Origin of the sequence: Exiguobacterium artemiae 255-15 (genome assembly GCF_000019905.1) — a bacterium.
Lineage (GTDB): Bacteria > Bacillota > Bacilli > Exiguobacteriales > Exiguobacteriaceae > Exiguobacterium_A > Exiguobacterium_A artemiae.
The window spans coordinates 2,611,280-2,668,950 of sequence record NC_010556.1 but is presented as its reverse complement, the minus strand read 5'-3'; the positions used below and the strand labels follow the sequence as shown (position 1 = coordinate 2,668,950).

Sequence of the window (57,671 nt, the reverse complement as noted above, 5' to 3'; positions counted from 1 at the left end):
AAATCTGTTGCCCGGCACCGAAGCAGTCATAGACGGTGCATCCTTTATAGCCGCTTGGGCGAAGCCGGTCGTGAATCCGACAGCGGTACTCGTTGTCTAAATTCCGGCAAGGTGTCGCTTCCGGTTTGTCGTGACCAAAATCGCTTGAAGCGGAAAACGCGAGGGCCGTACAACAAAGTCCGAAGCAATCCCCGCACTGAACACGAAAGCGTTCGGTTTCCATGAGGTTCACTTCCTTTTGATTGGTTCATGTCACTTCTTTTTACCATATGTAGCCAATCGTTTTCAAATCAAGGTAGATGAGTAAAAAAACAGTAGCCCACTACTGAAGCGGAAGGACTAAATGTATGATTTTTATTAAAAAAAGAGCCGCATCATGAACTTGAAAATAGAAAGTCATCCGTGAATTTTTAAGCTGTGACAAGGGACACACGGAACGAATTGGAAATCATGCATCCGCTTTGTTACAAACAGATGTCAGAGGGGGTAAACCGTCCCATAAAGAAAGCGTTTACAAATGTGAACGAAAAATGTTTTTTCACAAAATCGACACAAATCAGATTTAGGTGACTTGTTTCTCATTTCAGAACACGATATAACGTTACTGTTCAAGGATTTTGTTCACCTAGTGAACCATCTCGATAAACGTTGATAATACTACATATTTTCTTCACATCTTCGTGAAAAGAGTGGCACGGGACACCTCTGTGAAAACCTTATCAATTGTTGATATACAATGGTTTTACGGCTCCATTTTAATTGTGAATTCATTTGACTATGAAATGGTTCTCATTGTATTCTTGACTAGTATGAAAATCCGAAAATTGTGGGAAAGAAAAAGAACTCACAACTGGGAAAAGGGGGTCGTCTCTAGTGCGCCAAAAAGGGCTCGCGACGAGTATGGTCATGGCCTCGCAAATTTCGACGGCACTAGCCGCACCGATCGTCATCGGCTTTCTTGTTGGGAACTATGGGGAACAGCAGGATTGGTGGCAAAAGATGGGTGCGACGTTTGCAGTGTTCATCGGGATTTTCATCGGAATTCTTTGCATGATCGCAATGATCAGGCACTTGTTAGGAGACAAGACATGAATATCATCCTTCAAGATGCGTTGTATCGTGCGTACTTACGATGGTTCGGACTCTATTATGGAATCCTTGCTGTCCTGTTACTTGTCGGTTATCCGAGTGATCCGGTGATTTATGGACTGGCACTGGGTGGGGCAGGTAGCTTCATGATCTTGACGCTGCAACGATTAAGCGTCGATCGAATGTATCGTGTAATCGAGCGTGGGCGCAAGCCGATGTCTCGAGGGACCGTATCACGCATGGCGGTCGCGGTACTCTGTGTGATGATCGGCTTGAAGTATGAAGCCGAATTGTCATTAACTGCGGTGGTAATAGGCCTTCTCGCCGGCCACGTCATACAATTTTGTGAGTATTTTACTCACGAACTTAAGCGGGAAAAGAGGTGAATAATCAAATGAACCACGAAATGCCACTTTACGAAATCCCACTCTGGGGCGACTTCGTTCTGTACGGTAGCTGGACAAACTTGATCACAGTGCTGATTGCAGCTGCTCTCGTTTTCCTGATTGCCGTGGCCGGTACGCGACGTCTTGTGATGAAGCCGACCGGTGCTCAAAACGTGATGGAGATGTTCCTCGAGTTCGTTCGCGGAATCATCAGCAGCACGATGGACTGGAAAACAGGGGGTCGCTTCCTAACTTTCGGAATGACACTGTTCCTGTTCATCATCGTGTCCAACTTAATGGGTCTTCCCTTTAACGTTGTGACGGGTCACTACATTTGGTTCAACTCACCAACTGCAGATCCGTATGTGACACTTGCACTTTCATCTATGGTAGTGGTCATGAGCCATTATTACGGTGTGAAAATGCGCGGCTTCGGCTCGTATGCGAAAACGTTTATGACGCCGATGTTTATTATTACCATCATCGAGGAATTCGCAAACACGTTGACTCTCGGTCTTCGTCTTTACGGTAACATCTTCGCGGGTGAAATCATGATTGGTATCATTCTTTCGATCGGTATCGTCTCTGGAACGAACGATTTCCAATTCCTCGGACCAGTCGGTGCTATTCTGTCAGCGATCCCAATGTTGATCTGGCAAGGATTCTCACTCTTCATCGGAGCAATCCAAGCGTATATCTTCCTTATCTTAACGATGGTTTACATCGGGCATAAGGCAGCGCACGACCATTAATTCGAAGGTAAAGCATCTGCTTTTCCGATAATCGCACGACCAAATTTCGAACACAATCTAGGGAGGCAATTCATAATGGAACTTATTGCAACAGCGATCATCATCGGACTCGGCGCACTCGGCGCAGGTATCGGTAACGGTCTTATCGTAAACGGTACAGTATTAGGACAAGCACGTCAGCCAGAACTCAAAAACGAACTTCGTCAAACAATGTTCATCGGTATCGGTCTCGTTGAGGCACTTCCAATCATCGGTGTAGCGGTCGGTTTCCTTCTTCTCAACTCTTAATCCGTATTTAATTTTACGCACGAAGAACTGAGCTACATAGGGCGTTATTCGTTCCATTAGAGTGAACCGTCATGGGGGCTACGGCTCCCTTATGTAGATACTAGAAGTAGGACCAACCACGAGGGGAGTGTAATCGAATGAATCTCACGTATCGTGCGGCTGAAGGAGTTGCAGAAAGCAACCATCTTCTTCTCGCCAATATGATCGTCACGATCGTCGTTTTCCTCTTGCTCCTCATCCTCTTGAAGAAATTCGCATGGGGCCCGCTCGTCAACATGATGAAAGCGCGGGAAGAGCATGTGGCTAGCGAGATCAATTCGGCTGAGAAAAGCCGGAAAGACGCTGAAGTCTACGTAGAACAACAACAAGCAGAACTCAACAAGGCACGTACGGAAGCACGTGACCTGTTAGAAGCATCACGCCGTCAAGCTGAGGCAGAACAAGCACGTGCGATGGAGCAGGCACGTGTCGAAACAGAATTGAGCAAGGAAGAAGCTCGCCGTGCAATCGAACGTGAACGCGCTGAAGCACAAGCTGCTTTGAAGAACGATGTTGCTCTTCAAGCAATCGCTGCAGCACGCCACGTCATGAAAACACAGCTGGCGACAGACGAAGCGGCACAACGTGCACTCGTCGATCAATTCCTCGCTGATACTAAGGGCACGAACTAATGCGTGACCACGTAGCGGGACGCTACGCAAAAGCGCTCTTCGATCTTGCACTTGAGCATCATGTGCTCGACCAAGCAGAAGCTGATGTGCGAACGCTCGGCGAAGTGCTCCACGCAACACCAGAGCTCGCATCGGTGTTAGAAAACCCATCGATTTCTGCAGAAGAGCTGAAGCAAGTCCTTCAGACGAGCTTCACAGGCTTCAATACGATTGTCTTGAATACAATCCTCGTCATGGTCGAAAACGACCGGGCATCGGAAGTATTGTCATTACCAGAGCATTTCATCGCGTTGTTGAATGAGCACCGTAACGTTGCGACAGCAATCGTGACAAGTGCATACAAACTGTCAGACGAAGAACTCACGAACGTGAAGGAAACGTTTGGCCAAAAATCAGGTAAAACGCTTGAAGTAGAAAATGTTGTTGATACGAACGTAATCGGCGGACTTCGTGTTCAAATCGGTTACACGACATATGATGGCACGATCGAAACGAAACTAACGCGACTTGAGCGTGAGCTGTTAAAAGCGTAAGAAAATAGGGGTGAAACGCATGAGCATTAGAGCTGAAGAAATCAGCGCCCTGCTTAAAGCGCGTATCGCGCAGTACGGTTCTACGATGGAAGTGAACGAGACAGGTACAGTCATCCAAATCGGTGATGGTATCGCTCGTGCACACGGACTCGACAACGTCATGTCGGGAGAGCTCGTAGAATTCGCTAACGGCACAATGGGCTTGGCGCAAAACTTAGAAGAAGGCAACGTCGGTATCATCATTCTTGGTGACTACCTTGAAATCAAAGAAGGCGACTCTGTTCGCCGTACGGGCCGCATCATGGAAGTACCAACTGGAGACGCACTCCTCGGACGTGTCGTTAACCCGCTCGGTATGCCAATCGATGGTCTTGGTCCAATCGAAACAGAACACTATAACCCAATCGAGCGTAAAGCTTCTGGTGTCATGGCACGTAAATCGGTTCACGAACCGCTTCAGACGGGAATCAAGGCAATCGATGCCCTCGTTCCAATCGGCCGCGGACAACGTGAGTTGATCATCGGTGACCGTCAGACGGGTAAAACGTCGATCGCCATCGATACGATCATCAACCAAAAAGAAGAAAACATGATTTGTATCTACGTCGCAATCGGACAAAAAGAATCAACAGTCCGTGGTGTTGTTGAAACACTCCGTAAAAACGGTGCACTCGATTACACAATCGTCGTTTCGGCAGCAGCTTCACAGCCGGCGCCACTTCTTTACCTCGCACCATTCGCTGGTGTAGCGATGGGTGAACACTTCATGGATCTCGGCAAGCACGTTCTTGTCATCTATGATGATCTTTCAAAACAAGCAGCGGCATACCGTGAGCTTTCGCTTCTTCTGAAGCGTCCACCAGGCCGCGAAGCCTACCCGGGTGATGTCTTCTACCTTCACTCACGTCTCCTTGAGCGTGCAGCGAAATTGAACGACGGACTTGGCGCAGGTAGCTTAACAGCACTTCCGTTCATCGAGACACAAGCGTCGGATATCTCGGCTTACATCCCGACAAACGTTATCTCGATCACGGATGGTCAAATCTTCCTTCAATCGGATCTCTTCTTCTCAGGTGTCCGTCCAGCGATCAACCCGGGTCTCTCGGTATCGCGTGTAGGTGGTTCGGCTCAAGTAAAAGCGATGAAGAAGGTTGCGGGTACGCTCCGTCTTGACCTCGCTTCTTACCGTGAGCTTGAAGCCTTTTCACAGTTCGGATCTGACCTTGATAAAGCGACACAATCGAAGCTTAACCGTGGTGAGCGGACAGTAGAGGTTCTGAAACAGGACCTTAACCAACCGTTGACTGTCGATAAGCAAGTCATCATCATCTATGCCTTGACTCGTGGTCACCTTGATGATGTTGCCGTTTCAGATATTCGTCGTTTTGAAAAGGAACTCAACCTTTGGCTCGATCAAAACCGCAAACAACTTTGCGACGAGATCCGTAAAACAGGTAACCTTCCAGCTGACGAAGAAATCGTTACTGCAATCTCAGAATTTAAGAAAACGTTCCAACCGACAGTCTAAGAGCTTGCTCTTAGGCTCGGTGGAACACTCTTGATACTAACAAGGTGGTGAATCGAAATGGCATCGTTGCGCGAGATACAAATGCGGATCAACTCGACGAAAAGTACGAAACAGATCACGAAAGCGATGAACATGGTTTCGGCGTCGAAACTGAACCGCGCTCAAGCACATAGCGCGAAGTTCCAGCCTTACATGCTGAAAATGCAGGAAGTGCTCGGAACCATTGCGAATGGCACGACAGGTGCTAGCCATCCGATGCTCGAAAAACGTCCTGTCAAAAAGACAGGCTATATCGTCATCACATCGGATCGCGGCTTAGCTGGTGCATATAACGCCAACGTGCTGCGTGAAGTCTACCGGGAAATCAATGAAAAGCATACTACGGACAGTTACGTCTTGTTCGTGGTCGGTAAAGTCGGTGTCCAGTTCTTCCGTTCACGCGGAATCACAGTCACGGATGCGATCACAGGACTAAACGATTCTCCTTCGTATGTCGATGTCGCAGAAATCGTGAAGCGTACAGTGAGTGCGTTCACGCTCGGCGAAATCGACGAACTCAAGCTGTGCTACAACCACTTCATGTCTGTCATCAGCCAGGAAGTGAAAGTCGAAACCCTTCTCCCGCTCGGAGAAATCGAAGCTTCGTCTTCGACGACTTATGAGTACGAGCCAAGCGAGGAACAAATCCTGGCTGAACTCCTTCCGCGTTATGCGGAGAGCTTGATTTTCGGTGCGCTTCTTGACGCGAAAGTAGCAGAACATGCGTCACGTATGACAGCAATGCAAAGTGCGACAGATAACGCAGATGACTTGATCGGTCGATTGACTCTCGTCTACAACCGGGCTCGACAAGCTGCAATCACGCAAGAAATCACAGAGATCGTCAGTGGAGCCGCTGCTCAGCAGTAATCCACTCGGCGTAATGATAGCTAGGAGGAAACACGATGAACGAACTCGGTTTAAAAGGCCGCGTCGTCGCGGTCATGGGACCTGTCATCGACGTTAAGTTCGACGGACACTTGCCGAACATCTACAACGCGCTTCGTATTCAATATACGCCGCAAACAGTAGAAGAAGTGGCTATCGACTTGACGCTTGAGGTCGCCTTGCACCTTGGTGACGACGTCGTCCGTACCATTGCGATGGATTCTACGGATGGTGTACGCCGCGGAGTGGAAGTACTGGACACTGGTGCTCCAATCTCGGTACCTGTCGGAGAAGCAACGCTTGGTCGCGTCTTCAACGTACTCGGTAACCCAATTGATGAAAAAGAACTCGATGCAAGCGTGGAACGTCTTCCGATCCACAAAAAAGCACCGACGTTTGATAACCTTTCAACAAAAGTTGAAATCCTCGAAACAGGAATTAAAGTCGTTGACTTACTCGCTCCTTACATCAAGGGTGGTAAGATTGGTCTCTTCGGTGGTGCTGGTGTAGGTAAGACCGTCCTCATCCAGGAATTGATCAACAACATCGCCCAAGAGCACAGCGGTATCTCGGTATTCGCAGGTGTTGGTGAGCGGACGCGTGAAGGTAATGACTTGTACCACGAGATGACGGATTCAGGCGTTATCAAACAAACAGCGATGGTCTTCGGTCAGATGAACGAGCCGCCGGGCGCACGTCTTCGTGTTGCCTTGACTGGTTTGACAATGGCAGAATACTTCCGTGATGAGCAGGGACAAGACGTTCTTCTCTTCGTTGATAACATCTTCCGTTACACACAAGCAGGTTCAGAGGTATCGGCCCTTCTCGGTCGTATGCCGTCTGCCGTTGGTTACCAGCCGACACTTGCGACAGAGATGGGTATGCTTCAAGAGCGTATCACGTCAACAAACAAAGGTTCGGTTACATCGATCCAAGCGGTTTATGTACCGGCCGATGACTATACTGACCCGGCTCCTGCAACGACGTTTGCCCACTTGGATGCAACGACGAACCTTGAGCGCCGTCTCTCTGAGATGGGTATCTATCCTGCCGTGGATCCACTTGCTTCTACATCACGTGCCCTTTCACCGGAAATCGTCGGCGAAGAGCATTACGGCGTAGCACGTCAAGTTCAGGAAACACTTCAGCGTTACAAAGAACTTCAAGATATCATCGCGATCCTCGGTATGGACGAGTTGTCTGAAGAAGACAAATTGACTGTACACCGTGCGCGTCGTATCCAGTTCTTCTTGTCGCAGAACTTCCACGTAGCTGAGCAGTTCACAGGACAAAAAGGATCGTACGTCCCGGTTAAGGACACGATCCGCGGCTTCAAAGAAATCCTCGGTGGGAAACACGATGATCTGACGGAAGAAGCATTCCGTCTCGTCGGTCCGATCGAAGATGCGATTGAAAAAGCGAAGACGCTTGTCTAAGTGACAAAGCATAAGGGGGACTTGAGATGAACACACTTCATGTCAATATCGTCACCCCGGATGGCGAAGTGTATGATGGCGATGTCCGTATGGTCGTTGCGAAAACGATATCTGGTGAGATCGGGGTTCTCCCGCACCACGTACCGCTCGTAACACCACTCGACATCAGCATCTTGAAGTTGCGCCACGAAGATGGCGGACGCACGTTGATCGCTATCAGCGGTGGCTTTATGGAAGTGCGCCAGGATACAGTGACAGTTCTTGCTGAAACGGCTGAAGCTGCAGACAAGGTCGATTACGACCGGGCTTCTGCTGCGAAAGTCCGGGCAGAACGTCGCCTCCAGGACACGAAATTATCAGATCTTGAGTTCAAACGCGCTGAGCTTTCATTGAAACGCGCAATCAACCGTCTCAACCTAAAAGAATACGGTCGCGATTGATTCAAGTTAAAGACCCGGTTTCCGTCATGGAAGCCGGGTCTTTTTTTGAGGACAGGTCAATGATTTCCTGCAGGACAACCGTTTTCCCAAATCCATTTGGGGATTCAGGTTTAACAACCCTAAAAAAAGTAAAAGTACAATATATGTGTCCTCTTCACACATTTTTCAATCTTATTATGTGGAATTTTCCATAATCATCTTTTCATAATATATTTTATACGATAAAATAAATTATCTTGTGCCTTTTTGTTTGCGCAATCATTCATTGTATGAAATCATGGTAAGGTTGGAAAAACCTTAACAGAAGAGGTGCAGTAGCAGTGACGTCAATCGGTTTAAGTGCACTAATCAGTATGCTTGTTTATTTAACGGCGATTGTCTTCGCCTGGTGGGCACTCCTTCCGGTCAAATGGGAGAAGTTCCTGCAACATCCGAAAGGACCGCAGGCTGTTGTCTTGCGTGTGTTGCTTGCCGTGGCGCTCGGTTCGCTGATCGCCCGCTTTTTGCTCGACTATTCGGGATTCGCACAGCGTCTCCAGTTCTTAGTCGGGTGAACTTGTAACTTCGTTGTAAACCCTAAATCATCAATCTGATTTAGTATGGAACAGGATAGTATTCTTATAATGAAGAAACGTAACCATTGTGAATCTGAAAAGTCGTGTTGGATTTGGAATGAGAGATCAACTATAGGGTGTTTCTCTTCTATCATGCGTTGGTTTTCAACTATGATGCACACCAATCGCGAATTGAACATAATAGAACAGAAACGAAAGCAGAGGAGTATGAGTAATGGAAAAAATCGTTGTCCGTGGCGGACGTAAATTAGCTGGAACGGTAAAAGTAGAAGGTGCAAAAAACGCAGTCTTGAAAACATTGGTCGCAACATTGCTTGCTTCAGAAGGTACATCGGTCCTTCAAAACGTTCCCCGTTTGGCAGACGTATACACAATCAACAACGTCTTACGGAACCTGAACGCAGAAGTGACATTTGATGCAGAAGCAAACACGGTCTCGGTCAATGCCGAAGCAGAATTGAAAGACGAAGCACCGCTTGAATACGTCCGCAAGATGCGTGCGTCGATTCTTGTCATGGGACCACTTCTTGCACGTCTCGGTCGTGCACGTGTCGCCATGCCGGGCGGCTGTGCAATCGGTTCACGTCCAATCGATCTTCACTTAAAAGGATTCGAAGCGATGGGTGCGAAAACAATCATCGGTAACGGATTCGTTGAAGCGCACGTCGACGGTCGTCTGCAAGGTGCGAAAATCTACCTCGACTTCCCGTCAGTCGGTGCGACAGAAAACATCATGATGGCAGCTACGCTTGCTGAAGGTACGACAGTTATCGAAAACGTTGCGAAAGAACCTGAAATCGTCGATCTCGCTAACTTCCTCAACGCAATGGGCGCTAAAGTCCGCGGTGCCGGAACAGAGACGATTCGTGTTGAAGGTGTTGAAAAACTTCACGGCGGCAACCACTATGTCATTCCGGACCGTATCGAAGCCGGTACATTCATGATTGCAGCTGCAATCACGGAAGGTGACGTGGAAGTCATCGGTGCTGAGCGTGAACATCTCCGTCCATTGATCTCAAAAATGGAAGAGATGGGTGTTAAGATCTCGGATACAGAAGAAGGCCTTCGTGTCGTCGGACCGAAGAAACTTGTTGCAATCGACGTCAAGACGATGCCACACCCTGGTTTCCCGACAGACGTTCAAGCACAAATGATGGCATTGGTCTTAAAAGCAGAAGGCACATCAGTCATCACGGAAACAGTCTTTGAAAACCGCTTCATGCACGTCGAAGAATTCCGTCGCATGAACGCTGACATCAAGATCGAAGGACGTTCATCAATCATCACGGGCGGTGTTCAACTTCAAGGAGCAGAAGTTCTTTCAACAGACCTTCGTTCTGGAGCAGCACTTGTCACGGCTGGATTGATTGCAGAAGGCGAAACACGTGTCGGTGCACTGCATCACATCGATCGCGGATATGTTGATTTCCACCTTAAATTACAAGCACTCGGCGCAGATGTCGAGCGTGTCACGGAAGAAACAGTTGCCATCGAAGAGACGGCAGCGGCGAAGCTTTAAGCTATCATTTCATTCCATCATATTCTTGACGACTTTCTTCAAAAGAAAGTCGTCTCTTTTTGTTTCCCTGTGCTAGAATTGAAAGGTATGTATACATAAATGGGTTAGACGTCCAAACGACGTACTATATTTTGGAAGAATAGCCAGTGGATAAAGGAGATCACGCGAGATGTTTTTGACAAAGGATATCGGAATTGACCTGGGGACGGCAAATGTCGTCATTCACGTAAAAGGTAAGGGAATTGTACTCGACGAGCCATCGGTCGTCGCGATTGATAAAGCAACAGGAAAAATCCATGCAGTCGGAACGGAAGCTCACCAGATGGTTGGCCGGACACCGGGAAACATCGTCGCGATCCGTCCGTTACGCGATGGTGTAATCGCTGATTTTGAAATGACGGAAGCGATGTTACGTCACTTCATCGATAAAATCGAAGTGAGAAGTATGTTCGGCGGCGTCCGGATGTTGATTTGTACACCGGCCAGCATCACGACGGTCGAAGCGAAAGCGATTCGTCAAGCTGGTGAAAAATCAGGTGCAAAAACTGTTTTCCTGGAAGTCGAACCAAAAGTCGCAGCCGTCGGAGCAGGGATGGACATCTGGATGCCGGCTGGTCACATGGTCATTGACATCGGTGGCGGAACAACGGATGTAGCCGTCCTGTCGATGGGCGATATCGTCTGCGGCGAAACGATCAAAGTAGCAGGGGATCGGTTTGACCACGACATCATCCGTGCAATCAAGGATAATCATAAACTCATCATCGGGGAACGGACGGCTCAAAACGTCAAGATGACGGTCGCAACTGTCTCCGATGAGGGGCGTCAGGAAGAAATGGACATTCGGGGGCGGAATCTCGTGACAGGACTCCCGGACAACATCACGATTTCATCACTGGAAATGCATGAAGCGTTGGCGGAAGCGGCAATGGAAATCGTTGAAGCGACAAAACGGGTCCTCGAAAAAACACCGCCGGAACTGGCGGCGGATATCATCGACCGCGGCATCATCCTGACAGGCGGCGGAGCACTACTTGACGGCATCGATCAGTTGCTGGCAAAAGAACTGGGACTTCCGGTATTGATCGCGGAAGATCCGATGTTATGTGTCGCACGTGGAACAGGCATCATGCTTGATCATTTAGGGAAATAAGACAAATCAAAAGGTGCTGACTCAAATGTCAGTCTCTCCAAAGATCAGGGTGGCAGAATGATAATCTGCCACCCTGATCTCGTAAAAAAAGAATCACTCGCTTCACGCCACTCCTACAGGAAAAAGCGCATTTTGCGCTGTCAGAGACAAACAAGACCCGATTCCCTGCCTGAATGAGGCAGGGAAACTGGCTTGTGTCTCGCCTGAGGAAAGGGCGTGAGAAGACGAGTGATTCTTTTTTGAGTCAGCCACTTTTTTAAAATTAAACGGAAAGTAAAATCACTGCGTACTGCGCATGAAATCCTGGTAGGCATCAAAATCATGATAGACGATGGCGCTTGGCGGCAGGGAGCTGTTCATCGTTTGATTGACGAGCTGATTGAGCGCAGTCCGTGTCTTTCCGTAAAAGGTGATGCTTGGTGTTTCCGGAAGTTCCGTGAATTCCAGGGCGTACGACAAAAGATGTTGATGACTGGCGGCGTAGAGCGCATCAGTCATCGTAATCGCAGCAAGACCATTACCACCACTGTAGACGGTCCGGTAACTCATCAAGGTGACTTCATCAGCCAGTTCCATCGCCCATTCGCTGAGCGGTTGTCCGGAAGCATCCGGCACGGTATGGAACCAAAACGGCAGGAACAGTTGCAACGGGAGATTTTGCGCTGTGCTAACATCGTGAAAAGCTGTCAGCAGGCGTTGATAAGAGGCGATGACAGACGCTTGATCCGTTTCCCAGGCCGGTAAGGCGTAAGGTTCGAGATCGACGCTGATGCCATCCGGACGTTCCATCGTTTCTTGCAGATAGACACTGATCCAGGCTAACGGATCTTCGACGTTCGGCCGGTTCGTCGTGCCTTCATTCGTAATCCAGCTCGGCTGACCGAACAAAAAATAGACTTCGATTCCGGCAAGGTGGGCTTTTTCAACGAATGTGCGGTAGAGGGTTCGGTCACCCTCGACAGCGACATGCAGGTAGACACGTTTCATCTGTCTGTTTGCCAGCTGTGTGACTTTCGTTGGAATTTGTTTCGCTTCAGGGATGGACCACATCACGGTATGACGCGTGACGGTGACAGCCGCTTCGGTTCTGACAGGCAGAAGCGTCGCAGCCATCGTAAGACAAAGCAAACTGAGGATGAAGCGTTTCATATCGTTCACTCCCTAGATTAAGTTATCTTATTATCGGTCGTCCGGAGTGACTTGGATATAAGCCAATGGTCAGGGAGTCCTTTGAATCAGTTCAAATCCTAGACATTTTACTTTGTGAAGGGTATATTAGAAGTTGTTGAATTGAAACGGAATTACCATTAAAAAGGAAGTGATGCCACAATGCCATTGTGGAAACGAAATTTAGTCGTTGTTTGGATCGGTAGTTTTTTGACTGCTGCTGCTTTAAGTTTAGTCTTACCGTTTTTGCCCTTATTCATTGAAGAACTTGGTGTAAACGGACGCCAGGAAATCACGACCTGGTCGGGTGTTGCTTTTGGTGCGACCTTCCTCGTCGCAGCCATCGTATCACCGATTTGGGGACGACTGGCCGACAAAAAAGGCCGGAAGTTGATGTTACTGCGGGCAAGCCTCGGGATGTCGATTGTCATGTTCCTGATCAGCTTCGTACAGGATGTCTATCAGCTCGTCTTCTTACGACTTGTCATGGGTGCCGTCTCCGGATTTATCTCTGCCGGAATCACCATGGTTGCCTCACAAACCCCAAAAGAGAAAAGTGGCTGGGCGCTCGGTACATTATCAACCGGTGGGATTGCCGGTGGATTACTTGGACCTCTGATTGGAGGATTCCTTGCCGATATGATTGGGCTTCGACCCGTTTTTCTCTTTACGAGCATTCCGCTCTTCCTGACGTTCCTTGTCACGTATTTCTTCGTCAAAGAGGACTTTGTTCCGTTACAAACGAAGAAAATGGCGTCAGCTAAAGAAATCATCCAATCGTTACGTCATCCGGAACTGATTTTAAGTCTCTTCCTGACGACGTTCCTGATTCAGTTTGCGGCACAATCGATCAGTCCGATTTTATCCCTGTACGTCCGGGAACTCAGTCCCGGTACGGAACGATTGGCCTTGCTGTCTGGTATCGTCGCGTCAGCTCCAGGGATTGCGGCCTTGATTGCCGCGCAGCGGCTCGGCCGGTTATCGGATAAAATCGGGGCGGAACGCGTTTTGTTCTTCGCCTTGCTGATTTTCGCCGCCTTCCTGATTCCGCAGGCGTTCGTGACGGATACAAGCCAATTGATCATCTTACGGATGGGAATCGGTTTTGCGACCGCCGCACTGATGCCGTCAGTCCAGGCGCTTCTCCGGAAACATACGCCCGCGAATGCATCGGGCCGGATCTTCGGTTATAACCAGTCGGCGCAGTTCATGGGGAATTTCCTCGGACCACTTGCGGGTGGTCAGATTGCCGGTCACTTCGGTTTTGAAGCGTTGTTCCTGTTCACCGGTTTGATTGTCATCACAAACGCGGTGCTCGAACGGACGCAAACGGCAGTCCTCAGTAAAAAACACTCTTGATGCATACGAAAAAGGCGATTCCGATTCTGCATCGGTATCGCCTTTTTGATGTGTCAGGATAACATAAAGAATTCATCGAGCCTAAGTTGCTCGGATGTCTCGAGCGCCTTCATGATTTGTCCCGATTGAGCCCGGACTTTATAGTCGGCCGAATAATGGAACAGCCCGTTATCGAGTTCGGTCACGGCGAGCGGTTCGATCAGTGTTTTCGGATGGACGATGTCCGTCAATTGAAGCGACAGTTCGATTTGATGATCGACCGGTAAGCGGATCGACGCATAAAAATGAACGGAACGGTTCGTACTGCGGGTGATGAGGATCGGTGAAGCCCCAACGTTGACATCTTTTCCGTTTAACCGCGTGATCGAGATGAGTCCGTGCAGAGACGGCAACGGTTTTTTCGGTGACTTCTTCATTGATTCGACGGGGTGCAGGACACCTTGTTTCAACAGCAGACGTAAGGTGTCGATGCCGACCGGACGGCTGAACAGATAGCCTTGAACGGCGTGGCATTCAAAGTCCCGGAATTGATCGAGCTGGTGCAGCGTCTCGATTCCTTCAGCGACGACCGACAACTGAAATTCTTTTGCCAGGTAGACGATGCTTTTGATGAGCGGAACCGGCTGCTCGTCTTCTTCAAGTCGGGCGACGAACGACCGGTCGAGTTTCAGACTGCTGATCGGATATGTTTGAAGACTGCTCAACGAAGAAACACCGCTTCCGTAGCCGTCGAGAATCAGCTGGATCCCCAACTGGTGAAGCTGTTGCAACGTCTCTTTGACGAACTCACTCTCATGCAACAACACACTTTCCTGAAGCTCGAGTTGCAAGTACCGGGCCGGAACTTGATGGCGGTGCAGACACGTCCGGACCGTGTCGACGAAATCCCGGTGCAGCAGCTGCTTCGAAGACAGATTGATTGAAATCGGGACGACTGGACTTTGTTGTTGCAAAAGGGACTGAATCGTCCGGCAGACCGTCTCGAGAACCCATTCACCGATCGGCAGATAACAATGACCTTCCTCTGACAACGGAATGAAGTCTTGCGGCGGAATCCGTCCCCATTCGGGATGATCCCAACGAATCAAAGCCTCGCATGCCAGAATCTGCCCGCTCCAAATGTCGACTTTTGGTTGATATTCGAGAAACAGCTCATCCTGCTGGATCGCATTCCGCAGACTCTGTTCCAGTTGATGACGGCGGTAAATTTCAAGATCAAGCTGTGACGTATAAAATTCGTAAGCGGGCTGTGCTTTCAGTTTGGCACGGGACAAGGCCCGGCTGGCAGTATGTAACAGCTCGGTAGCCGCCATTTCGTCATGTTGGAATGGACTGAGACCGATCGCGAGCTCGGCCACCAGTTCATAGCCTTCGATTTGAATCCGGGTCGTGTTCAACGCCAGCAAATCGAGACACATCGCTTTGAGGGCGACTTCATCAAACGGTTGTGTCGACAAGACGGCATAATGATCACCGGTCAGACGGGCGCAATAGAGGTCCGGTAATGTTTCCGTTAAGTAGCGGCTCGTCTGGCGTAACCATTGATCACCAATATCGTAGCCGATCTGTTCATTGATCCGATGCAACTGATTGAAATCAAGCGATAGAATCGTAAACGGATGGTCGGTCCGGATCAAGTGCTCGACTTCTTCGAGGAATAACGTTCGGTTCGGCAGTCCCGTCACTTGATCATACAAGGACAGTTTCCGGATATCTTCCTCCTGGTCAAGGATGGTTCGATCTGATACGCGTTTGGTATCCGTTTCATCCGTCGCTTTTGTAACGGCCTGAAAGAGAAAACTGAACAGCTCCTCGGAACCGTCTTCGGAGCGGAGTCCCTGACAGATCACCTCTTGTGTATAGTCGCGTGTTTGATTCATCCGCAAGGTACAGGAGGCAGTTGGTTCTCCTGGCTGAAGGAGCGTCAGTTGTTGTTTAAAGCGTGACCGGTCATCGGGATGGATTTCAAGTAAAAACTCATCGTACTCGAGGGAAGCGAGCCGATGCTGTGAGATATCCAGTAACGAGGCGAAATGAGCCGATAAAGTCAGCCGGTCCCGTGTCGTTTCGTATTCAAAAAAAGCCAGACCCGGGAGCGACGCCGTCAGCTGTTCTTTTGCTGACAACCGGGTGTGCTGAAGCCGCAGCTGAATATGCTGGGTGATGTCCCGGGCGATGCCGTAGACACCGATGATGACGTGATTTTGATAAATCGGAATGTTCGTGACATTCATCGTCAGGCGATGCCCGTCGTGATGGGCGACTTCTGCCGTAAAGTGGACGGTCTCGCCGCTTAAAGCCCGTTGTTTAATCGGAGCAATCCGCTTCGCTTCAGCCGGTGTGATGAACTCACTGAAATGCTGGTGCTGAAGTTTTTTTCCACCGTAGCCGAGCAGCAGGGACAGTTTTTGATTGTAGGAAACAATCTGTCCTTCTAAATTCAAGGTATAGACCGCATCGGGATGGTTTTCGAGAAAGTGTGTTGCGTCGACCAGTTGTTTAAAATCCAGGGAGCCGTTGATGAAGGATTCTGTGTTCTTCTTTTTGAAGAAGGGCATGATCTCACCTCATTTAGTGTCGTTATAACTTGATTATAACAATTTATGGGATTTAGACATATCATGTCTGTTGAAAAATAAGCAAATGTTTTTGAACGAATGGGGTAGGCCTTTCGATTCATCTACGCGATTCATTCCCTTATTTTGAAAAAAACATCGAATTTCTAAAAAATTGACCGATATACTTAAGGAACAGAATTGAACAATAAGTCAATGAGGAGCCAACACATATGTTACGAGGAATGTATACGGCGTCTGGTGCGATGCAGGCGTTACAACGGCAGCAAGAGATGTTAAGCAATAACCTGGCCAACGCCCGGACGCCGGGCTTCCGGGCCGATCAGGCGTCCCTCCGGACCTTTCCTGAGATGATGATCCAGCAGTCGGGCGTCAATGAACAATCCGGTGTCCGTTCCCGCGGGACAGTCGGGAAACTCGCGACCGGTGTTTTCATGCAGGCGGCGACACCGAACTTCGCTCTCGGCTCGATTACAGAGACGGGTAACGCAACGGATCTTCAAATCAGTTCGCTTGAAGGAGCGGCTCTGTTTACGATCCGGCATGCCGATCCCGCGACCGGCGAAGAAGAGACACTCTATACGACGAACGGTCAATTCGCCGTCGGACAGGACGGTCTCTTGCGGACGACGGAAAATGATCTCGTCCTCGGTGACGCCGGTCAGCCGCTGAACGTCGTGAATGAAGATTTCACCGTCAGTGCAGACGGTGCCGTCACGGATGGAAACGGTCAAGCCATCGGCAACCTCGGTCTGGTCGTCACGAATCAGCCGGAAACGCTTGAGCGGACCGGGAACGGTCTATTCCGGTCACCGGATGCGTTAAATGGCGGTGCCATCAAGGTCGATCAAGGGGTACTCGAACTCGGAAATGTCGAAGTTGAACAGACGATGACAGAGATGAACGCCGGTCTCCGCCAGTTCGAAGCCAATCAGAAAGTCATCCAGGCCTATGACCGGACGGCGGAAAAAGCAGTCTCGGAAATCGGACGCGTCCGTTAATCAAGGAGGAAGTTCATGCAATCACTTTATACATCGGCCAGTACGATGGCTCAGCTTCAAAAGCAGCTCGATACGACCGGACATAACTTGGCGAATGCCAATACGAACGGCTACAAACGGCGGGATTCCCAGTTCAATGAACTGCTCGTCCGGAATCTGAACAATCAACCGGCGGGACTGACGCCGGGATCGCTGACGACACCTGCTGGTCTGCGCCTTGGTGTCGGCGGATACGTCGCTAATGAAGCAACGCGTTTCGCAACCGGGACGTTCCAAAATACCGGACGTAAGCTCGACGCGGCGCTCAGCAATCCGCACCATTTCTTTGGTGTGATTGATGCGGACGGCGTGACGAAGTTTACACGTGACGGTAATTTTGAATTGTCTCCGCAGGCAAACGGACAAGTCCTGTTGACAGATGATGCCGGACGATCGGTCATCAATCAGGCGAACGAACCGATTACATTCCCGGACGATGCGACGTCGATCGAACTGAACAAAGATGGCAACATCACCGGCGTCTTGAACGGGGAACGACGTGTCCTCGCCCGGATTGGTGTCGCCGATATTCCGAACCACGGGGAATTGACCGATGTCGGAGGCGGTCTCTATACGACGGCAGGACAATACCAAAATGCGACGGGAAATCCGTTGACGGTCGGAACGCTTGAGACCTCGAATGTCGATATGGCGACGGAGATGACGAACCTGACGCAGATTCAGCGGGCGTACCAGTTTAATTCAAAAGCCCTGACGACATCGGACCAGATGATGGGTATCGTGACGTCACTGAAATAATGTTGAATGGTGATCTATGAAGAGGATTTCTAGAAAGAGCGGACAGAAGCGATGAAAATCGGATGCTGTCCGCTCTTTTTGGCGTATGCTGCAGGAGTCAAAAGAAGGGACGAGTTGTTTGATCTTCGATATTAGAAGATCAAACAGGGTAATAGTTATTAAATAGGAATATGTCATGTACTAGTTTTTTTGAATATTCACTATTCGAGTTGGATAAGTGAATGGAAGGGCGGCACATATGATTACTCATGAGAGAGCCTTATTCGTTCGTCAGTGTGTCTTCGATTATTACCAGCGGCTTGAAATCGACTGTCAAGTGACCATCTTTACGGAACAACCATTACAGTTATTATTGGATTTCGATTCAAGAAGAGAAGAATTATTTACGCCCCGGCGCCGAAGTCATTCCTGCCGAGACATTCGTTCGCATCTTTCATCGACCTTCGATGAGTCGTATACGCATATATATATGACGAAAGCTCCATTTTCATCCATGACGCGCTATTGTCTGTTAATCGTTTGATGAATGTGTTGATGATGATTCCATGCTTTCTTAGATGCGTGGGACGGGTCAAACATTGCTTCGTCAGTTGATTTAATGGATAAAAGTGATGGCTTACCCCACCAGGAATAGGCGAGACTACTTCCGTTATAAGAACCGGGAATAGTCTCGCCTGATTTTGATTGCTCCAGGGTTACCGCTGCTTTAATGACAGATACACAGCGGCCATGTCTTCGTCGCCGTGGCCACTTTCCAAGGCATGTTGATACTGCGTCTGTGCCGTCGCTGCCAGTGGCAGGTCGAGCGTCAATCGTTTCGCTTCTTCCGTGATCAAACCGAGATCCTTTGCCATCAAGCGGAGCGGAAACGCAGGCGGGAACTGTTCGTCCCGGTACATCGTCTGTTTCCCTTGGAAGAGCGGCGTGTTCATTCCGGATGCTCCGATCAGCTGAATCAGCTTCTCTTTGTCGAGTCCGGCCCGTTCGCCGAGCAACAGCGTCTCGGCAACACCTTCCCCGACAAGTGCGAGCAGGAGGTTGATGGCAAGTTTGGCCGAACTCCCTGTTCCGTGGGCACCGAAATGAATGCTTTCCTTACCGAGAATTTCGAAGTAGGGACGACAGGCGGCAATCGCCTGTTCGTCTCCGCCGAGCAGCAGGACGAGTTGACCGGCTTCCGCGACCCCGACGGATCCGGAGACAGGTGCTTCGAGATACGTTGCGCCGGCCTGTTCGATCCGTTCCGCAAAGGACACCGATTGTTCCGGTGAAATCGTACTCAAGTTGACGAGGGTTTTCCCCGACAGCTTACTTGCCAGCAGCCCGTTTTCCTGTTCGAAGACCGCCGTGATGGCGGGACCATCCGCGAGCATCAGAAAGATGATGTCCGATTGTTCGACGACGGCGCGGGGCGATTCGAGCGCGACAGCCCCTTCTTTGACGAGAGACTCCGTCTTCTCGACCGTCCGGTTATACACGTTGACCGGATGCCCGGCTCGTCTTAGACGTAACGCCATCGGCACTCCCATATGACCTAATCCAATCCAACCTAATGCCATGTCTAAAACTCCCTTCGTTTTTCAGCTCTTCTCCTAATACCCGTCCTGCCGTAGTCCGTAACCTGACAAAAAAACGTGCCCTTGTCGAATGACAAAGGCACGTCAGTTTATTCTTCATACGTGAGGATGGTCGAGATGACCGCAATCGGGAAGCGGATCGTAAACGTCGATCCGGCGCCGATCGTCGACTCGACATCAATCGTCCCGTTATGGTGCTTGACGATTTCCTTACAAATCGACAGGCCAAGTCCGGTTCCACCGATTTTCCGGGTTTCCGAATTGTCGACCCGGTAAAACTTATCGAACAACTTCGACATCGCTTCTTGGGGAATACCGATTCCTTGGTCACGAATCGTGATTTCCGCAAAGCCGTCGTGGTTTTCGATACGAATCGCGACGTTGCCGCCGTCCGGTGAATATTTGATTGCATTGCTGAGCAGGTTGTTCAGCAACTGTTTGATTTTTTCCGCATCGGCATCAATCATGATCGGTCCGACAGCTTCAAACGACAATTCGTGTGTCGTATGGGAAGCATCATGGAAGTCGATCAATTCTGCTGCCAGCTGAACGAGGTCAAACGTCGCCATCTGATAACGTTGTTCGCTTGATTCCATCCGCTGGACATCGAGGAAATCATTGACGAGTGTCGTCAGGCGTCCCGTTTCCGAGTGGATCGTCGTCAAGTACTTGCGTTGTTTCGGCGGATCGATTTCCCGGTTCAGCATCAGTTCCGTAAAACCGTAAATCGAGGATAAGGGTGTCCGCAGTTCATGCGAGACCGTCGAGACGAACTCTTCTTTCATCCGGTCCGCTTCCGTCTCTTTCGTGACGTCGCGCAAGACGAGCATTGTACCGACCCAGACCTGATTGATCTGGATTTTTTCCGCGTAAATCTGGATGTAGGCACTGTGTGAACGGATCGAGACGAGAAGACTGTCTTTCGGCAGGTTCTGTTCGACGATTTGTTCGATATACTGTTCAAACGGTTCCGGTTCATCGATGATGGCGGAGAGTGCCGACATCGCCTGGCGGAACGAGGACAGATTACTGTCGTCCTGGTATTCCGTCTGGACTTCCGGGAATAGTTTCATCAACGGTTCGTTGACAAGCAGTTCGTCGGATTCGTGTTCGATGTAGACGACGGCTTCCCGGATCGAGTTCAGGAGTTGGCCGGTCTTATTTTTCTCGTGCATCATTTTTTCATAAATTCCCATCCGCATCAGTGAAAGGGACAACTGGTGCGAGAACGACAGGATGTCACCCATCTGTTCCGGTGTGAAGGCATCCCGGTACCGGACGAGGTAGACGCAGGCGATGATCTGTTCTTCGTTCGGATCAAGGATCGGCACGGCAACCTCATACATATAGTACGGATATGGCAACGGACTGTCATGAGCAACTTGTTTTGACGAATGGACCGGTCGTTTTAAGACGCGGGCCCGGTGGAACAACGATTGATCGTCCTTGACGAGCTGACCGACCATCTCTTCCGTCATCCCGTACTCAATCGTCGAGCGGACGTCATGCTGATCGAGGAACAGCAGGGCACCGATTTCTGAGTGGGTGATGGCGACAAGTTTTTCGATGATTTCCGGATACGCCGTCAACGTCTCGCGTGACGCGAGGGTCTCCGTCAGTTCATTGCGGTATTTCAGATGCTGTTCGCTGCGTAACGTGATTTCGAGTGCTTCTTCGAGCTCTTCCTGTTGTGCCTGCAACTCTTCCTGCTGGGCGACAAGCTCTTCCTGTTGCGCTTGTAACTCTTCGTTTTTCGCCAGCATATGGACTTTATTGTCGGCGATCGACGTCGCCATCCGGTTAAAGGATGTCGTTAAGATATACAGCTCATCCTGACGTTTTGGTAATGGAATCGTGTTGATGTCCTCTCCGCTTGCGAGCAGGGCACTGTCACGGGATAACGTGTTGACCTGCTTCGTCACCCGGCTGATGAACGGTCGCACGAGCAGTAACAGGATGATGATCAGGACGACGAGATTCGACAGCCAGATGAACTGAGCGACCCGCATCTCACCGAGCAGGTTCGTTTTCGCTTCCGTCTCTTTGTTTTGAATCAACGTCAAGTAGTCCGTGAGTAACGTATCGATGCCGGCTGCATCCGTATCTGTCGTCAATTGACTGTTTGAGCCTTTTAACGTGCCGTTTTCATTAAATAAATTTTCACCGTTCGACAAGGAAGCAAGGGTTTTCGGATCAAGGAATGTTTCGTCGATCGATCCGTCTGTCTTACCGGCGACGTATTCTGTCAACAATGGAAGGGCGGTCCCGAAGTAATCATCATAAAGTGTCCGGGTGGCGACCGCATATTCCTTTCCTTGTTCGTAAATGGCATTTTTTTCGAACCAGGTCGTCAAACGATTGATTTCCCGCTGATTCGCTTTGATCGTATCGAGTATTTCTGGTGTACCGAACAGCACATACGATTTCACATTGCTCTGCACAAGTGTCCATTCGTTGGCTAATGTATTGGCATTCGTTCGGCGTTCCCGTAAATCATCGAACGTGGCATTCGTCTGGTCGATCTTTCGTTCCGTATAAGTATAGACGATCGCTGACGTCAGACTGAGCGCGATGAAAACCATATAAAAGGCAAACATCAATTGGCGACCAATTTTTTGATTAATCCATTTCACTTGTTTATCCTCCGTATTCTGTTTTGTAGGTTCAAAAAATTAATCCAATATTTTTATATTACTTAATCAAATAGGTATCCATCAAACTTTAACACGCAAAGATGCAAAAAAGATATTTTAATTATTAGATTTATCACCGGAACGAATGGGAAGCAACTTCACAAACACTTTTGAATGAATGCTTCTTCAACTATTTTTTGAAAATAAGGATTAGAAGCGTCGGGATAAAGGGAATCTAATGAAGGAGAAGTCCTCATTTTAATCATAAGGAAGTGACAAGATGCAAAAGATGTTCGAAAACAAATGGTACCGCGGTGCCTGGTGGATCATGACGCTGCTGATTATCGTCTGGATTGGTAATCATGTGACGTTCTTGTTCCGGCCGATTGCGATTTTACTGCAGATGGTCGTTCCGCCGCTCGCAATTGCCGGTATTCTGTATTATGTCCTGCTACCGATTGTCGAGCTGCTCGAGAAGAAGATGAAACGGCGTCCGGCAGTCATTCTCGTTTTGCTCGGACTCGTCAGTATTTTGACGGCGCTCGGGTTCATCTTCGGTCCGATGCTGTCGGATCAGATTACGGAATTCGTCAATTCGATTCCGACACTCGCTTCCCAGTTCCAGCGTCAGCTGATTGATGTCCGGGATCAACTTGAAAACAGTGCCTTCTTCTCCCGGTTCCTCAGCGGACAGGATGATCTGTTTAATAAGTTTTCCGGGAATGTTTCGGAGTATGCCTCGACCTTCCTGAAAAACATCGGAACCGGTGTCGGCGGGTTTGTCAGTGTCATCACGACGACGGTCGTGACGATCGTCATCATTCCGATCATGTTGATCTACATGTTGCTTGACGGGGATAAGCTGAAAGGCAATCTCGTTAAGATGATGCCGTTTGAGTACCATAAAGAAACAAAAAAGATTTTGCATGACGTCCATTTGACGATCATGAGTTACATCCGCGGCCAGGTCATCGTCAGTATCGGGGTCGGGATCATCGCCTATATCGGTTACTTGATCATCGGAATTGATTACGCGCTGTTGCTCGCACTGTTTGCGACGTTGACGAACATCATCCCGTTCCTCGGACCGGTCATCGGCGTTGTTCCGGCACTGATCGTCGGATTCATCCAGGATCCGATTCTTGCCGTCTACGCCGTCATCGTCATGACGGTCGCACAACAGATTGATTCGCACATCATGTCGCCGCTCGTTCAAGGGAAGACGCTGGATGTCCACCCGTTGACGATCATCATCGTCCTGCTCGTCGCCGGAAACATTGCCGGATTCTTTGGTGTCCTGCTCGGTGTTCCGTTCTACGCCGTCATGAAGGTCGTCATCCTGAACATCCGTCGTCTCTATCATCTGCGGTCGCAAAAGAAGATGGTCATCGCAGAAGACGAGAAGACGTTTAATACGATCGTGACGACAAAAGACTGACTTTTGAATTTTGCCGGCAATTCCGTCATACTGAGAACGTAGTCGATTGTGTCACGAAAGGGGTATGTGTCAGATGGATCAACGTCACGTAGAAGAACAGGCTGATTTATTGGCCCTCCAAAAGTTTCAGCACAATTTCGAAAATAGTCTCAAGTCGAGTGTCATCTTTATCCTGCGGGATGGGGCGCTGACAATCGGGGAAATTGAACAACGTCTTGATCAGTCGCACGGTCAGATTCTCGAACAATTGCAGGAATTGATTGAAGACGGACTCGTCTTGCAACAGATGTCGGAAAAGGTTCATGGACTTGCGTATTCCTTGACCGGTCCGGCAGAAGAACTCGTTCGTCAGTTCAAGGAATCGATTGCCTGGAGTAAACAACATATTACGTATTAAGGAAGTCCGCCCTCGAGCAGTTGCTCGGGGGTTTTTCGTTATTATAATTGTGAAAAAATGTATAATTATTGAATCGAAAACGACATAATGAAAGCAAGAGTAATGACGTCAGAGTGGGAGAGAAGGAATCGGAGTGAAAAAAACAATCCTATTGTATGTCCTGATACCGGTATGCATCATTTTTGTCATCGTCAAGTGGATTATTCCCATCGTCGGGTGGGGAGCAGACTCTGAACCGGTCAAAGCGAATCCGATTCCCATCATGCAAAAATGGGATGAAGGTCAATTGAAACAATTTGATCGGGAAAACCGGGTGGGGACCCAGTATACACTCGGTGGACTGGAAGTCGAGACGTTAGCGATGCAACGGCGGGAGACAGTCCGGACGACACCATTGTTGCGGGTGCTGGTCTCAAAAGAAAAACTGGTTCAGGTGGGAACCGGAACAAATCGGTTACTGGCTTTGACCGTCACGATTCAAAATCAATCGGACGATCCGATTGAAATATCGAACAAACTCGGAGAGTATGAAACGAATGGTAAAAGAACTGCCGTTTTACATGAGAAACATCCGCTTGTCGGCACGTACCGGGCAGGAGAAGAACGGACAGGCGTTTTATTCATCAAAACAGAGCAGAAAGAACTGACGGCAGGACATCTTGATTTACTGTACCAAACACAATCAGGTGAAAAACAACTGCGTGTTTCGTTGAATCAACAAAAAAACTGACCGGCTCCTATGTATTGGAGTCGGTCAGTCGGATTATTTTTGAACGGCACTGAACGCTTCTTCGGATTCAATTCCGGCTTTGTTGACAGCCGTGATGATGAAACGTCCGGTTGTATCTTGCGGTAACGGGAAGGCTTTTCGTTCGATTGATTCCGTCGAACCAAGTTTTTTCCGTTTTCCGTCTTGTTCCTGATAGATGTTATACGTGACGACCTCATCATCAGTCGAGGCATACCAGTTCACGAATCCACTTGAGACACGGACATTTGTCGCTGGTTTTGGCGGCGTTTTGACCGGGTCAGATGCCTTTTGATCCAGTTCCGTGAAGACGACGAGACGGTTGTCGTATGTGCCTTCATTTTCATCATACGTCCCGATACACGTGATCAAGTTCAGGTTTCGCTGATCAGAAGCACCAAAGATTTTTTCGAGCGGTGCATCGAGGTGACCATATTCGACCAGTTTTTTGACACGGAAGACAAGATTACGTCCCGATTCATCCTTGATGTTGATTTTATCGCCTTTTTTGAGCTCATGCAGCTGGTAAAAGACGGCCGGACCGGTCTTCGTATCAGTATGTCCGTCGATGACGGCATTTCCGACGTCACCGGGACGGGGTCCGAACTTATACCACCCGACTTGTTGTTCATTTTTCGGCGTTCCCATGGCACCTTTTTTATCGAGACCGACTTGTTCAATATTCGTTTTGACCTTGAGCGAATCAATTGTCAACGTTTTCGGCAATTCGACCTGGTTCGTCGACAGACTCTTGAATTCTTTTTTAAAGATTTCAGATGGTTTGAGTGGATCTTCCTTTGTCTCGGAAGATGCCGCAGATTCAGTTTTTGTATCGCCTTGCGTAATATTCGTTTCCGGTTCCTTCGTGTTTCCGATCAGTAGAAAAATTAACGTACCGATTGAAACGAGCATCAACAGGATGCTGACCGGTAATAACCATTTTTTCAAGACACGTCACTCCTTTCCGAGACAAAGCCTCTTACACAGAAAAAGGATAGTGCCGAGGCGCTATCCTTTTTAGTATACCCGAAATCTTATGCGTTTTGACGTTTGCGTGCGAGGACGATTCCGGCTGCACCGAGTGCAAGACCGAAGAGTGCGATCGCACCTGTTGTACCTGCTGTATTGTTGTCGCTCATGCCGCCGTTACCTGTGTTCGGCATTGAACCTGGTGTACCATCCATGAATTTCTCAGGTGATTGTTTGACGATCGCTTCACCGAGGTTTTCACCGACGCCGTACATGTAAGCATACGACTCACGGAATGTGTCAACCGATCCTTTGTAGTCGCCTTCGACATACTGCATGAACGTATCTTGGACGTATGTCTCATGACCAGAGACCGCTTCTTGTGCTGCTTTTGTCGGAAGGTTCTCTTCTGTTGCTGCGCCAAGGAACGCACCGAAGTCATTCGAGAACATTTTGAGCATGTCTTGCGCATCACCCATCAATTTCTTGTCGTCGTTGATGGCTGCTGTGACGAGGTTTGCTTGCGCTTCGATGTGGTTTTTCGTCCAAACTTGCTCGAACTGATCCGCACCTGCTTGACCGTAAACCGATTTCATAGCGGCTTTGAAGTCAGCTGTGTGCATGTCTTCTGCCCAGTTCGCTGCATCATAGTCTTTCGCTTGATCGACGCCCGCTGTCATGCTGATGTTGGCAAGTGCCACGTGTTCAGCTGCGAGGCTGTTGAGTGTTGACCGGAGGTCAGCGGCTTTTGTGTCCGCTTTCGTGTTGTCGAACTTCTCAGGCATCTGTGTTGTGATCGCGACGGAGAGTGCTTTTGAGATATCATACATGCGGCTGTAACCTTCACGGAACGTGTTGTACGATCCTTCGTAGTCACCAGTTGCATATTGTTGGAATGTTTTATAGACGTCCGCTTCATGGGCACGGAGAACTTCTTCCGCTGCTGCCTTCGGCAGTTTACCTTCTGTTGCTGTGTCGAGGAAGCTCGAGAGGTCCTGGACGAACTCTTCTGTTTCCGCTTTCGACGCGTTGATGCCGTCTTGATCGTCCGCTTTGACGGCTTTGACGAGATCCGTTGTGTATTTGTTGTGGGCTACGAAGATTTTTTCGAATTGTTTTGCACCTTCGTCGCCGTAGACAGAAGCGATTGCCGGTGTCATGTCGAGTGCGTTCTGTTTCAGTGCGGCTTCATAATACTTCGCATCTTTTGATCCGTCATATTGTTTTTTCATGTCCATGACGGCAAGCACAAAGTGCTCCGAGAGTAACTGATCGAGTGTCGCACGGAGGTCAGCGGCTTTTGTTTTGACCGTGACGTTCTTCGCGCTCTCCTCATGTTTCATGTCGTCTCCGCCACCGGAAGCGAATGCTGCCGTTCCTGGTAATACGAGTGCTGCTGCCATGGCTGTTGCTGCGAATTTTTTCGTGTTTTTCATCTTGTCTCATCCTCTCAAATTTGGGTGTTGTTTTTGTATATTTGGTAGTTGTTGTCTGCATCGTTCTGAACAGCATACGCGCCCGGATTTTGTTTGGATTGAAAAAATTGAAAAGTTTTTTAAAAAAAGACCAGATGGTTCTGTTTCTTCCTTATATACAAAATGCAGAACTTTTTTTATAAGTTCAGGGTTTGTGCATGTTACACTTAAAAAAAGAACCGTTTTGTAGCTGAACTGCAACTATTTAATACCAGGTACTAATATGCTATACTGTTCTTTAGACTGAACCAATGAAAGGTGATCAAGATGGTACAAAATCAAGCCGGAACGGACCAACCGACCCGTGAACGTCTGAAACGTAATCAACAGGTTAAGAACGAACAGCCGCAAGAGCAGGAACCGAAGCAACGTAAAAAATTACGTCAGTATTCTTCACGTCGTGTTCCGATTATTGCTCGTTTATTGATCATTGTTCTTCTTATTGTCCTTGCGTTAGTGATCGGCGCAATGGTTGGATATGCGACACTTGGTGGTGGCGAAGCGATGGATGTCCTTAAGCTCGACACATGGACCCGCATCACCGATTTTTGGACAAAATCTTAAATTAACCAGTGATTGGAGCTGCGCTATATGTATACGATTGAACAAATCAAGGAAGTCATTCCGCACCGTTATCCGTTTTTGCTCGTCGACCGGATTCTTGAAGTCGAAGAAGGAAAACGGGCTGTCGGCATCAAAAATGTCACGGCAAATGAAGAATTCTTCAACGGTCATTTTCCGGATTACAACGTCATGCCCGGTGTATTGATTGTCGAGGCATTGGCGCAAGTGGGTGCCTTTGCTGTTCTCAAGATGGAACAAAACCAAGGCAAACTGGCTTTTTTTGCCGGCATCGAGAATTGTCGTTTCAAGCGTCAGGTCGTTCCCGGTGACCAGCTCCGACTGGAAGTCGAACTGACGAAACTGCGTGGACCGATCGGTAAAGGGCGTGCCACAGCAACAGTCGATGGGGAAGTCGCCTGTACTGCTGAACTGACTTTCGCAATCAAGTGAATCCGTAATGAAGCGTTTGCTGATTCCCTTGGCAATCTCGCTGCTTGTCATTCCCGGTTGTCAGCGTGCTGACGAGGTGGAGACCGCTTCCCCGACGGTCATCATCGATCCTGTCACGCGTGCCGGACAAACGGAAAACATCTCGGCTCAGATTTCAGCAACGGACAACGACCGGATGCGTCTGACGATTCGGACGGCCAATGACATCCGGCTGGATGACCAACAGGTTGATATTCGACTGGATGTCGCCAATCAGTCGATTCCGTTCCCCTTTGTTTCGTTTACGGCGAAAAAGATGGGGGAAATCAGAACGTACACGTCGGATACGACGATTGAAAAAGAAGTCTTCGATGAAAACCGCTTGCCGGTCCTGATCATCGATGCAGGCGCCGGACGTGGCATTGAAATTCCGCTTGAAGTCGTCCGTTAATGGAAAAGAACCATACGATAACCAGTTGTTCCCCGGTTATCGTATGGTTCTTTTTTTGTTTTTAAGAGAGTGTATCCGGGGAAGAAGGATACTAGCGTTTACTTAGTCATCACTTCAAAGGGGGAATCATATTATGCACGAAGCACATCAGGAAGCTCTAGCGACACTCGAAGCCTGTATCGTCGCCTGTAACACTTGTTTTGACGCCTGTCTGAATGAATCCCACGTTACTCATATGACGGATTGTATTCGTCTTGACCGGGACTGCGCCGACATTTGCAGCCTGCTCAGTCAGGCCATCGTCCGAAACAGTCCAAACATCGCCGTGCTTGCGACGGCCTGTAAGGAAATCTGTTTAGCCTGTGCCGAAGAATGCTCGAAACACGATCATGACCACTGTCAAAAATGTGCTGCAGCCTGTGAAGCGTGTGCGAAAGCCTGTGATTCACTCGTATAATCTTAAGACGACTGATCCTTTATGAGGGACAGTCGTCTTTTTCTTGGACGAATTTCGGAAATCAGGTGGTTTATTTTCCCTTTATTGTTTAAAATCTAGGTAACACATATTTTAGAATGGAGCGAAAACAAACATAATGCGAAAAATTGGAATGTACATAGCAGCGTGTCTGCTTGTCTTTGGTATCATCACACCAGCTCAGGCAGAAACGATTTCTGCATGGGATGTCACCGGAACGGGAACGAATCCGTATACGTTGACGTTCACGGGAGAAGGAACAGTCAATCTTGAATCTGAAACGGAATTGGTCTTTGAAGGCGGATTGACGGGACAAGCAATTGATATCGCCAAAAACCCGACCGTCACGTTTACAGCGGAAACGGCACCTGTCGTGAAAGTCACATCGACGGATCAGGCGAAAACGATTTTGATTCAATTCGGCCGCGAAGTTAAAGCGGAGCCGACACCGGAAGAACCCGTGACAACGGAACCAACGCCGGAAGAACAACCGACACCGGAGGAGCCGGCGACGGAAGAACCAATCAAAGAAGAACCCGTGAAAGAAGAACCGGTCAAGGAAGAACCGAAGCCGGAAACGGAACCCGTCAAGGAAGAGCCGGTAAAGGCGACGACGGGAATCATCAACGGAATCATCTGGTTTGATGAAAATGAAGACGGGATCCGTCAGGAAAAAGAAACACGCATCAGTGACGTCCCGGTGTACCTCTTAAATAAAAACTACGATGTCGTTGAGGAAGTTTACACGAAAGACGGACTCTATACGTTCAAGGACATCAAACCGGGCACGTATTACATTGAAGTGTACGGCATGGACATCGGGTACTACTACACGTCTCCTCAACACGAAGGAACGGATCCGACGATCGATTCGGATCTTGACGAAGATGACCTGGCAAAAGTGAAGCTGCAAGCAGGGGACATCGTTCAAGTCGATGCCGGTCTCTACGGTCTCGAAGACGAAGAAATGGACATGGCGAACCTTCTGATCGTCACGAACTTCCTCGATGCGAATAACGATCAGATTCCGGGTTACACGGAGCAGACGATTCCTGCGACCTATACGATTACGGATGCCATCACGGGGAAAGACGTCTACACGGAAGAAGTCGGAAAAGACGATGCCTTGTCGATCGAGTTGACACCGGGTACGTACACGGTGAAGACGGAAGTCGCTGCCGGATACACAGTCGAAGCGATGCACCACGTCTCGCTTGATGAGATGATGGATTCGTTCGAATTGACGAAAGCCGGAGCGGAAGCCCTTGCTGTCGGTATGGCAGATGAAGACGAAGAAGAATTCCCGGGATACGATGAATTCCTCAAACTGTTCAAACGAAAAGCAACGACGGATTCGGTCACGTTGACGGATGAGACGATGGGGTATTTCCTGCTTGCTGAAATCAAGAAGGCGAAACCGGTCGTGGAACCGAAACCAACGCCGCAACCGACGAAGACATCGACTACACCGGCACAAGCACCGGTTACGGAAGTCAAAGCAGACAATCCGGATACAAGCACAAGCAATAGCAATGCGTCCGGTGAACGACTCCCGCAAGCAGGGGAAGAGAAACCGTTCCCGTACGCAGCGACAGGAGCAGGACTGGCAGTCGTCGGACTCTGGTTATTGTTACGACGCGCAGGATAAGGACAACCCTCTGGACCACACCGGTTCGGAGGGTTTTTTTGATGTGTGTATTGATTGACACACACGCACACACGTGTGTATAGTAAGGGTATCAAATGAATGGGAAAGAGGGATTACGATGTTAACGACAAAACAGATCAGTGAATTGTTACGCGTATCGGAAGAGACGGTCCGCCGCTGGATCCGCACAGGCGAATTACATGCGGAACAGGACGGTAAAGGGTATTTGGTCGACGAGCTGGCACTCAAACGTCTCGTCGACGAGAAGTCACAGATCCCGGGCAACGCGATGAATAAAGTTTTGCCGATCATCAACGACCTGTTTGGTCCGGAAGCGGCGAAGTTTGCCAAGTCAAACCTGTTTGATCCGCTCCGTCAGTCAATGGATCAGTCGGCACCGCCACGCCCGGAAGCGTCACCGGAGTCGGTTGCAGAAGAACTGAGCCAACTGAAACGGAAAAAACGTCGCCTCGAACTCGAACATGAACTGAAGCTGCTTGAAATCGAAGAGAAGATTGCCGTCCTCGAACAAAAGGCGTCACGTCTGTAATCGAAGTGCTGAAACGATTCCGTCAACCGGAGTCGTTTTTCTTTTGGATGGAAACTCTGACGAGCAAACGAGTACGGCTTCCGCAACAGGCTATGCGACAATGAAAGCATCATAAGTGGAGGAGTTGGAAAAATGTTCGAACGTGATATCAAGAATCATTGGCAAGTGACATATCAACAAAACGGTTATCCCCATGTCCAACAGGGCTGGGTGCTGTCACCAGACCGGAAAGACGAGTTTGATCCGTTTATCCTGATGGCGGAGGACTGGTTCAAACGCGGAACGTTTTCCGATCATCCGCACCGCGGCTTTCAGACAATCACGTATGTCATCGACGGTCGGCTCGAACATATCGATAATCATGGTGGGCACTCCATTCTTGACGCCGGAGACATCCAGTACATGAATGCCGGCTGGGCGGCGCGACATGCCGAAGAAGCGGTCGATGACGATTTAATTCATACGTTGCAACTCTGGCTCAATCTGCCGAAACGTTTGAAAGAGACGACGACATCGTATCAAAACGTATTGCTTGAACAAGCTCCGGTCGTGACGTTTGACGGCGGACACGTCCGCGTTTATTCCGGTGAGATTGCCGGCGTGACGGGACCGCTCGACAGTCTCGTCCCGATTACGATGAGTGAGATCTCCTTGGCACCGGGTGCGACGTATCAGCACGTCTTACCGACGAACCATAATGCCTTTCTGTATGTTTTAGCCGGGGAACTGGAGGTCGGGACAAGCGAAACGAGACTTTCGAAGACGATGGCCGCGACATTGACGTTTGACGAACAGGCAGCAGGGGACAGTGGACTTACGCTGACGGCAGTCAGCCGGACGAAGGTTTTGATTTACTCCGGCCAACCGATCCGGGAAGAGACGATTGCCTACGGACCGTTCGTCATGAACACGGAAGACGAGATTCGTCAGGCATACCGCGATTACCATGACGGAAAATTCGGACCACCGGCCGTCCTGTAACGACAAAAAAACCAGTTCCGTTTCATCGGACTGGTCTTGTGTGATTGATAGGCGGACACCGCTCGACCTCAATTTGAGGCAGAACCGGTCGTCCGTTTTTTCTTGCGGCGCCAAAACCAGTAACCGAGCCCGAGTGCAATCGGGATCGCGGCCAGGTAAGGATTCGCTTCTAAATAACTGATGATCTCAAACAGCGCGAACCATCCACTGAGTAAACCGAGGATGAGTAAGATCGTCCGAATCGCTTCGGGAAGCTTGCGGATACGATATGCGAAGAGACATACGAGGCAAAAGATGATAATCGCCACGAGCATTCCTCCCATTCCCGTATTCAGTATAGCGTATTCGAAAAGCTTTTTCGATGCACAAATCACTTTCGCTCCCGTATAGTGAAGACAGGGAAACTGATGAAGGATGTGATGAGATGCAAGTGACGGTAATTGGGACGGGATATGTTGGTCTTGTGACCGCGATTGGACTAGCCGATGCCAAACACGATGTAGTGTGTGTCGATTTAAATAAAGAGCGGATGGAACAATTAGCGCAGGGGATTGCACCGATTACGGAAGAAGGAATTGAAGAAGCCTTACAAAAAAATCAAAGTCGTTTGACCTTTACGACCGAGTATCCGCTATCCGACCTGTATCTGGTGGCAGTCGGAACGCCGGAACGGGCAGACGGAAGTTGTGATTTGTCAGCAGTGCAGGCAGTGGTTAAGTTGATTCATTCCATTCAACCGGATGCTGCGGTCGTTTTGAAATCGACGATTCCACCGGGAACGACGGAATCCCTCCAGGAAATGTATCCATCGTTACGCTTTGCAATGGTACCGGAATTTCTTCGGGAAGGTACAGCGATCCGGGATATGCGTAATCCGCACCGGGTTATCATCGGGACGCACGATCAAGGATTGGCGGAGAGTCTGGCTGACTTATTTAAAACGAACGCGCCAATCGTCCATGTCGATCCGACTACAGCTGAATTGACGAAGTATGCAGCAAACAGCTTTTTGGCCGTCAAAATCAGTTTTATCAATGAGATTGCACGGCTGGCGGATATCGTCGGAGCGGATGTCGAAGATGTAGCCCATGGGATTGGTCTAGATCCACGTATCGGTCCGGCGTTCTTAAAAGCGGGTGCTGGTTACGGCGGCTCATGCTTTCCGAAAGATATTGCCGCTTTGACGACGTTAGCTCAAAGACAAGGTGAACACCTTCATGTCATTGAGGCAGCGGACCGGACGAATGAAGCGCAGCTCGAGTATGTTCTTCAAAAAATCGATCCACGACCCGGTCTCCGGATTGCTTTGTTAGGTTTATCCTTCAAACCGGGAACGGATGATTTACGTGATGCTCCGGCATTACGTCTGGCAGAGCGTCTGACGAAAATGGGTGTCATCGTCACCGGATACGATCCGGCTGCGAAAACGCTGCTCGATCAAAAAAAGACGATCGAAGAGGCGGTCGCAGGGGCGGAAGTCGCTGTCATCATGACGGAGTGGGACGACATCAAGCATGTCACGCCACAACAACTGACAGCGAACATGAAGACCGCTCGTTTGATCGACGGCCGCAACTGTTGGGCATTCGTTGATGAACCGGGTGATGTCCAATATGAAGGAATCGGTCGACCGGGTAAAACATTTTCGAACAATCCAACTTCCTGACCTGTCATATAGGGTGAGTCCATCAAGGATTCATCCTATTATGTATGGCAAAGGAGAAGACGAATGGAGATCGATTATTTCAGCGTCATGCCGAGCGGGCCAAAAGGAGCTCTTGAGACACACTGTCTGACGAACGGAAACTGGTACGAACGAATCAGTGAGGAATGGGAACGGGCGATTCATTACGGAGCGGGTCTGATCCGCATCAAGGATAAAGGAGCCGAATTACGGATTCCGATTGAATTCGGATTCGGTTATGTCCTGCAATACTTACGGCAGTTCGCAGCAGCAGAACGACATACGGTCGACCGGGCGAGACGGCATCTCCAGCAACAGCTCGAATGGATCGGGCGGGGTCTGCCGATTCAGTTGCGTCGGCTCGGGGACATGATCGAACTGACGGCGGACGCGGATCACCGGTTTCAGCGGGAAACGTTTTTAGAAGCCGTGGAGCAAGCCAATCGAAGCCTGTCTTAATTGTTGAAGCTGTCACGCAGAGAAACGTGACAGCTTTATTATATTTCAGGAAAACATTAATTTTATTGAAATAACGTAAAATGTAAGCGTTTTCTTAAAAAGGTATGACCAGTTTTTCAATTTCCATATACGACCTGTAAATATATTTTACTAGTTACTACTATTCACCTAATTTTTACAAAAAACCTATTGTCGTTAGTTTCTGAATTTTGTATATTTGAGCTGTAGCTGAGTAACTCACGGATTTCGAAGTGGGGCTTGGTACGAGCCTACGACATACTGAATGTCTTACCCGTAAGGCATTCGACGACAGTTTCCTGTTCATCCCAAACTGGATACATAATGGATCACTGACGATCGTCTACTGAATAGGCGATGGATCGGCGTGTGAAACAGAACGTATTCCTCCGAAGAAGGCAGGGACTTTGTTGAATGGATTAAAGTGAAATATTTGTAAATATTTACTTTAAGTGTAGGTTATCTGGTTGGGATTGTCGCATTTAGTTTTGAAAGACAAGAGGAGGAATTGTAAACATGGCTTACACGAAAAAATCAAACAAATTGTACGCTGCTGCAGCTGCACTCGCAGTCACTGCATCTGTCGTCGCACCGGTTGCTGCTGACGCGGCTTCGAAGGTCTCTGTTAAATACATCGCTCCAATTTTGATGAAACATGCAGGCGGTGACAAGTACGCTGTTAAGAAATTGACGTTGCCTAAAAAGGTCAAAGTCAAGCTCACAAACGGCAAGTACGAAATGCGTTCAGTGAAGTGGAACGGTACCGTGAAGTTTGAGAAGAAATACATCAACAAGTTCCAAGTCTTGTACGGCACAGTTGCCGGTACTTCTAAAAAAGTAGTCCTCAAAGTAGAACTTCAGAACTATCCGGTTGATGTCCTCGAACCAGTCCTCGAACCAGTTGCAGTCGGAGGGAAAGTTGTTCTTCCAAGCACAATCAGCATTCGTTATAAATCGGGTATCATCGTCAAACGTCCGATCAGCAAGTTCAACCTCAAAACACCGGACACTTCAAAAGCCGGCAAATATAAACTTGCTTATTCATACAAAGGTGCGAACTCTCTCATGACAGGTTCAATCAAATATGAAGTCAAAGCAGCGAACATCATGAACGTCATGGGAAGCGTCGACGATCAGACACTTTCTGTTAAAGCGGACGTCATGTACGCAGCGGCAGGCGCAATGGCAGAACTCTTAATCTACCCGGGTAAAGATATGTCAAAAGCACCAATCGTCGTCAAAGGATCACTTTCAAACGGGAAATTCATGGCTTCACAAGGTGGAATCCCTGAAGGCACACACAGCTATGTCGTAAAAGTCGGTGATGTGAAATCAGCAGCAATGGACTTCACAGTAGCAAACACGATGCTGACATCAGCAAAAGCAATCGGCAACAAAAAAGTCGAAGTTTCATTCTCACGCGCCGTTGACAGCGCATCAGTCGAAAACTTCAAAATCGCAGGCGGAACAGTTACAGCTGTTACCCTCAGCCCGGACAAAAAATCAGCACTCCTCGACGTGTCAGGTCTTGAGTACGATAAAGACTACACAGTTGAAGCGAAAGGCATCATGATCGGCGGCGTCGCTCGTGACCTTGGTTCAATCAGCTTCATGACACAAGGCGTTGAAAACCTCTGGATGCTGGAAGTTTCACCGAAAGCCTCGACAATCGTCGCAAACGGAGCTGACAACACAGAAGTGACGTTCTTGCTCAAGGACAAAGCAACTGGTGAAGTCGACAAAAACGCAGACGATATCGTCTTGAAATTATCAACATCATTCGGTGCGCTTGCAAAAGACCGCGTGACAATTCAAGACGGAAAAGCAACGGTCATCCTCACTTCAGAGTTCAGCAACACAGACCTCGAAGCCATGATCCGTGCCGAAATCATCGAAACGGCAGCAGGCGACTACAAAAACCTCATCGGTAAGATTTCAGGAGAGACGAAAGTCAAGTTCAGCACAATCGCTGTTACTCCGGCTCCGATCGAGATGATCAACGTCCTTGCAGCTGAATCGAACCAGGCAGATCGCGTAACGGTCTTCCTTGATAAAGCAGTCTCACGTGAACTCTTACTCAAATCATTCGGACTTGATAAAGTCATGCAAGGTCTTCACGAAGAAGATTACCTCGCAAACGACAACATCCAGATCGAACAGTTTGACGGCATGAAACGTGTCATCGGTGTTAAAGCGATTCCTTCGAATCCGAAAGCATTCGAATTGATCCTGGACAAAGAAACACCACTCCAAGACAACGCAGTCGTTAAGCTCGTCGCAAAAATCACGAGCAGCACGGATACAGAAGTGAAATCAAAAGCAAGCTTCAAGTTGACGGATGCCCGTCCTGCTGAAGTAACATCTGTTAAAGCAGTCGGTCTGAACCAACTCGAAGTGAAATTCTCTGAAGCGGTCGATTCTGCGAAATTCAAAATCGACGGTCAATACGGAGAGAAGTACTTCAAAGTCACGCATTACGGATTTGACAACAAAACAGGTGTCGATCGCCGCGATACAGTCCGTATCATGCTTGATGACAACTATCCAGGTGTCAAAGAAGGTTACTTCGCTGCAGGTAAACACTCGCTTCAAGTCTGGGATACAATGGACTTCGCAGCACTTTCAGATGAAAGCAACATTGGAACGACACAAAACCTCGACTTCACGGTTGCGGCTGACACAGTCAAACCGACAGCTGGCGTCGTTGTTGAGTCACCTGAGCAATTCCGCGTGATGTTCAGCAAAGGCCTCAAAAATGCGAATATCCTTGCATTGCTTGATAACGAACTGAAGTTTGAGCGTTACAACTCGAACACGAAGAAATACGAAGACTTCAGCAAGTATGTCAATGTCACGTCTTATAACAAAGAGACGGGCGAAGCTGTCATCGAGTTGATGAAAGACTGGACGGAAATCTACGATACAGTCAACACGAAAGAAAACTACTACAACGATAAGTTCCGCATCACGCTCGAAAAAGGTGCTATCCAGGCCGAAGCGAACGGTGAGAAGAACGATGCGTTAATCCTTGACCTCAGCTATGAAGGATCGCCGCTCAACACGCCGGACCTGAAGAGTGCTGAAATCAACACGATCGACCGCGTACCAATGACAAACGACTTCGTTGTCATGATGAGCGAGCCGGTGAAAATCCGTGACCTCGATGAGTACAACACGCCACTCATCAATGCGGACGGTATCGTCTTGCCTCCGAAAACGACAGTTGAATTCATCGGTAAGAACAAAGATGGAAAAATCGTTACGATTGACGGGTCTGTCGTCAAGTACACGGATACAACGGACAAAAACTTCCAAGTCAAAGCAAACGAGAGTCTCCAACGCCTCGTCGACCTGGAAGGGTACGGCGAAGAGTGGAAAGTCGTCGTCAAATCATTGTCTGATGATGTCGGTAACACGGTTGCAACAGCAACACATGACTTCAAACTCATGAAAACGCCTGTTAAACCGGTCCTGACACCGTTTGAAATCGTTAAAGTGTCAGCGAACGAGAAAAACGAAAAAGACGTTATCCGCGTCAAGTTCACAGAGGGTGTTCAATACTCTGGTATGTACGATGCGACAAGCACAGCGAACTATATCCTGAACGGAAAAGCACTTCCGGTCGGAACAAGCATCTCGCTTGCTGACTCGGATGACAATGTATCAAACGGACTTGATATCGTTAAAATCAAAGTCCCGGCTGGTACACTCAAAACGTTGTCGAACGTCATCGTCGTCAACAAAGATCTTCAGTCATACGACAACTCAGTCCTGACTGGCGGTTACGAGAAAGCCGTTCTTCTCGGATTAAACTAATCCTTTCGAACACCTTTCGTCCGGAAATGGATGGAAGGTGTTCTTTTTTATGACAATTAGTGCAATCGATTGCATTTTGTTAAATCTATTGACTTTTTTTGAAAAATAGAAGGTGTTATCTTGAAAGAAAGATGTTAAATTATGTGATGTTGTTTAGTAATTAAAGGAAAAAATAATCAATTAAATACAGATAGTAAAGGAGACTTATATTGATGAAGAATACCAAAAAAGTATCTGCTGGACTACTTGCTACCCTCGTAGCAACAAGTAGCTTCGGTGTAGCACCAAAACAAGCAGCAGCTTATACGTCAGGTGAGAAATTGGATAACCATGTCATCTTCCAGAGCTTCAGCCTCTACCAACCATATGACAGCAATATGTACCGGACTCTTGCTAAAAAAGGTGACCTGTTAAACTCATGGGGAGTAACAGATGTATGGATGCCGCCTGCGTATCGTTCGTTTGATATGGCGCGCTACATGGAAGGGTATGCTATTGCCGATCGGTATGACTTAGGTGAATTCCCACAAGGACCAGGCGGGACAACGGCAACGAAATACGGTAAAGCCAGTCATCTCGAGATGATGGTCGACATGTTGCATGATGATAACATCAAAGTTCAAATGGACTTGGTTCCAAACCAGATGCTTGGATTAAACAAGCGGGAAGCTGTTTTCGTACGTCGTGCGACAAGCTCAGGTGAGTTATTCACGAATCCATACACGGGCGGACAGACAACAAAAACGCTCGCGACACCTTACCTCGCCTATACAAAAGGCGGCGGACAGGGACAAGAAAAATACGGGTACCTCAAAGAGTGGAACAAAACCTTCTTAAATGGAACATCGCTTCAAGGTCAAGGTACAGGACGTGTCATGACGGACAAAGACGGTAAACCGTACCGTTACTTTGGACCGGAGAATGAGAAAAACTATTTACCTGAATGGTTGATTGAAGCGTCTAAAACTCAAAACTTGAATGTCGTCGATACTTATCTCGCGGCTGACGGTTGGTATGAAGTTTCACCGCAGAACTGGAAACCGATGTTATCGCAATACGCGAAGGATCCGGGTTACCTTGCTTATATGAAAGAAAATGGTTTCGAGACAAAAGAAGCACTCCTCGCGTCAGCGGACAATGGAACGATTGCGAAGTTGACGGAAGAATACATGAAGACACAAGCAACTTACGGATACGGAACAGAAGAACGTTCGTATCAGAATGATAACTCGGGCATCGATATCGAAGATCAGTTCCTCTTCGTAGATGAAACAGGATTTCCGCTTCAAGCCTATAACAAGACGATGACGAACAATGATGAATTTTTACTTGGAGTTGACTTGGCCAACTCGAACACAGAAGTCATCAAGGAACAAAAGAACTGGATGAAGTGGATGCTTGAAACATATAAGTTTGACGGCTTCCGGATTGATGCAGCGTCACACTACGACACGGCAATTTTAAAAGCAGAAGCCCAAGTCGCGAAAGAACACTTCGGTAAAAAAGAGCACTTAAGCTACATCGAAAGCTACAAGTCAGAGCAAAAAGCATACATGAAAGCGAATAACGATGAACAGCTTATCATGGATTCACCACTTTACTTCACGATGCGAACTGCACTTGGGAATGAAGCTTCTAAACGTCCGTTAAGTGCGATTGCAACAGGTTCAACGATTAACCGTGCTGGTAACGGTTCTACGGATGTATCTGCTAACTGGTCATTCGTCAATAACCATGATCAAGAGAAAAATCGCGTCAACCAAATCATGCTCGACCTGTACGGCATCAAAACAGGTATTCAGTACAAAGCAGGCGAAGAGCCGAAGTCGTTCGAAAAAATGTACGATAAAGATACAGAAAAACAAGCACTCGGCATCTACAACGCAGAACTCGCCAGCACAAAGAAAAAATATTCGGTTGATAACGTCGTCTCGCAATATGCATTCTTGCTGACGAACAAAGATACGGTTCCGACAGTGTATTACGGTGACTTGTATCAGACAGATGCTTCATATATGTCTAAGCAAACGCCGTACTATGACGAAATCACGAACTTACTGAAAGTCCGTAAGCAATATGCATACGGTGCTCAGAAAGTGGCGTATCATACGACGAACACTTCAAAAGTCGCCGGCAGTCATTTGATTTCAAGTGTCCGACTCGGTAAAGACCGTAACACGGGTGTTGCGACAGTCATCGGGAAGAAGTCAACACTTAACACGACAATCAAAGTCGATATGGGCAAACAACATACGAACCAAGTCTTTGTCGATGCGAGTGGTGTAACCCAAACGAAACTTGTCACAGACAAAAACGGAATCTTGACAGTTCCGGTTAAAGGGATGAGAACGGCAGAAGTAAATGGATACCTCGGTGTCTTCGTTCCACAAACAACAAAAGCACCGACGGCAACAATCGAGAAAGCAAGTGTCTATCAAGGAAAAGGTATCAACCTGAAAACAAAAGTCTTGAATACGTCATCAACTGTATCATCGATTCGTTATCAAGTAGCGGACACGTCAAAAGCAACAGTGGATACTACGGGACGTCTCGTTGGTAAAGCATCAGGCAAAACGACTGTGACGGCAACCGTGACATTAAAAGACGGATTCGTCCTGACAACTACATTACCGATCGAAACGAAAGTCAATGAAGTGAAGCTGAAAGCTACACAAAAAACATTGAAAAAAGGTCAAACAACGACAATCGGTTATGCGTCAGCAACCGATAAAATCAAATCTGTCAGCTATGCCTCGCTCAATAAAAAAATCGCGACGGTGAACACAAAAGGACAAGTTAAAGCAGTCACTAAAGGAACAACATCAATTCGCGTTACCTATACGACTGTTGGAAATTATAAGGTCGTTAAAACCTTCAAAGTCATCGTGAAGTAAAACAAAAATCCATCACCTGTTGAGGTGGTGGATTTTTTATTTAAAAGACGAATTGTAATATTAAGTGCAACACCTAGCTGAAAACACAAAAAAAACCCATAACGGCCTCGTGTAGAATAGAGTTACCACACAAAATTCAACGGAGGATTCGTTATGAGCTATATTCATCTTACCATATCAGAAAGAGTCAAAATAGAGACGTATCTCGAGCTAGGTTTCTCTGTCCGAAAGATTGCGGGACGCCTGGGGCGTCAACCTTCTACGATTTCACGAGAATTGAAACGAAATCCTCATTACGATTCTTCTCATGCTGACCAGCGTTATGTGGAGCGAAAAAAGAAGTGCGGTGCACGTACGAAGTTTACGCTCGAAAAAGGAATCTTCATCCTCGAAAAATTACGGGAGACGTGGTCCCCTGAACAAATTGCCGGACGATTATTCCAAGAAGAAGGACTCTCGTTCAAGACAATTTATCGTTGGATTTATAGTGGCCTCGTCGAGGCCGATTCTGGACTTCTTCGGCAAAAGGGAAAGCGTCAGAAACCACGTGAGACGCGCGGACGCTTCAACGTCGGACTGCCAATCAGTAAACGTCCGTCCGACGTCAAAGGGCGTCAAACGTTTGGACATTGGGAGCTTGATACTGTTGTATCGGGTAGAGGAACGTCAAAAGCCTGTGTCGCAACGTTCGTCGAGCGAAAGAGTCGTTTTTATCTCGCTGTACCGATGGAAAATCGGTCCGCTCAATCGATGGAGTCTGCGATTCAAGCATTACATCTTTCCTTCCCGTTGGGAACGTTCCAAACTGCGACGACAGATCGTGGAAAAGAGTTTAGCTGTCATGAACGAATTCGTGACACGTTAGGCTTACCCATGTATTTTGCAGATCCGTATTCTTCTTGGCAGCGTGGTAGTAACGAGAACGCCAATGGTCTTCTCCGTGAATTTTTCCCGAAGGGGACAGATTTCGGAAAGGTCAGTCGTTCTGAAATCGCTCAAGCGCTCGCCTGGATTGATGGGAGACCACGAAAATGTCTTAACTGGAAAACTGCATACGAGGTCTTCACGGAAGAAGTGTTGCACTTAATTTGACAAACCGTCAAAAATAAATAAATTAGGTAAATGATTTTTAATATCCCACATTATTCCAAAAATATCGGGTATATAGGATTAAGGACCTAAGACGAATTGAGGAGTGAAGGAATGAAAAAAATCATTGCAGGAAGTCTCGCGGCAAGCTTATTGATCGGATTCAGCATGAACGGAGAAGTTGCGGCTGAGCAAAAAACGGTCAGTGTCAAACAAAAAACCGTCAGCACCAAACAAATCAATCAAGCAAAAGCGCTACCGGTATTCCGCGGTAGCTACGCCGGAACACCGATGAAAGGACGATTTGATGAAGATGGTTTTGCCATCTGGTACATGGATGCCAAAGACTTTGTAAAGGACGGAACCCACCTGAGTTTGATCTCGCTTGGGATGTCTATGGCACAATCTTTACAAGTAAGGCAGATATCGACGCCGGACGTGTCTACAACCGTTACTTCCAGCGCAACGATGAGACAATGTATTTCCCGCTGAGCTGGAGTGGGCGACAGTATCTGGTGTTGGAGGGATATCCGGGTGATACATATTCCGTCCCGTTCAGTGTCTCGCGTTACGAGCCGATTGACGTGACCAGCAGTTCTGCTGTCAAAGCAAAGACAAATACGGCAACGGCTCTGATCGTTCAGACAAAAACCGGTATGGTCCGCAGCAGCAGTCTCGGTGCGAAGACTGTGAAATCAGTCGCTCCGGAATTACGTCTGGAGAAGTTGACGTATCGTTCAGCGACGGAAGCAAAAGCCGCGAGACAGAAGTTTGAGCAGTCGAGTGCGACGGCCTACGTTGAATATGATATGCCGATTCAAGCGTTTGGAGCCGATGCTTTTAAGAAACACCAATGGTCCTTGTTGAACACCGGTCAGAAAAAAGGTCTCAAAGGAGCGGATATCGGTCTGACGGCGATGCAAAAACGGATTGCGAAGAAAAAACTGTCAACAACACTTGTCGCCGTCATCGATTCCGGTGTCAATCCGAGTTATGCCGATTTCGCCGGGAAAGTCCGGATGGATCTCGGCTACGATTTCGTCAACCGTTCGAAGACGGCGTGGGATGATTACGGGCACGGTTCGCATGTTTCCGGTATCATCGCAGCGGGTACGGACAACACGTATGGAATGACAGGAATCAATGCCAAAGCCTCGATTATTCCAATCAAAGTCCTTGATGAGAACGGTGTCGGTTATACGTCGGACTTGGTCAGCGGCATCAATCACGCCGTTAAAAAAGGTGCCAAAGTCATTAATCTCAGTCTCGGTGGCGATACATCCTCCAAAGCGGTTGAGTCGGCGTTGTCGTATGCGAAAAGTAAAAATGTGTTGATCGTCGCGGCGTCCGGTAATGCCGGCAAAAAGGCATTATCGTATCCGGCCCGTTCGAAATATGTCCTCTCGGTCGGTGCAACAGGCCGGACGGATAAGCGGGCTTCGTTCTCGAACTACGGAACAGGACTTGATCTCGTCGCACCCGGCGTTTCGATTCCAAGTTATCTCGCCGATGGAGAGTTGGCTTTTGCGAGCGGGACGTCAATGGCAGCGCCACACGTCGCAGCAGTCGCGAGCGTCTTGTACAGTCTCAAACCGAGCATCAAGGCAACGGACGTGGAGAATATTCTCAAGAAATCAGCAAAGGATCTCGGTTCAAAAGGATATGATACGACGTATGGTTCCGGGCGTCTGAATGCCGACCGGGCAGCGAGCTATATCAAATGAAACTAAAAGTGGATCCAGTTGATACTGGGTTCGCTTTTTTATTTCGTGGTTTAAAAGCAGAAAAAAATTGCTTTGAACGTAAAAATTAGGTGTTTAGCGTAAAATTTTCCATTATACTGGTTGTATAGGTCAAAAGATGGATGAGGGAGCGGGAAAATGAAAAAATGGATGGCAGGACTGACAGTAGTAGGTCTCCTCGGGACGATGATCCCGATGCAAATAGATGCAGCAGGTACTGGTGCAAAAAAATTACCGACGCTGGACACGAAAACAAAGAAAGCATACATCAAAGGCAAGTTTGACAGCAAAGGGAAGGCGTTATTTTACTTTGATACGAAAACGTACCTGACCGGCGGAACCCATTTGAAATTCGTCGCCGATGACACGGAAGCGGTGACCGTCTATGAGTCACAATCCTACTACAAACGGCAACTCGTCTACGGCCGGTACGATCAAATCACGGATCAGTCACTCGTCTTCCCGCTCAGTTGGAGCGGTCGTCAGTACATAGAAATCGAAGGGAAGAAAAATACGTCGTTTGTCGTGCCATTTAAACTCGAAAGATTGCAACCGCTTCGAGAGTCGCTTGGTCAATCGGGAACGGTCGCAAAGTCACGCAGCCTCGTCGTCAAGATGACGGGTACGAGCAGCCAAAAACAACAACTGTCCGAGAAAACAGCAGCCGTCAAACACGAAACGATTGACGCCGATCTTGGCCTCGTGAAGTTCACGTACCGGACAGTCATGCAGGCACTGGCGGCGAAACAGCAACTCGCGAAGGCGAGTGGGGTTGCGTACGTCGAGCTCGACAGTCAGATGCACGGACTCGGAGGCGATGTCTTCAAGTCGTATCAGTGGTCACTGAACAATACCGGACAACGGGGTGGCGTCAAAGGCGCCGATATCAACTTCAACGCCATGCAGAAACGGATTGCCGGGAAAAAACAATCGACGGTGCTCGTCGCGGTCGTCGATACCGGCATCAATCCGACGTACGCCGATTTTGCCGGACGTGTCCGGATGGATCTCGGCTATGATTTCGTCAACCGACGCCAAATGGCAATCGATGACCACGGACACGGTTCGCACGTCGCCGGTATCATTGCCGCGAACAGCAACAACACGTATGGCATGTCCGGCATCAATGCCAAAGCGTCAATCATTCCGATCAAAGTCCTCGGGGAAGACAACTACGGCTTGAACTCGGATATCGCCAAAGGAATTTTACATGGCGTCAAAAAAGGGGCCAAAGTCATCAATGTCAGCATCGGCGGTGCCTTCTCGTCACGGGCGATTGAAGACGCACTTGCCTATGCGAAGAAAAAAGGCGTTCTCGTCGTCGTCGCTTCCGGGAACGAAGGACAAAATAAACTGTCGTATCCGGCACGCTCTCAGTATGCCTTCTCAGTCGGCTCAACGAACCGGTTCGATAAACGGTCGTCGTTCTCGAACTACGGCAAGGGACTGGATTTGGTCGCTCCGGGGCAAGACATTCCGAGTTATCTCAGCGACGGCGTCTCCGCCTTCTGGAGCGGGACGTCGATGGCAGCACCACACGTCGTCGGTGTCGCGAGTCTGCTTTACAGTCTGAAGCCGACGATCAAAGCGTCGGAAGTGGAAGCGATCCTTAAAAAATCAGCACAGGATCTTGGTGTCAAAGGCTACGATTCGTCATACGGATACGGGCGACTCGATGCGGATAAAGCTGTGCGGTTACTGAAATGAAGAGAGTAGGAACATTATGAAGTGTTTAAAACAATTGGGGCTGGTCCTTGTCATCGGTGTCCTCTGCTTAAGCGGGACACTCGACGGACAAGCGGCGTCGAAGGAAGAACAGCACGTATTAAAAGAGTACCGGTCGTTTAAGTTTGGTCTGACCGTGACGCAAGTCGCTAAAATCATGTACGGTGCCTCATACAAACAGCATTTGAAACAGAAGAACGGCGCGACCGTCTTGAAGCAAAAAGCCAATTGGGCGCAGAATGAAAAAGGATACCGGTCGCGGGGCTATTCGTTTTATGACAAGTCAAAGACGTTACCACGACTGATGACACTTGAATTTCACACGAGAAAGAATCAAACGACGTATTTCCTGGTCCAAAAAACCTTACAGTTTGCAGCGGACACGAACAGCGGATTACGGGAGAGTACCCGGACGCTCAAACACGTGACCTATATCCGGGGAGATGAGACGGAAGCAGAACTTGATGAACTGTTGTCCGGTAAAGGCTTAGGTCAGGTAGGGTTGCGTTGGTCTTTGGACTACAAATCGGTTCAAACGAAACAGGAACGAAAAGAATACAAATACCGTGGTCAAATGAAAATTTATACGTTCAAAAGTTCTAATCCGAAAAAGCAGATTGAAGTCATGATGAAGTTTGATTATCAAAAGAAACAGTATGTGATAAACAACTATTCGATTCATACGATTAAACCGAAGTAAGAAAGGAGCCGTCTTTCATGCCAAGAGGAATATGGAAATATGCGGTCTTGATGACGCTGTTGACTTCGACTGTAATCAGCAGCCCTGTCGATGCGGCGACCAAGAAAGAAAAACAAGTCACGACGGATTTTACGAAGTACAAAACAGGCATGACCATCACCGAATATGCGAAAGTGCGCTACGGAAAAACGTATAAAACGAAATTGACGAAGAAACACGGTCGAATCATCTTAAAAGAAAAGTCACCGAAGCGGGATTCTGACACACTGATGGATTACCGGTATTACCTCGTCGGGGATGAAAAGTCAGAGGTGCCGGAGCATCTGATGACGTTCTTCTTTACGGTCAAACCGAAAGACAAGGTGTACCGTCTTGCATTAAAGTCACTGGATTTCAGTGCAAAAAACCCGATGCAGGTCCGCCAAAGCGACAAACAGCTGAAGCAAGGAAAACGTCTGAAGTACGGGATGACCGAACAGCAACTGGATAACGTGCTCAGCGGAAAAGGACTCGGCGACTGGATGAACTGGACGATTAACGATTTCAGTCACACGCTGTCAGAGCGTGATATGGAACGGACCGGTCTTGGTCAGGGTAAAGGAAAAACCTATATCTTCCGGACGAGCAATCCGAATAAGCGACTGCGGGTCGAGATGATGTATGATCCAAACGAAAAAACGTACCGGATCAGTCACTATGAAACGGTCTCGAGTAATTTTGTAATCTCACTTTAAAAAAGAAAAGAGCGAACAGACATGACAACAACACTTGGTAAACTGACAATCGCGGCAATTTTGGCCGGTTCAACATTAATCGCAGGAACAGCACAAGCAGCAACAAAAGAAGAAATCAAAGCGACGACACAGTTCGAAGCGTTAAAAACGGGCATGACAATGGAGCAGGTCGCACAGGTCCTTTACGGAAAAAGCTATAAAACACAGCTGACGAAAAAAGACGGATCGATTATCTTAAAGAAAAAAGCAGAACTGATGGATAAAGAAGGTGGTAAGAAGTTCGTCGCCTATGATTTTCATGATACAAAATTGAAAGTCGCACCGACGTATACATCGTTAGCATTTGCGACAAAAAGTAAAGGTTCAGTTTACCTATTGACTTCAAAGATGCTGGAAGTGACGGCAAAAACAAAACTCGGTGTCCGGGAAAGTAAGATGCAACTGATGAAAGGTGCAAAGCTAAAAGAAGGCATGACCGAACAACAACTCGATGCTGTCTTGACAGGCAAAGGACTCGGGGAGTGGATGGATTGGTCGAATTTTGATTACTCGAAGGTCGCGTCAAAAGCAGAAATCAAAATGGGACTAGCTGACCCGATCATGATGAAATCGTATGTCTTCCAAACAACAGATCCAAAAAAACGGATGGTCGTCAGCATGGATTACAACTTCAAGAAAAAAATCTACGAAGTCTTTATGTATGAGAAGGTCTCAGCGGCGGAGTCGTTACTGTAACTAATAACGTTTACATCTTAACTAAAAGAGTTTACCAACCGGTAAACTCTTTTTTCATCTTTTCCCGTTTTTGACAATTCGCCTGTAATTTTCAGTATACTCGACTGTAAGATCGTTTTTGTTTGACCGATACTAACGAGAACTGATGAAGTTACATAATGAATAAGTGGTAGAGAAGAGAAAGGGAAGTGAAAACGTGGAACGTGTCAAAAAAAGAAGAAAAGTTAAAAAGCGCTGGACGCCGTTAAAGATTATGTTGTTGATTGCCTTGGTATTGGTCATCGGAGTCGGAGGATTTATCGGCTATACCTATTATCAGGTTGACCAAACGGTTAAAAAGATTCAATCGCCGGTCAAAAATACAGGAGACAAAGTCGTCGAAAAACAAAAACCGGTCTCGGTCTTACTGCTTGGAGTCGACCAACGTCCGGGTGAACGGGGCCGGAGTGACTCAATCATGATCATGACACTTAATCCGACGCAAAACGAAAGTCGGTTGATTAGTATTCCACGCGATACGAAAGTCGATATCGTCGGTCACGGAACAAATGATAAAATCAATCACGCCTATTCATTTGGCGGACCCGAGATGGCAATCAAAACAGTCGAGAAGTTCCTCGATATTCCGATTAACTATTACGCGGAAATCAATATGGAAGGATTTACGTCACTCGTTGATGCCGTTGGTGGTGTGACTGTTAATAACGACTTAGACTTTAAAGTTGGTAATAAACAGTTCATGGTTGGGAAAATCAACTTAAACGGTGATGAAGCCTTAAAGTATACACGAATGCGTTATGAAGATCCGCGGGGAGACTTTGGTCGTCAAATGCGTCAACGTCAAGTCATTGAACAAGTTGTTGCGAAATTATCGTCGGATGTTTCCGTCAGTAAATTCAATGCAATCATGGATGTCGTCGGTAAAAATGCGCAAACGAACGTCTCGTTCAAGCCGATGCGGACACTTGCTTTTGACTATATGGATGCCTTTAAAAATCAAAAGAATTTAAAACTTGAAGGAACCGGTGGGAAAGAAGCGGATGGCATTTATTACTGGCATCCGACCGAGGATTCACTGGCGCAAACAAAAACCGCATTACGTTACTCGTTAGGTCTCGAGTAAACAAAAGGGACAATCCATTTTTCGGATTGTCCCTTTTGTATTGCATCGTTTTATAAATTTTGCTCAGCCAAGCGAACTCGACTGAAACTTGTTCCCGGTTTTTCGAATCGTTGCAGGCGGTAAGAGTTACTTGTAACCAGTCCCGTTGTTTCTGTTTCAAGTTGAAGCGGAGCGAGTGTTGCCAGTTCAGCATTTGTAATGGCCGTTTCCGACCAGTCAATCGCGATGACTTTATCGTTTTGGAGCGTAAAGAAATGATTACCGTAAAAGAGATAGGTGTTTACTTCATCGGAAAACGTCCGTTCCGGTGAACCATATGCACTATTTAAATCCTCGGCAGATTTGCCGATAAGGTCAATGAGCGTCTCGTTGACGAAGCTCGTATCTAGATTATCACCGACCCATGTCAACAACGCTTCATCGGCAATCGGATCTTCCTTCAAGTCTTTTGTCGTATCGACTGTTTTGATATAGCCGGTCAATTCATCGGTCAACTCAACTTTACTGACCGTATCCGTCGTTTCAAGAATCCGGTATCCGTCACCGAAGTCAGCTTCGTACAATACATCGGTTAGACCAGAGTCGCTGTAGATGTTCGTATTACGGGTTTTGACGTAAAGCACGTTAGCTTCTACTTTGGGGTCTGTTTCCAGTTCTTTTGTTTTCTCTTCCGACTTTTCAACTGTCACGGGTTGCTCGACTGTTGATTTTGGTTCCGTTGCTGCAGGACGTGCTAAATAGTTGGAATAGACGTAAGTACCGGCGGCACCAAGTAAAAAACACAAGACGAGTAAAGCCAACCAACCCCAAGGAATCTTTCGTTTGACGCGAGGTTCGGTCCGGACTTTGACTTTTTGCCGACGGGGTTCCGTTTCACGATGAGTACGCGATAAGGAAGGGACGATTTCTTCCTCTTCTCGTTTGACAAGCGGACCGTCTTCTTTCAGGATCGGTCGGGCAACAAGTGTCCCGTAAAAGTCAGCGAGTTGGGAATGGTGTTTACCGGCCAAAAAGGCGGTCCATTCCTCAGCCGTGACAGTATCTTGTTTGAACGGAACGAGTGGTTCTTGTCCGGTCAGGCGAATCATTGTATCTGTCAAAGATTCAGTTGAAGCGAGACTGGCACGAATCCGTTCGTGGAGTCGTTTGATGTCTTCTTCAGAGTGTGATGTATAGTATTGGAGTGCTTGTAACGAGCGATGCATAAAGATCTTCCTCCTATGTTTATATCCGGAAATCCATGTAAAAAGAAACATGTCATTCTTTATTATACGCAACAAATTTCAAAAAACGTATGTTATTTCCTGAAATTTAATCAACCATTTCCCAATTTTTTGTTATACTGAGCATTAGTTGATGAAAAAATCATCGCATTAGACAGATAAAGGAGAATAATCAAACCATGAATGAAACGATTAGTTTACAAGAATTATTTTCGACTTTGAGAAAGTCGCTTTGGCGGATTCTCGCATTGACAATCGTCGCAGCTCTCATCTCATTTGCTGTCAGTACGTTTTTAATCAAGCCGACTTATCAGGCCGGTACACAAATTCTCGTCACGCCGAAGAAACAGGAAAACGATGTGATTGATGCCTCGCAAGTTCAATCGTCTGTCACCCTTGTCAATACATATCGTGTAATCATTAAAAGTCCAGCTATCTTAGAAAAAGTACAAGCAGAAGTCAAAAACGCACCGGATAGTATTAGTGCTCTAAACAATATGATTACAGTAGAAAGTGAACAAAATTCTCAGGTCATCAATGTGTCTGTTCAAAATACAGATGCAGCACTTGCATCAAACGTTGCCAACTCGGTCGCTAAAGTCTTTAGTGATGATATTACTGATTTGATGAATGTCGATAACGTTAAAGTCTTATCGGTTTCTGGCATCCCAACAACACCAGTCAGTCCAAACATTTTACTGAATACAGCGATTGCTGCAGTCGTTGGTTTCTTACTTGGGGTTGGTCTTGCGTTCTTACGTGAAGTACTCGATCGTCGAATTCGGACAGAAGAGCAAGTCCATCAAATTTTGGACTTGCCGGTTTTAGGCAGTATTCCGGATATCGAAAGTAAAGTCTTTAACGCGTCAAAAAAAGCGTCAAAACGAGAGGCGGTTAAACAGTATGGCTAAGAAAAATAAAATGAATAAAGACGCACGGAATCTGATAACCGTCACGCAACCTAAATCACCGGTCGCAGAGCAATACCGTACGATTCGGACGAACATCGAATTCATGGCAGTTGATCGTGAAATTCAAGTCATTCTTGTGACATCAGCCACGCAGGGAGAGGGAAAATCAACGACCTCTTCAAACTTAGCCGTCGCTTATGCACAGCAAGGTAAAAAAGTCTTGATTATCGATACCGATATGCGTCGTCCAACAGTGCACTATACGTTCCGAGTTGCGAATGGTCTTGGTTTATCAAGTTTGTTGACGCGTCAAGCCGATCTTGGAAAAGCTATTTTACCGACGAAAGTCGATAACTTATCGATTTTAACGGCAGGACCGATTCCGCCAAACCCGGCTGAGTTGTTATCGTCTAAGGCGATGGAAACCTTAATTCTGAAATTGCGTGACGAATACGATATCATCGTATTAGATGCACCACCGCTTTTACAAGTAGCCGACAGCCGGATCACGTCGAAACTGACAGATGGTGTTGTTTTAGTCGTTGGCTGTACGACATCTGACCGCCAACGTGTGTTAAAAGCAAAAGAACAACTCGAACTCGCCGAAGCAAAAATTCTCGGTGTTGTCTTAAACCGTCGTGAACTGACAGATGATTCAGCATATCAATACTACTATTCCTATGAGTGAGGGATTTCAATATGGTTGATTTACATTGTCATATTTTACCACTTGTCGACGATGGTCCGGCCAGTGTCGAGCAAACATTACACTTAATAGAGCAGGCAGCTAATGAGGGGATCAACCAAATTATTGCGACACCGCATTTGTTTCATCCGCAATTCGAGACAACAGATGTTGATGTCCAATTAACAGTCGCTGAGTTAAATGTTCTGTTGAAGAAACGAAATATTCCAGTCACGATTTATCCGGGGCATGAAGTTCGAATTACAGGAGAATTGATTGAGGAAGTCAATACCGGTGTTGCCTTATCATTAGCAAACTCACGCTATATTCTCATCGAATTTCCCTCGACCGGAATTCCTTCATATGCACGACAGATATTTGCTGAATTGATTTCTGACGGCTACGTTCCAGTCATTGCCCATCCCGAGAAAAATAAAGCCATTATTCAAAATCCAACGTTACTGTTTGATTTGATATCAAATGGTGCCATTAGTCAAGTGACGTGTGCCAGTCTAATCGGCAAGTACGGTAAAGACGTGCAACGGTTTGCTGTAGCTTTACTCGAAAATGGTCTGGCTCATCTTGTTGCTTCGGATGCGCATCATTTAGAGAAACGTCCGTTCTATTGGATTGAGTGTCGTAAGTTCTTAGCCCAGGAACTTGAGAGTTGGTTATACGATGAAATTTATGAGAACAATGAAGCAGTGTTACTAAATCAATTGGTAGCCATTAATCCACCTAATCCAGTTGAAAAGAACTGGAAAGGCCAGTGGATTTAAGTTATTTATTTATTAAAAAGACAAAGAGAGTTATTTTGACTCTCTTTTTTCTATGTTAACGCTTACGTTATTAAAATATGGAAAACTTTATGGAATAAGTTCCATAGGATGTGTTATCGTAATTTACATAAAGAATGGCAAGTTAATTATATTATGGAAATCTGAAATTACAACAAGGAGTGATTTTTACGATGCGAGTAAAAAAAGCGGTTATTCCAGCAGCAGGATTAGGGACTAGATTTTTACCAGCTACAAAAGCAATGCCAAAAGAAATGTTACCAATTGTTGACAAACCTACGATTCAATATATCATCGAAGAAGCAATTGAATCGGGTATTGAAGATATTTTAATTATAACGGGTAAAGGGAAACGAGCAATTGAAGATCATTTCGATTCCGTTCCGGAACTAGAAGCCAACTTGATTGCGAAAAATAAATCTGAATTGTTACATCTTGTTGAAGCTACAACAAATATCAACATCCATTTCATTCGTCAATCAAAACCGAAAGGGCTCGGAGATGCAATTCTTCAAGCAAAAGCATTTATCGGTAACGAACCGTTTGTTGTTATGCTTGGAGACGATATTGTTCAAGCCGAAGTACCATGTACACGTCAGCTTATTGAACAGTATGAAATTACAAACAGCTCGATCATTGGTGTTCAACCAGTTGCGGACGAAGATACGCAACGTTACGGGATTGTTGATCCAAGTACAAGCATCTCAGAGAACTTACATAAGGTAAAATCATTTGTTGAAAAACCGGCGCCAGGTACAGCACCGTCCAACTTAGCGATTTTAGGCCGTTATCTATTAACACCGGAAATCTTTAAGTATTTAGAAACACAGGAAATTGGATCCGGCGGTGAGATTCAATTGACGGATGCGATTACAAGACTCAACGAAATGCAGCGCGTTTTTGCTTATGAATTTGATGGGAAACGTTATGATGTCGGTGAAAAACTTGGCTTTATTCAAACGACTCTAGAGTTTGCTCTTAAGCGTGAAGATCTTGGTGACGATGTCGCAAAAATGATGGAAGAGTTATTAAAAGCACGATCTGTTACGGCATCATTAGTGTGAAATTTAAATATAAATATGAAGAGAGGAAACTTCATAGATGAAACTTTATTATTATTATCGTACTCTGACGCTCGCCTGTATTGATGCGGCAGCATTAGTTATTGCTATGAGTTTTACGTACTTTTTCTTATATCCAAAAGAATTATTTAAATTAATTGATAGTCAACTATTACTTCAATCTGCAGGTGTCTTTGCACTATTATTCGTGACACTTGCTTTTTTGATGAAACTTTATCGAGTCAATTGGAAGTATGCAAGTGTTCAAGAAGCCATGACATTATCCTTATCTCTAGGCCTAAGTTCAATTGGATTGATGGTTTACCAAAATATTATTTTTAATGAAGTACTAGAGCGAATCACAATTCTTAGTTTTTGTATTGCTTTATTATTACTCGGTGCAATTCGTGTTGCTTTACGATTACTCGGTATTGGACAACATTTACGTAAATATGCGCTACCGAGAAGAATGGTCAAATCACGTAAACGGACACTTGTAATCGGAGCAGGGCGCGCTGGTCGTTCTTTAGTCCGACAGCTTTACGTATCTCCTTTTCATGAGTTAAAACCGGTAGCTTTTCTAGACGATGATCCAAAAAATATGCACTTTATGATTCAGGGAATTGAAGTTGTCGGAACGACTGAAGATTTAAAAGCAGTCATCGAAAAGCACCGAATTGAAGCGATTGTTTTAGCGATTCCTTCACTAACACAACAACGGCGGATTGAGCTGATTACAGAAGCCAAAACACTTTGTAAAAACGTTCAGACATTGCCGATGATTGAAGAATTAATTACCGGTAAAATTTCAGTCAGTGCAATCCGTGATGTGTCGATTGAGGATTTGCTTGGTCGTGAACCGGTTGAACTAGATATTTCCGGAATTAAATCGGAAATTGAGGGACGAACAGTCCTTGTAACCGGAGCCGGTGGGTCGATTGGATCAGAAATTTGCCGACAAATCATTCAATTTAATCCAACTACGCTTGTGTTACTTGGTCATGGTGAAAACAGTATTTACTTGATTGAACGTGAACTACGTGGACTTCAGTTTCCGATTAATTTGGTGTCGATTATTGCAGATGTCCAGGATCGCACTCGACTAGAAGAAGTATTTGCGACACATAAACCGCAAGTTGTGTTCCATGCAGCTGCACACAAGCATGTCCCTTTAATGGAAGCAAACCCATATGAATCGGTTAAAAACAATGTCTATGGAACAAAAAATGTCGCAGAAGTAGCTGATTTGTTTAACGTTGAACGCTTTGTGATGATTTCAACGGATAAGGCAGTAAATCCAACGAATGTCATGGGATCCACAAAACGCATCGCAGAGATGGTCATTCAAGATTTAGGACGTCGTAGTAAAACAAAATTTGCAGTTGTACGTTTTGGAAACGTGCTGGGAAGTCGTGGTTCTGTCATTCCACTCTTTAAGTCGCAGATTTTAGCTGGTGGACCAGTTACGGTGACCCATCCAGAAATGACACGTTTCTTTATGACAATTCCCGAAGCAAGTCGTTTGGTCATTCAAGCGGGGATTTTAGCTGATGGTGGAGAAGTGTTTGTCCTTGATATGGGAGAACCGGTTAAGATTGTTGACCTTGCGAAGAACATGATTGAACTGAGTGGATTTACGGAAGATGAAATGCCAATCGTATTCTCAGGGATTCGACCGGGAGAAAAGATGTATGAAGAACTGCTGAAAGACGGTGAAGTTGACCCGGAAGCGATCTATCCGAAAATCTTTGTTGGCAGAACACGCCAAAAAGAATCACTCGAGCACATCTTTGCACTCGTAAACCAACACAGAGAGTCACCATTACAATTACGCAATGTTTTACTTGATATTGCTAACGATGTCAGTACGCTTGAAAAGAATTTTATTTAATAGAAATTAACTCAAGGAGGAAAAACAAGTGAACTATCTAGTAATTAAACGTCCACTTGGCTTCGTAATAGCTTTAGTGGCCTGTCTTATACTAATTCCTGTCTTCATGTTGATTATGGCTACAATCAAGCTCGAATCTCGCGGGCCTATATTTTTCAAACAAAAACGAGTGGGATTAAATAAAAAGTATTTTAATATTTTAAAATTTAGAACGATGTACATCGAAACACCTAATGATACACCAACGCATTTGTTAGCAGATCCGGATGTTTACATTACACGCATCGGAAAGATTTTACGCAAAACCAGCCTAGATGAATTGCCTCAATTGTTTAATATCCTAAAAGGAGAAATGGCATTTGTAGGACCTCGTCCAGCACTTTGGAATCAATACGATTTGATTGATGAGCGAGACAAGTATAATGCCAATGATACACTACCGGGACTGACAGGTTGGGCGCAAATTAATGGACGTGATGAATTACCGATTGAAGTAAAAGCGAAACTTGATGGAGAATATATTCGTCGTATGGGGCTTTTAATGGATACGAGATGTTTTGTTGCAACCATTTTCAGTGTGCTTAGAAGTGATGGAGTTGTTGAAGGTGGGACTGGAACGATTACTAATAAAGAAGTAGCAAGTTCAAAGGAGTAATAGCTATATGAAAAAAAAAATAATAATAACCGGAAAAAATGGTTATATATCTGTGAAATTAAAAGAATGGTTAATAAAGAGTGGGGAATACGAAGTGAGCAGTATCTCATTAAGAAATGAGGATTGGATTAAAGATGATTTCACAAAAGTTTCTTGTTTAATTCATACAGCAGGTATAGTTCATCAGTCTTCTGAAAAAGGAAAATATTACGAAATTAATAGAGATTTGACAATAAAACTAGCTGAAAAGTGTAAAAAAGAAGGTGTTAAGCAGTTTATTTTTTTTAGTACAATGAGTGTTTTCGGGAAAAAATCTGGAGTAATCAACGAAAAAACCGTTCCTTATCCAGTAAATCATTATGGAAAATCAAAGTATGAAGCAGAAAACTATTTATCAGCTATGGATACTGATAATTTCAAGGTAATAATAATTAGACCACCCATGGTTTATGGACCAGACTGTCCAGGCAACTATAAAAAGTTGTCTTACATAGCTAAAAAAAGCCCTATTATTCCTATAATTAGAAATAATAGAAGTATGATTTTTATCGATAACTTAAATAATTTTATCGAAATATTGATTTCTAAAAACGAACAAGGTATTTTTCATCCACAAAATAATAGTTATGTATGTACCTCAGATTTAATGAAATATCTCAGAGTATCCGAGAAAAAAAGAAGTATACTATTAAATTTAAATCTTTTTAAAAAATTTATTACAATAATAAATTTCACTCAAAAAATTTTTGGTGATCTAGTATATGAGAAAAGTTTTTCTTCATATAGTTCTAATTATGAAGTTGTTTCATTTTACAAAAGTATTGATTTAAGTGAAGAGGTGAAGAATGTTGATGCAGAGAATTGAGTATATTTTAAAACATAATGTATATATTCAAAAAACATATAAAGTTTTAATGAGCTTGGTATTTAAAAGTATCGGCATATTTGTTAAAACCGAAAAAAATTTAGTTTTATTTAATGGTCATGGTTGGAAAATAAATGACAGTCCAAAAGCAATTTATGATCATATGATTAACGATAAAAAATTTAATGAATATAGGATGGTTTGGGCAGTCAAAAATCCTGAGGAATATTCTAATAAAAAAATTGAGATAATTAAAATGGATTCTTTAAAATATTTTATCACTGCACTAAAATCTAAATATTGGATAAGTTGTGTAAATATAGAGCGAGGA

The 57,671-nt window shown here is 46.8% G+C and carries 55 protein-coding genes (2 of these 55 running past the window's edge); 46 read left to right on the top strand and 9 right to left on the bottom strand.

The window, feature by feature from the left end:
- Positions 1–223: the 5' end (the start) of a pentapeptide repeat-containing protein gene (locus EXIG_RS13640; RefSeq protein ID WP_012371549.1), read on the bottom strand. The gene continues 569 nt to the left of window position 1, outside the view; the window shows 223 of its 792 coding nt (coding positions 1–223); the start codon lies at positions 221–223; its stop codon lies off the left edge, out of view.
- A gap of 650 nt (positions 224–873) precedes the next feature.
- Here EXIG_RS13640 and EXIG_RS13635 point away from each other — a divergent pair.
- The 13 genes from EXIG_RS13635 (at position 874) to mreB (ending at position 11,297) form a co-directional block, all read left to right on the top strand.
- Complete coding sequence (locus EXIG_RS13635) at positions 874–1,092, top strand: AtpZ/AtpI family protein (RefSeq protein WP_012371548.1); 219 nt, start codon at positions 874–876, stop codon at positions 1,090–1,092.
- Entirely contained in the window at positions 1,089–1,475 is a 387-nt protein-coding gene (locus EXIG_RS13630; protein ID WP_012371547.1) for an ATP synthase subunit I, read from the top strand. The genes EXIG_RS13635 and EXIG_RS13630 overlap by 4 nt, the downstream gene beginning before the upstream one ends.
- An 8-nt stretch (positions 1,476–1,483) precedes the next feature.
- Positions 1,484–2,227 (top strand): F0F1 ATP synthase subunit A, encoded by a 744-nt coding sequence (gene atpB, locus EXIG_RS13625; RefSeq protein ID WP_012371546.1) that lies wholly within the window; start codon positions 1,484–1,486, stop codon positions 2,225–2,227.
- Positions 2,228–2,302: 75 nt separating this feature from the next.
- The gene (atpE, locus tag EXIG_RS13620; RefSeq protein WP_012371545.1) at positions 2,303–2,515 is read left to right on the top strand and encodes a F0F1 ATP synthase subunit C; all 213 of its coding nucleotides are present in this window, start codon (positions 2,303–2,305) and stop codon (positions 2,513–2,515) included.
- Positions 2,516–2,652: 137 nt separating this feature from the next.
- On the top strand, positions 2,653–3,186 hold the full coding sequence (atpF, locus tag EXIG_RS13615) for a F0F1 ATP synthase subunit B (protein ID WP_012371544.1): 534 nt from the start codon (positions 2,653–2,655) through the stop codon (positions 3,184–3,186).
- A complete protein-coding gene (locus tag EXIG_RS13610) occupies positions 3,186–3,719 on the top strand; it encodes a F0F1 ATP synthase subunit delta (RefSeq protein ID WP_012371543.1) in 534 nt (177 codons plus the stop codon). Before atpF ends, EXIG_RS13610 begins: the two co-directional genes overlap by 1 nt.
- 19 nt (positions 3,720–3,738) lie before the next feature.
- Entirely contained in the window at positions 3,739–5,247 is a 1,509-nt protein-coding gene (gene atpA, locus EXIG_RS13605) for a F0F1 ATP synthase subunit alpha (protein ID WP_012371542.1), read from the top strand.
- 57 nt (positions 5,248–5,304) lie between these two features.
- Positions 5,305–6,156: an ATP synthase F1 subunit gamma gene (gene atpG, locus EXIG_RS13600; protein ID WP_012371541.1), complete on the top strand. Its 852-nt coding sequence runs from the start codon at positions 5,305–5,307 to the stop codon at positions 6,154–6,156.
- Positions 6,157–6,191: 35 nt separating this feature from the next.
- Positions 6,192–7,610 (top strand): F0F1 ATP synthase subunit beta, encoded by a 1,419-nt coding sequence (atpD, locus tag EXIG_RS13595; protein ID WP_012371540.1) that lies wholly within the window; start codon positions 6,192–6,194, stop codon positions 7,608–7,610.
- Positions 7,611–7,636: 26 nt separating this feature from the next.
- On the top strand, positions 7,637–8,050 hold the full coding sequence (locus EXIG_RS13590; protein WP_012371539.1) for a F0F1 ATP synthase subunit epsilon: 414 nt from the start codon (positions 7,637–7,639) through the stop codon (positions 8,048–8,050).
- A gap of 320 nt (positions 8,051–8,370) precedes the next feature.
- Positions 8,371–8,604, top strand: coding sequence for a DUF1146 family protein (locus EXIG_RS13585; protein ID WP_012371538.1), 234 nt, complete (start codon positions 8,371–8,373; stop codon positions 8,602–8,604).
- 235 nt (positions 8,605–8,839) lie between these two features.
- The gene (gene murA / locus EXIG_RS13580) at positions 8,840–10,144 is read left to right on the top strand and encodes a UDP-N-acetylglucosamine 1-carboxyvinyltransferase (RefSeq protein WP_012371537.1); all 1,305 of its coding nucleotides are present in this window, start codon (positions 8,840–8,842) and stop codon (positions 10,142–10,144) included.
- 169 nt (positions 10,145–10,313) lie between these two features.
- Positions 10,314–11,297, top strand: a complete 984-nt coding sequence (gene mreB, locus EXIG_RS13575; RefSeq protein ID WP_012371536.1) for a rod shape-determining protein MreB — start codon at positions 10,314–10,316, stop codon at positions 11,295–11,297.
- Positions 11,298–11,576: 279 nt separating this feature from the next.
- Here mreB and EXIG_RS13570 read toward each other — a convergent pair whose 3' ends face one another.
- The gene (locus tag EXIG_RS13570; RefSeq protein ID WP_012371535.1) at positions 11,577–12,446 is read right to left on the bottom strand and encodes a hypothetical protein; all 870 of its coding nucleotides are present in this window, start codon (positions 12,444–12,446) and stop codon (positions 11,577–11,579) included.
- 180 nt (positions 12,447–12,626) lie between these two features.
- On the opposite strand from EXIG_RS13570, the gene EXIG_RS13565 reads away from it, so the two are divergent.
- Complete coding sequence (locus EXIG_RS13565; RefSeq protein WP_012371534.1) at positions 12,627–13,823, top strand: multidrug efflux MFS transporter; 1,197 nt, start codon at positions 12,627–12,629, stop codon at positions 13,821–13,823.
- Between the two features lie 53 nt (positions 13,824–13,876).
- On the opposite strand, the gene EXIG_RS13560 is transcribed toward EXIG_RS13565, so the two are convergent.
- Positions 13,877–16,381: an EAL domain-containing protein gene (locus EXIG_RS13560; protein WP_012371533.1), complete on the bottom strand. Its 2,505-nt coding sequence runs from the start codon at positions 16,379–16,381 to the stop codon at positions 13,877–13,879.
- Between the two features lie 230 nt (positions 16,382–16,611).
- On the opposite strand from EXIG_RS13560, the gene EXIG_RS13555 reads away from it, so the two are divergent.
- Positions 16,612–17,400: a flagellar hook-basal body protein gene (locus tag EXIG_RS13555; protein ID WP_012371532.1), complete on the top strand. Its 789-nt coding sequence runs from the start codon at positions 16,612–16,614 to the stop codon at positions 17,398–17,400.
- Between the two features lie 15 nt (positions 17,401–17,415).
- Complete coding sequence (locus EXIG_RS13550; protein WP_012371531.1) at positions 17,416–18,198, top strand: flagellar hook-basal body protein; 783 nt, start codon at positions 17,416–17,418, stop codon at positions 18,196–18,198.
- A gap of 695 nt (positions 18,199–18,893) precedes the next feature.
- Here EXIG_RS13550 and EXIG_RS13545 read toward each other — a convergent pair.
- Complete coding sequence (locus EXIG_RS13545; RefSeq protein WP_012371530.1) at positions 18,894–19,757, bottom strand: NAD(P)-dependent oxidoreductase; 864 nt, start codon at positions 19,755–19,757, stop codon at positions 18,894–18,896.
- 107 nt (positions 19,758–19,864) lie between these two features.
- Positions 19,865–22,408, bottom strand: a complete 2,544-nt coding sequence (locus tag EXIG_RS13540; protein WP_012371529.1) for a HAMP domain-containing sensor histidine kinase — start codon at positions 22,406–22,408, stop codon at positions 19,865–19,867.
- A gap of 280 nt (positions 22,409–22,688) precedes the next feature.
- Between EXIG_RS13540 and EXIG_RS13535 the strand changes: the two genes are divergently transcribed.
- The 3 genes from EXIG_RS13535 (at position 22,689) to EXIG_RS13525 (ending at position 24,973) form a co-directional block, all read left to right on the top strand.
- Positions 22,689–23,846 carry an AI-2E family transporter gene (locus EXIG_RS13535; protein WP_012371528.1) on the top strand — a complete coding sequence of 386 codons (1,158 nt, stop codon included), beginning with the start codon at positions 22,689–22,691 and terminating at the stop codon, positions 23,844–23,846.
- 73 nt (positions 23,847–23,919) lie between these two features.
- Positions 23,920–24,243: an HxlR-like winged helix-turn-helix transcriptional regulator gene (locus tag EXIG_RS13530; protein WP_012371527.1), complete on the top strand. Its 324-nt coding sequence runs from the start codon at positions 23,920–23,922 to the stop codon at positions 24,241–24,243.
- A gap of 133 nt (positions 24,244–24,376) precedes the next feature.
- Complete coding sequence (locus tag EXIG_RS13525; protein WP_012371526.1) at positions 24,377–24,973, top strand: hypothetical protein; 597 nt, start codon at positions 24,377–24,379, stop codon at positions 24,971–24,973.
- Positions 24,974–25,006: 33 nt separating this feature from the next.
- Here EXIG_RS13525 and EXIG_RS13520 read toward each other — a convergent pair whose 3' ends face one another.
- Both EXIG_RS13520 and EXIG_RS13515 read right to left on the bottom strand, forming a co-directional pair.
- A complete protein-coding gene (locus EXIG_RS13520; RefSeq protein WP_012371525.1) occupies positions 25,007–25,939 on the bottom strand; it encodes a class F sortase in 933 nt (310 codons plus the stop codon).
- Between the two features lie 86 nt (positions 25,940–26,025).
- Positions 26,026–27,396, bottom strand: a complete 1,371-nt coding sequence (locus EXIG_RS13515) for a copper amine oxidase (RefSeq protein ID WP_012371524.1) — start codon at positions 27,394–27,396, stop codon at positions 26,026–26,028.
- A 306-nt stretch (positions 27,397–27,702) separates the two neighbouring features.
- Here EXIG_RS13515 and EXIG_RS13510 point away from each other — a divergent pair, with 306 nt between their 5' ends.
- The 7 genes from EXIG_RS13510 to EXIG_RS13480 all read left to right on the top strand — a co-directional run bounded on the left by EXIG_RS13510 (position 27,703) and on the right by EXIG_RS13480 (position 32,533).
- Positions 27,703–27,999, top strand: a complete 297-nt coding sequence (locus EXIG_RS13510) for a DNA-directed RNA polymerase subunit beta (protein WP_012371523.1) — start codon at positions 27,703–27,705, stop codon at positions 27,997–27,999.
- 27 nt (positions 28,000–28,026) lie between these two features.
- Positions 28,027–28,449, top strand: a complete 423-nt coding sequence (gene fabZ / locus EXIG_RS13505) for a 3-hydroxyacyl-ACP dehydratase FabZ (protein WP_012371522.1) — start codon at positions 28,027–28,029, stop codon at positions 28,447–28,449.
- A 7-nt stretch (positions 28,450–28,456) separates the two neighbouring features.
- Positions 28,457–28,879 (top strand): hypothetical protein, encoded by a 423-nt coding sequence (locus EXIG_RS13500; RefSeq protein ID WP_012371521.1) that lies wholly within the window; start codon positions 28,457–28,459, stop codon positions 28,877–28,879.
- A 133-nt stretch (positions 28,880–29,012) separates the two neighbouring features.
- Positions 29,013–29,336 carry a four-helix bundle copper-binding protein gene (locus EXIG_RS13495; protein WP_012371520.1) on the top strand — a complete coding sequence of 108 codons (324 nt, stop codon included), beginning with the start codon at positions 29,013–29,015 and terminating at the stop codon, positions 29,334–29,336.
- 151 nt (positions 29,337–29,487) lie between these two features.
- On the top strand, positions 29,488–31,002 hold the full coding sequence (locus EXIG_RS13490; protein ID WP_234944545.1) for an SdrD B-like domain-containing protein: 1,515 nt from the start codon (positions 29,488–29,490) through the stop codon (positions 31,000–31,002).
- Positions 31,003–31,120: 118 nt separating this feature from the next.
- Positions 31,121–31,552 carry a helix-turn-helix domain-containing protein gene (locus EXIG_RS13485; RefSeq protein ID WP_012371518.1) on the top strand — a complete coding sequence of 144 codons (432 nt, stop codon included), beginning with the start codon at positions 31,121–31,123 and terminating at the stop codon, positions 31,550–31,552.
- Between the two features lie 132 nt (positions 31,553–31,684).
- A complete protein-coding gene (locus EXIG_RS13480; RefSeq protein ID WP_012371517.1) occupies positions 31,685–32,533 on the top strand; it encodes a pirin family protein in 849 nt (282 codons plus the stop codon).
- A 68-nt stretch (positions 32,534–32,601) separates the two neighbouring features.
- On the opposite strand, the gene EXIG_RS13475 is transcribed toward EXIG_RS13480, so the two are convergent.
- On the bottom strand, positions 32,602–32,847 hold the full coding sequence (locus EXIG_RS13475) for a hypothetical protein (RefSeq protein WP_376778098.1): 246 nt from the start codon (positions 32,845–32,847) through the stop codon (positions 32,602–32,604).
- A gap of 110 nt (positions 32,848–32,957) precedes the next feature.
- On the opposite strand from EXIG_RS13475, the gene EXIG_RS13470 reads away from it, so the two are divergent.
- The 12 genes from EXIG_RS13470 to EXIG_RS13415 all read left to right on the top strand — a co-directional run bounded on the left by EXIG_RS13470 (position 32,958) and on the right by EXIG_RS13415 (position 49,252).
- Entirely contained in the window at positions 32,958–34,199 is a 1,242-nt protein-coding gene (locus tag EXIG_RS13470; RefSeq protein ID WP_012371515.1) for a UDP-glucose dehydrogenase family protein, read from the top strand.
- A gap of 63 nt (positions 34,200–34,262) precedes the next feature.
- The gene (locus EXIG_RS13465) at positions 34,263–34,676 is read left to right on the top strand and encodes a hypothetical protein (RefSeq protein ID WP_012371514.1); all 414 of its coding nucleotides are present in this window, start codon (positions 34,263–34,265) and stop codon (positions 34,674–34,676) included.
- A gap of 534 nt (positions 34,677–35,210) precedes the next feature.
- Positions 35,211–38,510, top strand: coding sequence for a hypothetical protein (locus EXIG_RS13460; protein ID WP_012371513.1), 3,300 nt, complete (start codon positions 35,211–35,213; stop codon positions 38,508–38,510).
- A 212-nt stretch (positions 38,511–38,722) separates the two neighbouring features.
- Positions 38,723–41,404 (top strand): glycoside hydrolase family 70 protein, encoded by a 2,682-nt coding sequence (locus EXIG_RS13455; protein WP_012371512.1) that lies wholly within the window; start codon positions 38,723–38,725, stop codon positions 41,402–41,404.
- 153 nt (positions 41,405–41,557) lie between these two features.
- Entirely contained in the window at positions 41,558–42,496 is a 939-nt protein-coding gene (locus tag EXIG_RS13450; protein WP_012371511.1) for an IS30 family transposase, read from the top strand.
- A 111-nt stretch (positions 42,497–42,607) separates the two neighbouring features.
- On the top strand, positions 42,608–42,985 hold the full coding sequence (locus EXIG_RS13445) for a hypothetical protein (RefSeq protein ID WP_012371510.1): 378 nt from the start codon (positions 42,608–42,610) through the stop codon (positions 42,983–42,985).
- Between the two features lie 23 nt (positions 42,986–43,008).
- Entirely contained in the window at positions 43,009–44,217 is a 1,209-nt protein-coding gene (locus tag EXIG_RS13440; protein ID WP_234944544.1) for a S8 family peptidase, read from the top strand.
- A 156-nt stretch (positions 44,218–44,373) separates the two neighbouring features.
- The gene (locus EXIG_RS13435; protein ID WP_012371508.1) at positions 44,374–45,942 is read left to right on the top strand and encodes a S8 family peptidase; all 1,569 of its coding nucleotides are present in this window, start codon (positions 44,374–44,376) and stop codon (positions 45,940–45,942) included.
- Between the two features lie 16 nt (positions 45,943–45,958).
- Positions 45,959–46,660, top strand: a complete 702-nt coding sequence (locus tag EXIG_RS13430; protein WP_012371507.1) for a hypothetical protein — start codon at positions 45,959–45,961, stop codon at positions 46,658–46,660.
- Positions 46,661–46,677: 17 nt separating this feature from the next.
- Positions 46,678–47,394, top strand: a complete 717-nt coding sequence (locus EXIG_RS13425) for a hypothetical protein (protein WP_012371506.1) — start codon at positions 46,678–46,680, stop codon at positions 47,392–47,394.
- Between the two features lie 21 nt (positions 47,395–47,415).
- On the top strand, positions 47,416–48,129 hold the full coding sequence (locus EXIG_RS13420; protein WP_012371505.1) for a hypothetical protein: 714 nt from the start codon (positions 47,416–47,418) through the stop codon (positions 48,127–48,129).
- A 196-nt stretch (positions 48,130–48,325) separates the two neighbouring features.
- A complete protein-coding gene (locus EXIG_RS13415) occupies positions 48,326–49,252 on the top strand; it encodes an LCP family glycopolymer transferase (RefSeq protein WP_012371504.1) in 927 nt (308 codons plus the stop codon).
- 50 nt (positions 49,253–49,302) lie between these two features.
- Here EXIG_RS13415 and EXIG_RS13410 read toward each other — a convergent pair whose 3' ends face one another.
- Positions 49,303–50,457 carry a hypothetical protein gene (locus tag EXIG_RS13410; protein ID WP_012371503.1) on the bottom strand — a complete coding sequence of 385 codons (1,155 nt, stop codon included), beginning with the start codon at positions 50,455–50,457 and terminating at the stop codon, positions 49,303–49,305.
- A gap of 197 nt (positions 50,458–50,654) precedes the next feature.
- On the opposite strand from EXIG_RS13410, the gene EXIG_RS13405 reads away from it, so the two are divergent.
- From EXIG_RS13405 to EXIG_RS13370, 8 genes are all read left to right on the top strand, one after another.
- The gene (locus EXIG_RS13405; RefSeq protein WP_012371502.1) at positions 50,655–51,386 is read left to right on the top strand and encodes a YveK family protein; all 732 of its coding nucleotides are present in this window, start codon (positions 50,655–50,657) and stop codon (positions 51,384–51,386) included.
- Positions 51,379–52,074 (top strand): CpsD/CapB family tyrosine-protein kinase, encoded by a 696-nt coding sequence (locus EXIG_RS13400; RefSeq protein WP_012371501.1) that lies wholly within the window; start codon positions 51,379–51,381, stop codon positions 52,072–52,074. Before EXIG_RS13405 ends, EXIG_RS13400 begins: the two co-directional genes overlap by 8 nt.
- 11 nt (positions 52,075–52,085) lie before the next feature.
- Positions 52,086–52,850 carry a tyrosine-protein phosphatase gene (locus EXIG_RS13395; protein ID WP_012371500.1) on the top strand — a complete coding sequence of 255 codons (765 nt, stop codon included), beginning with the start codon at positions 52,086–52,088 and terminating at the stop codon, positions 52,848–52,850.
- A 191-nt stretch (positions 52,851–53,041) separates the two neighbouring features.
- Positions 53,042–53,932 carry a UTP--glucose-1-phosphate uridylyltransferase GalU gene (gene galU, locus EXIG_RS13390; protein WP_012371499.1) on the top strand — a complete coding sequence of 297 codons (891 nt, stop codon included), beginning with the start codon at positions 53,042–53,044 and terminating at the stop codon, positions 53,930–53,932.
- A gap of 37 nt (positions 53,933–53,969) precedes the next feature.
- Positions 53,970–55,820, top strand: a complete 1,851-nt coding sequence (locus EXIG_RS13385; RefSeq protein ID WP_012371498.1) for a polysaccharide biosynthesis protein — start codon at positions 53,970–53,972, stop codon at positions 55,818–55,820.
- Between the two features lie 28 nt (positions 55,821–55,848).
- Complete coding sequence (locus EXIG_RS13380; protein ID WP_012371497.1) at positions 55,849–56,475, top strand: sugar transferase; 627 nt, start codon at positions 55,849–55,851, stop codon at positions 56,473–56,475.
- 7 nt (positions 56,476–56,482) lie between these two features.
- A complete protein-coding gene (locus tag EXIG_RS13375; RefSeq protein ID WP_012371496.1) occupies positions 56,483–57,340 on the top strand; it encodes an NAD-dependent epimerase/dehydratase family protein in 858 nt (285 codons plus the stop codon).
- Positions 57,327–57,671 carry the beginning of a CDP-glycerol glycerophosphotransferase family protein gene (locus tag EXIG_RS13370; protein ID WP_012371495.1) on the top strand. The gene runs 837 nt beyond the window's last position, so 345 of the gene's 1,182 nt are visible here — the first part of the coding sequence; its start codon is at positions 57,327–57,329; its stop codon lies off the right edge, out of view. The genes EXIG_RS13375 and EXIG_RS13370 overlap by 14 nt, the downstream gene beginning before the upstream one ends.

Bases quoted from the DNA above. Each gene is read 5' to 3' on its own strand.
- EXIG_RS13630 (WP_012371547.1), top strand. From the start codon at position 1,089: ATGAATATCATCCTTCAAGATGCGTTGTATCGTGCGTACTTACGATGG.
- atpB (WP_012371546.1), top strand. From the start codon at position 1,484: ATGAACCACGAAATGCCACTTTACGAAATCCCACTCTGGGGCGACTTC.
- atpE (WP_012371545.1), top strand. From the start codon at position 2,303: ATGGAACTTATTGCAACAGCGATCATCATCGGACTCGGCGCACTCGGC.
- atpF (WP_012371544.1), top strand. From the start codon at position 2,653: ATGAATCTCACGTATCGTGCGGCTGAAGGAGTTGCAGAAAGCAACCAT.
- EXIG_RS13610 (WP_012371543.1), top strand. From the start codon at position 3,186: ATGCGTGACCACGTAGCGGGACGCTACGCAAAAGCGCTCTTCGATCTT.
- atpA (WP_012371542.1), top strand. From the start codon at position 3,739: ATGAGCATTAGAGCTGAAGAAATCAGCGCCCTGCTTAAAGCGCGTATC.
- atpG (WP_012371541.1), top strand. From the start codon at position 5,305: ATGGCATCGTTGCGCGAGATACAAATGCGGATCAACTCGACGAAAAGT.
- atpD (WP_012371540.1), top strand. From the start codon at position 6,192: ATGAACGAACTCGGTTTAAAAGGCCGCGTCGTCGCGGTCATGGGACCT.
- EXIG_RS13590 (WP_012371539.1), top strand. From the start codon at position 7,637: ATGAACACACTTCATGTCAATATCGTCACCCCGGATGGCGAAGTGTAT.
- murA (WP_012371537.1), top strand. From the start codon at position 8,840: ATGGAAAAAATCGTTGTCCGTGGCGGACGTAAATTAGCTGGAACGGTA.
- mreB (WP_012371536.1), top strand. From the start codon at position 10,314: ATGTTTTTGACAAAGGATATCGGAATTGACCTGGGGACGGCAAATGTC.
- EXIG_RS13570 (WP_012371535.1), bottom strand. From the start codon at position 12,446: ATGAAACGCTTCATCCTCAGTTTGCTTTGTCTTACGATGGCTGCGACG.
- EXIG_RS13565 (WP_012371534.1), top strand. From the start codon at position 12,627: ATGCCATTGTGGAAACGAAATTTAGTCGTTGTTTGGATCGGTAGTTTT.
- EXIG_RS13560 (WP_012371533.1), bottom strand. From the start codon at position 16,381: ATGCCCTTCTTCAAAAAGAAGAACACAGAATCCTTCATCAACGGCTCC.
- EXIG_RS13555 (WP_012371532.1), top strand. From the start codon at position 16,612: ATGTTACGAGGAATGTATACGGCGTCTGGTGCGATGCAGGCGTTACAA.
- EXIG_RS13550 (WP_012371531.1), top strand. From the start codon at position 17,416: ATGCAATCACTTTATACATCGGCCAGTACGATGGCTCAGCTTCAAAAG.
- EXIG_RS13545 (WP_012371530.1), bottom strand. From the start codon at position 19,757: ATGGCATTAGGTTGGATTGGATTAGGTCATATGGGAGTGCCGATGGCG.
- EXIG_RS13535 (WP_012371528.1), top strand. From the start codon at position 22,689: ATGCAAAAGATGTTCGAAAACAAATGGTACCGCGGTGCCTGGTGGATC.
- EXIG_RS13530 (WP_012371527.1), top strand. From the start codon at position 23,920: ATGGATCAACGTCACGTAGAAGAACAGGCTGATTTATTGGCCCTCCAA.
- EXIG_RS13515 (WP_012371524.1), bottom strand. From the start codon at position 27,396: ATGAAAAACACGAAAAAATTCGCAGCAACAGCCATGGCAGCAGCACTC.
- EXIG_RS13510 (WP_012371523.1), top strand. From the start codon at position 27,703: ATGGTACAAAATCAAGCCGGAACGGACCAACCGACCCGTGAACGTCTG.
- fabZ (WP_012371522.1), top strand. From the start codon at position 28,027: ATGTATACGATTGAACAAATCAAGGAAGTCATTCCGCACCGTTATCCG.
- EXIG_RS13500 (WP_012371521.1), top strand. From the start codon at position 28,457: ATGAAGCGTTTGCTGATTCCCTTGGCAATCTCGCTGCTTGTCATTCCC.
- EXIG_RS13495 (WP_012371520.1), top strand. From the start codon at position 29,013: ATGCACGAAGCACATCAGGAAGCTCTAGCGACACTCGAAGCCTGTATC.
- EXIG_RS13490 (WP_234944545.1), top strand. From the start codon at position 29,488: ATGTACATAGCAGCGTGTCTGCTTGTCTTTGGTATCATCACACCAGCT.
- EXIG_RS13485 (WP_012371518.1), top strand. From the start codon at position 31,121: ATGTTAACGACAAAACAGATCAGTGAATTGTTACGCGTATCGGAAGAG.
- EXIG_RS13480 (WP_012371517.1), top strand. From the start codon at position 31,685: ATGTTCGAACGTGATATCAAGAATCATTGGCAAGTGACATATCAACAA.
- EXIG_RS13475 (WP_376778098.1), bottom strand. From the start codon at position 32,847: ATGCTCGTGGCGATTATCATCTTTTGCCTCGTATGTCTCTTCGCATAT.
- EXIG_RS13470 (WP_012371515.1), top strand. From the start codon at position 32,958: ATGCAAGTGACGGTAATTGGGACGGGATATGTTGGTCTTGTGACCGCG.
- EXIG_RS13465 (WP_012371514.1), top strand. From the start codon at position 34,263: ATGGAGATCGATTATTTCAGCGTCATGCCGAGCGGGCCAAAAGGAGCT.
- EXIG_RS13460 (WP_012371513.1), top strand. From the start codon at position 35,211: ATGGCTTACACGAAAAAATCAAACAAATTGTACGCTGCTGCAGCTGCA.
- EXIG_RS13455 (WP_012371512.1), top strand. From the start codon at position 38,723: ATGAAGAATACCAAAAAAGTATCTGCTGGACTACTTGCTACCCTCGTA.
- EXIG_RS13450 (WP_012371511.1), top strand. From the start codon at position 41,558: ATGAGCTATATTCATCTTACCATATCAGAAAGAGTCAAAATAGAGACG.
- EXIG_RS13445 (WP_012371510.1), top strand. From the start codon at position 42,608: ATGAAAAAAATCATTGCAGGAAGTCTCGCGGCAAGCTTATTGATCGGA.
- EXIG_RS13435 (WP_012371508.1), top strand. From the start codon at position 44,374: ATGAAAAAATGGATGGCAGGACTGACAGTAGTAGGTCTCCTCGGGACG.
- EXIG_RS13430 (WP_012371507.1), top strand. From the start codon at position 45,959: ATGAAGTGTTTAAAACAATTGGGGCTGGTCCTTGTCATCGGTGTCCTC.
- EXIG_RS13425 (WP_012371506.1), top strand. From the start codon at position 46,678: ATGCCAAGAGGAATATGGAAATATGCGGTCTTGATGACGCTGTTGACT.
- EXIG_RS13420 (WP_012371505.1), top strand. From the start codon at position 47,416: ATGACAACAACACTTGGTAAACTGACAATCGCGGCAATTTTGGCCGGT.
- EXIG_RS13410 (WP_012371503.1), bottom strand. From the start codon at position 50,457: ATGCATCGCTCGTTACAAGCACTCCAATACTATACATCACACTCTGAA.
- EXIG_RS13405 (WP_012371502.1), top strand. From the start codon at position 50,655: ATGAATGAAACGATTAGTTTACAAGAATTATTTTCGACTTTGAGAAAG.
- EXIG_RS13400 (WP_012371501.1), top strand. From the start codon at position 51,379: ATGGCTAAGAAAAATAAAATGAATAAAGACGCACGGAATCTGATAACC.
- EXIG_RS13395 (WP_012371500.1), top strand. From the start codon at position 52,086: ATGGTTGATTTACATTGTCATATTTTACCACTTGTCGACGATGGTCCG.
- galU (WP_012371499.1), top strand. From the start codon at position 53,042: ATGCGAGTAAAAAAAGCGGTTATTCCAGCAGCAGGATTAGGGACTAGA.
- EXIG_RS13385 (WP_012371498.1), top strand. From the start codon at position 53,970: ATGAAACTTTATTATTATTATCGTACTCTGACGCTCGCCTGTATTGAT.
- EXIG_RS13375 (WP_012371496.1), top strand. From the start codon at position 56,483: ATGAAAAAAAAAATAATAATAACCGGAAAAAATGGTTATATATCTGTG.